The 57,671-nt window shown below is 71.3% G+C and carries 48 protein-coding genes, 2 tRNA genes and 1 riboswitch (1 of these 51 only partly in view); of the genes, 16 read left to right on the top strand and 34 right to left on the bottom strand.

Annotated elements, in window-relative coordinates; translation table 11 throughout:
- Nucleotides 1-197: 197 nt before the first annotated feature.
- Nucleotides 198-989 carry a hypothetical protein gene (locus tag H295_RS0123870; RefSeq protein WP_028809679.1) on the top strand — a complete coding sequence of 264 codons (792 nt, stop codon included), beginning with the start codon at nt 198-200 and terminating at the stop codon, nt 987-989.
- Nucleotides 990-1,096: 107 nt separating this feature from the next.
- Here the strand turns inward: H295_RS0123870 and H295_RS0123865 are convergent, their stop codons facing one another.
- Nucleotides 1,097-1,408, bottom strand: coding sequence for a hypothetical protein (locus H295_RS0123865; RefSeq protein WP_028809678.1), 312 nt, complete (start codon nt 1,406-1,408; stop codon nt 1,097-1,099).
- A 102-nt stretch (nt 1,409-1,510) separates the two neighbouring features.
- On the opposite strand from H295_RS0123865, the gene H295_RS0123860 reads away from it, so the two are divergent.
- Nucleotides 1,511-1,741 (top strand): DUF4287 domain-containing protein, encoded by a 231-nt coding sequence (locus H295_RS0123860; RefSeq protein ID WP_020137875.1) that lies wholly within the window; start codon nt 1,511-1,513, stop codon nt 1,739-1,741.
- Between the two features lie 64 nt (nt 1,742-1,805).
- Here the strand turns inward: H295_RS0123860 and H295_RS0123855 are convergent, their stop codons facing one another.
- The 6 genes from H295_RS0123855 to H295_RS0123830 all read right to left on the bottom strand — a co-directional run bounded on the left by H295_RS0123855 (nt 1,806) and on the right by H295_RS0123830 (nt 7,699).
- Nucleotides 1,806-2,699, bottom strand: a complete 894-nt coding sequence (locus H295_RS0123855) for a Bax inhibitor-1/YccA family membrane protein (RefSeq protein ID WP_020137874.1) — start codon at nt 2,697-2,699, stop codon at nt 1,806-1,808.
- 133 nt (nt 2,700-2,832) lie between these two features.
- Nucleotides 2,833-4,008 carry a 4-hydroxybenzoate 3-monooxygenase gene (locus H295_RS0123850; RefSeq protein WP_020137873.1) on the bottom strand — a complete coding sequence of 392 codons (1,176 nt, stop codon included), beginning with the start codon at nt 4,006-4,008 and terminating at the stop codon, nt 2,833-2,835.
- A 171-nt stretch (nt 4,009-4,179) separates the two neighbouring features.
- Nucleotides 4,180-4,854 carry a hypothetical protein gene (locus H295_RS0123845; RefSeq protein ID WP_020137872.1) on the bottom strand — a complete coding sequence of 225 codons (675 nt, stop codon included), beginning with the start codon at nt 4,852-4,854 and terminating at the stop codon, nt 4,180-4,182.
- A gap of 296 nt (nt 4,855-5,150) precedes the next feature.
- Nucleotides 5,151-7,085: a membrane protein gene (locus H295_RS0123840; RefSeq protein WP_020137871.1), complete on the bottom strand. Its 1,935-nt coding sequence runs from the start codon at nt 7,083-7,085 to the stop codon at nt 5,151-5,153.
- A gap of 94 nt (nt 7,086-7,179) precedes the next feature.
- Nucleotides 7,180-7,398, bottom strand: a complete 219-nt coding sequence (locus H295_RS0123835; protein ID WP_020137870.1) for a hypothetical protein — start codon at nt 7,396-7,398, stop codon at nt 7,180-7,182.
- 58 nt (nt 7,399-7,456) lie between these two features.
- Complete coding sequence (locus H295_RS0123830) at nt 7,457-7,699, bottom strand: hypothetical protein (RefSeq protein ID WP_020137869.1); 243 nt, start codon at nt 7,697-7,699, stop codon at nt 7,457-7,459.
- A gap of 205 nt (nt 7,700-7,904) precedes the next feature.
- Between H295_RS0123830 and H295_RS43510 the strand changes: the two genes are divergently transcribed.
- A complete protein-coding gene (locus tag H295_RS43510; protein ID WP_020137868.1) occupies nt 7,905-8,282 on the top strand; it encodes a helix-turn-helix domain-containing protein in 378 nt (125 codons plus the stop codon).
- A 673-nt stretch (nt 8,283-8,955) separates the two neighbouring features.
- Entirely contained in the window at nt 8,956-9,216 is a 261-nt protein-coding gene (locus H295_RS0123815) for a hypothetical protein (protein WP_234021664.1), read from the top strand.
- A 49-nt stretch (nt 9,217-9,265) separates the two neighbouring features.
- Here H295_RS0123815 and H295_RS47250 read toward each other — a convergent pair.
- Nucleotides 9,266-9,349: transfer RNA gene (locus tag H295_RS47250), tRNA-Leu, on the bottom strand.
- Between the two features lie 392 nt (nt 9,350-9,741).
- On the opposite strand from H295_RS47250, the gene H295_RS0123810 reads away from it, so the two are divergent.
- The gene (locus H295_RS0123810) at nt 9,742-10,512 is read left to right on the top strand and encodes an ABC transporter ATP-binding protein (RefSeq protein WP_028809675.1); all 771 of its coding nucleotides are present in this window, start codon (nt 9,742-9,744) and stop codon (nt 10,510-10,512) included.
- Nucleotides 10,512-13,040, top strand: coding sequence for an ABC transporter permease (locus tag H295_RS0123805; RefSeq protein ID WP_020137865.1), 2,529 nt, complete (start codon nt 10,512-10,514; stop codon nt 13,038-13,040). The genes H295_RS0123810 and H295_RS0123805 overlap by 1 nt, the downstream gene beginning before the upstream one ends.
- 76 nt (nt 13,041-13,116) lie before the next feature.
- Here the strand turns inward: H295_RS0123805 and H295_RS0123800 are convergent, their stop codons facing one another.
- From H295_RS0123800 to H295_RS0123730, 15 genes are all read right to left on the bottom strand, one after another.
- Nucleotides 13,117-14,406, bottom strand: coding sequence for an SAM-dependent methyltransferase (locus H295_RS0123800; RefSeq protein WP_106960928.1), 1,290 nt, complete (start codon nt 14,404-14,406; stop codon nt 13,117-13,119).
- 166 nt (nt 14,407-14,572) lie between these two features.
- The gene (locus H295_RS0123795; protein WP_020137863.1) at nt 14,573-15,949 is read right to left on the bottom strand and encodes an NAD(P)/FAD-dependent oxidoreductase; all 1,377 of its coding nucleotides are present in this window, start codon (nt 15,947-15,949) and stop codon (nt 14,573-14,575) included.
- A gap of 432 nt (nt 15,950-16,381) precedes the next feature.
- Complete coding sequence (locus H295_RS0123790) at nt 16,382-17,323, bottom strand: Ppx/GppA phosphatase family protein (RefSeq protein ID WP_020137862.1); 942 nt, start codon at nt 17,321-17,323, stop codon at nt 16,382-16,384.
- On the bottom strand, nt 17,320-17,856 hold the full coding sequence (locus tag H295_RS0123785) for a DUF501 domain-containing protein (RefSeq protein ID WP_020137861.1): 537 nt from the start codon (nt 17,854-17,856) through the stop codon (nt 17,320-17,322). Before H295_RS0123785 ends, H295_RS0123790 begins: the two co-directional genes overlap by 4 nt.
- Nucleotides 17,857-17,878: 22 nt before the next feature.
- Nucleotides 17,879-18,355, bottom strand: coding sequence for an FtsB family cell division protein (locus H295_RS0123780; protein ID WP_020137860.1), 477 nt, complete (start codon nt 18,353-18,355; stop codon nt 17,879-17,881).
- A 118-nt stretch (nt 18,356-18,473) separates the two neighbouring features.
- On the bottom strand, nt 18,474-19,760 hold the full coding sequence (gene eno, locus H295_RS0123775; RefSeq protein ID WP_007382562.1) for a phosphopyruvate hydratase: 1,287 nt from the start codon (nt 19,758-19,760) through the stop codon (nt 18,474-18,476).
- A 268-nt stretch (nt 19,761-20,028) separates the two neighbouring features.
- Entirely contained in the window at nt 20,029-20,715 is a 687-nt protein-coding gene (locus H295_RS0123770) for a transglycosylase family protein (RefSeq protein WP_020137859.1), read from the bottom strand.
- A gap of 3 nt (nt 20,716-20,718) precedes the next feature.
- A riboswitch (cyclic di-AMP (ydaO/yuaA leader) is annotated at nt 20,719-20,881 on the bottom strand.
- 205 nt (nt 20,882-21,086) lie between these two features.
- Nucleotides 21,087-22,067 (bottom strand): transglycosylase family protein, encoded by a 981-nt coding sequence (locus H295_RS0123765; protein ID WP_020137858.1) that lies wholly within the window; start codon nt 22,065-22,067, stop codon nt 21,087-21,089.
- 192 nt (nt 22,068-22,259) lie between these two features.
- Nucleotides 22,260-23,567, bottom strand: coding sequence for a cytochrome P450 family protein (locus H295_RS0123760; RefSeq protein ID WP_020137857.1), 1,308 nt, complete (start codon nt 23,565-23,567; stop codon nt 22,260-22,262).
- A 155-nt stretch (nt 23,568-23,722) separates the two neighbouring features.
- Nucleotides 23,723-24,736, bottom strand: a complete 1,014-nt coding sequence (locus tag H295_RS0123755; RefSeq protein WP_020137856.1) for a nucleoside triphosphate pyrophosphohydrolase — start codon at nt 24,734-24,736, stop codon at nt 23,723-23,725.
- A gap of 149 nt (nt 24,737-24,885) precedes the next feature.
- The gene (locus H295_RS0123750; RefSeq protein WP_020137855.1) at nt 24,886-25,533 is read right to left on the bottom strand and encodes a SurA N-terminal domain-containing protein; all 648 of its coding nucleotides are present in this window, start codon (nt 25,531-25,533) and stop codon (nt 24,886-24,888) included.
- Nucleotides 25,534-25,681: 148 nt separating this feature from the next.
- Nucleotides 25,682-26,569 (bottom strand): glycoside hydrolase domain-containing protein, encoded by an 888-nt coding sequence (locus H295_RS0123745; protein ID WP_234021663.1) that lies wholly within the window; start codon nt 26,567-26,569, stop codon nt 25,682-25,684.
- Nucleotides 26,570-26,635: 66 nt separating this feature from the next.
- Entirely contained in the window at nt 26,636-28,129 is a 1,494-nt protein-coding gene (locus H295_RS0123740; RefSeq protein ID WP_267974095.1) for a serine/threonine-protein kinase, read from the bottom strand.
- Nucleotides 28,130-28,167: 38 nt separating this feature from the next.
- The gene (locus tag H295_RS0123735) at nt 28,168-28,818 is read right to left on the bottom strand and encodes a hypothetical protein (protein ID WP_020137852.1); all 651 of its coding nucleotides are present in this window, start codon (nt 28,816-28,818) and stop codon (nt 28,168-28,170) included.
- Between the two features lie 171 nt (nt 28,819-28,989).
- Complete coding sequence (locus H295_RS0123730; protein ID WP_020137851.1) at nt 28,990-31,140, bottom strand: N-6 DNA methylase; 2,151 nt, start codon at nt 31,138-31,140, stop codon at nt 28,990-28,992.
- A gap of 281 nt (nt 31,141-31,421) precedes the next feature.
- On the opposite strand from H295_RS0123730, the gene H295_RS0123725 reads away from it, so the two are divergent.
- Nucleotides 31,422-32,216, top strand: a complete 795-nt coding sequence (locus H295_RS0123725; RefSeq protein WP_020137850.1) for a hypothetical protein — start codon at nt 31,422-31,424, stop codon at nt 32,214-32,216.
- Between the two features lie 84 nt (nt 32,217-32,300).
- On the opposite strand, the gene H295_RS0123720 is transcribed toward H295_RS0123725, so the two are convergent.
- Entirely contained in the window at nt 32,301-33,044 is a 744-nt protein-coding gene (locus H295_RS0123720) for a hypothetical protein (protein WP_020137849.1), read from the bottom strand.
- 73 nt (nt 33,045-33,117) lie between these two features.
- On the bottom strand, nt 33,118-33,840 hold the full coding sequence (locus H295_RS0123715; protein WP_020137848.1) for an HNH endonuclease family protein: 723 nt from the start codon (nt 33,838-33,840) through the stop codon (nt 33,118-33,120).
- 200 nt (nt 33,841-34,040) lie between these two features.
- On the opposite strand from H295_RS0123715, the gene H295_RS0123710 reads away from it, so the two are divergent.
- Nucleotides 34,041-34,226, top strand: coding sequence for an antitoxin (locus tag H295_RS0123710; protein WP_020137847.1), 186 nt, complete (start codon nt 34,041-34,043; stop codon nt 34,224-34,226).
- Between the two features lie 262 nt (nt 34,227-34,488).
- Here the strand turns inward: H295_RS0123710 and H295_RS0123705 are convergent, their stop codons facing one another.
- On the bottom strand, nt 34,489-35,085 hold the full coding sequence (locus H295_RS0123705) for a nucleotidyltransferase family protein (RefSeq protein WP_020137846.1): 597 nt from the start codon (nt 35,083-35,085) through the stop codon (nt 34,489-34,491).
- An 18-nt stretch (nt 35,086-35,103) separates the two neighbouring features.
- A complete protein-coding gene (locus tag H295_RS0123700; protein WP_020137845.1) occupies nt 35,104-36,015 on the bottom strand; it encodes an SCO6745 family protein in 912 nt (303 codons plus the stop codon).
- A gap of 99 nt (nt 36,016-36,114) precedes the next feature.
- Here H295_RS0123700 and H295_RS0123695 point away from each other — a divergent pair, with 99 nt between their 5' ends.
- A complete protein-coding gene (locus H295_RS0123695; RefSeq protein WP_020137844.1) occupies nt 36,115-36,705 on the top strand; it encodes a TetR/AcrR family transcriptional regulator in 591 nt (196 codons plus the stop codon).
- 219 nt (nt 36,706-36,924) lie between these two features.
- Here the strand turns inward: H295_RS0123695 and mfd are convergent, their stop codons facing one another.
- The 3 genes from mfd to H295_RS0123680 all read right to left on the bottom strand — a co-directional run bounded on the left by mfd (nt 36,925) and on the right by H295_RS0123680 (nt 44,074).
- Complete coding sequence (gene mfd, locus H295_RS0123690) at nt 36,925-40,455, bottom strand: transcription-repair coupling factor (protein WP_020137843.1); 3,531 nt, start codon at nt 40,453-40,455, stop codon at nt 36,925-36,927.
- 254 nt (nt 40,456-40,709) lie between these two features.
- Nucleotides 40,710-43,289, bottom strand: a complete 2,580-nt coding sequence (locus tag H295_RS0123685; protein WP_020137842.1) for an ABC transporter permease — start codon at nt 43,287-43,289, stop codon at nt 40,710-40,712.
- Nucleotides 43,286-44,074 carry an ABC transporter ATP-binding protein gene (locus tag H295_RS0123680; RefSeq protein ID WP_028809673.1) on the bottom strand — a complete coding sequence of 263 codons (789 nt, stop codon included), beginning with the start codon at nt 44,072-44,074 and terminating at the stop codon, nt 43,286-43,288. Before H295_RS0123680 ends, H295_RS0123685 begins: the two co-directional genes overlap by 4 nt.
- Nucleotides 44,075-44,521: 447 nt before the next feature.
- On the opposite strand from H295_RS0123680, the gene H295_RS0123675 reads away from it, so the two are divergent.
- From H295_RS0123675 to H295_RS0123665, 3 genes are all read left to right on the top strand, one after another.
- Complete coding sequence (locus H295_RS0123675; RefSeq protein WP_020137840.1) at nt 44,522-46,021, top strand: MFS transporter; 1,500 nt, start codon at nt 44,522-44,524, stop codon at nt 46,019-46,021.
- 244 nt (nt 46,022-46,265) lie between these two features.
- Nucleotides 46,266-46,673 carry a DUF485 domain-containing protein gene (locus tag H295_RS0123670; RefSeq protein ID WP_020137839.1) on the top strand — a complete coding sequence of 136 codons (408 nt, stop codon included), beginning with the start codon at nt 46,266-46,268 and terminating at the stop codon, nt 46,671-46,673.
- On the top strand, nt 46,670-48,280 hold the full coding sequence (locus H295_RS0123665; protein WP_020137838.1) for a cation acetate symporter: 1,611 nt from the start codon (nt 46,670-46,672) through the stop codon (nt 48,278-48,280). The genes H295_RS0123670 and H295_RS0123665 overlap by 4 nt, the downstream gene beginning before the upstream one ends.
- A gap of 79 nt (nt 48,281-48,359) precedes the next feature.
- Here H295_RS0123665 and H295_RS0123660 read toward each other — a convergent pair whose 3' ends face one another.
- From H295_RS0123660 to H295_RS0123650, 3 genes are all read right to left on the bottom strand, one after another.
- Nucleotides 48,360-49,247 carry a hypothetical protein gene (locus H295_RS0123660; RefSeq protein ID WP_028809672.1) on the bottom strand — a complete coding sequence of 296 codons (888 nt, stop codon included), beginning with the start codon at nt 49,245-49,247 and terminating at the stop codon, nt 48,360-48,362.
- Between the two features lie 212 nt (nt 49,248-49,459).
- Nucleotides 49,460-52,141 carry an SUKH-4 family immunity protein gene (locus H295_RS44785; protein ID WP_051135598.1) on the bottom strand — a complete coding sequence of 894 codons (2,682 nt, stop codon included), beginning with the start codon at nt 52,139-52,141 and terminating at the stop codon, nt 49,460-49,462.
- Between the two features lie 9 nt (nt 52,142-52,150).
- A complete protein-coding gene (locus tag H295_RS0123650) occupies nt 52,151-53,146 on the bottom strand; it encodes an SMI1/KNR4 family protein (protein WP_028809671.1) in 996 nt (331 codons plus the stop codon).
- 333 nt (nt 53,147-53,479) lie between these two features.
- On the opposite strand from H295_RS0123650, the gene H295_RS0123645 reads away from it, so the two are divergent.
- Both H295_RS0123645 and H295_RS0123640 read left to right on the top strand, forming a co-directional pair.
- Nucleotides 53,480-54,043, top strand: coding sequence for a YwqJ-related putative deaminase (locus H295_RS0123645; RefSeq protein WP_063741195.1), 564 nt, complete (start codon nt 53,480-53,482; stop codon nt 54,041-54,043).
- A gap of 101 nt (nt 54,044-54,144) precedes the next feature.
- Nucleotides 54,145-54,639: an SUKH-3 domain-containing protein gene (locus H295_RS0123640; protein ID WP_020137833.1), complete on the top strand. Its 495-nt coding sequence runs from the start codon at nt 54,145-54,147 to the stop codon at nt 54,637-54,639.
- Nucleotides 54,640-54,708: 69 nt separating this feature from the next.
- On the opposite strand, the gene H295_RS0123635 is transcribed toward H295_RS0123640, so the two are convergent.
- The gene (locus tag H295_RS0123635; RefSeq protein WP_020137832.1) at nt 54,709-56,016 is read right to left on the bottom strand and encodes a sensor histidine kinase; all 1,308 of its coding nucleotides are present in this window, start codon (nt 56,014-56,016) and stop codon (nt 54,709-54,711) included.
- 229 nt (nt 56,017-56,245) lie between these two features.
- Here H295_RS0123635 and H295_RS0123630 point away from each other — a divergent pair.
- A tRNA-Gln gene (locus H295_RS0123630) sits at nt 56,246-56,317 on the top strand.
- A gap of 126 nt (nt 56,318-56,443) precedes the next feature.
- On the top strand, nt 56,444-57,671 hold the 5' portion of the coding sequence (gene glmU, locus H295_RS0123625; protein WP_078616733.1) for a bifunctional UDP-N-acetylglucosamine diphosphorylase/glucosamine-1-phosphate N-acetyltransferase GlmU. The gene runs 221 nt beyond the window's last position; 1,228 of the gene's 1,449 nt are visible here — the first part of the coding sequence; its start codon is at nt 56,444-56,446; its stop codon lies beyond the right edge, outside the window.

Here is a 57,671-nt window from a genome sequence, read left to right as displayed (position 1 = left end):
ATCCAATCTCCCTCAGGATGTGACCTATATCGCTCGCGTGGGGATTTCCGCAGGTCACACCGTTCCCTCCCTAAACCCCGACCCCAAAGTCCTGTCCGATTCGTGACGTTACGCACTGACAGCTGGATAGTTAGCCCTTCAAGCTGATGTAGGAAGTCGGGGGTCGACTTTGAACCGGGAGTACGTCAGTGAGCGCCATGCCGATCGCCTTGCTGGTCACCACGGCCGCCACCGGCGCCGTGGGCGTCGCCGTCCTGCGCACCCTCATGGTGCTGCGCCGACAGGTCGCCGCCCTGCACACCGAGCTCGCCAGGAACAACAGCGCACCCCTGCGGGGTTTCGTGCCGGCCGCCCGCCCCGCCACCGACGTCGACGAGATACGCGCCGCGGTGGCCGAGGCCCTCGCCGAGGAGCGTGAGCGCGAACTCGCCGAGGCCCGCGCCTTCTGGGCCGCACAGGAGGCCCGGGACGTGTCCGACGCGCCGCCGCTGCTCGGTCTGCCCGACAGCGAGCTGTTCCTGCCCCGGCAGGCGGACTTCGTGGGCCTGGAGCCGGTCTCGGAGCCGTCGGCCGACCTGGACGAGTTCGCTGGGGGTGCCCCCTCTGGGGGAGACTCCCCCGAACTGGCCGCGGCCCGCCGCCGGCACCCGAGCCACCCGGACTTCGTCCCGGTCGGTTCACCCGTCGTGAACGACCATGAACGCACGGTGGCGACCCTGGAGGACCTCGCGGCCTCCGGCACCGAACTCGCGGACGTCCGCCCGGGCCCGCTCGGCACCCTCGACGTCTACGTCTTCGCCGACGGCACCACGCTGTGCATGACCCCGGGCCACCGCGAGACGGCCGAACGCCTCGCCGCGGCCCTGCGCGCCGGCGAGACCCCGGTGCTGCTCGGCGGCTCGGGCATCTCGGGCGCGTACACGCTGACGTTCGCGTGCGGCGAGGAGAACGTCTACATCCTGGCGGACCGGGTCATAGCCTCGCTTTGAGGCGCCGGGGGCCTGGCACCCACCCAGGGGCGCGGGGCTGTGTCGATATGCGGCTCCGCCGCGTGGGCGCGACCAGCCCCCACCGGGCCCGCGGTCGCCACGCATCCTCAGACCCCCGCCCGCTTCTGCGCCTCCTCCACCAACAGCACAGCCTCAGACACCTGGCCCTCGTCCGAAAGCACGAGGGCCAAGTCATGTGCCGCCACGGTGATCTGGTCGGCCGCGGCGAACATCCCGGCGTCCGGCATCACCCGCGGCCTCGCCTCCGGCTCCTCGATGACCTGCGCCCGATGGGCCAACTCGCGGGCCAGCCCCAGAGCCTCGGCGGCGGCGCCGCGCTGGAGTCGGGACTGCGGCGCGGCCCTGAGCCGGTCGGCGAAATGGTCCACTGCCTGGGTCAGACGCGAGGTATCAGCCACCCGGCAACCGTACGCGTCCCACCGGGACTGTTGCCAACACGCGAACGCTCAGGCACGGTGACCTGAAGGACCGGCTTACATCCCCTGCGCACGGAGGCGCCGATGTCCCAAGTCTTCTCCGAGGAGACCCACCGCAACATGCTCGCCCGCATCCCCCATTGCACCGGTCGTGAAGTCTCCGACTGGCTCCGCACCGTCGACGAAGGCCCGGCCCTCTTCCGCTTCGAGGAAAAGGTCAGCTGGCTCCGCCACGAACACAACCTCGCCTATGGCCACGCGAAGGCCATCATCCACGAGTACGACCTGAGGAGGGCCGCGCGCAGGTACTTCTGAGTCGCGCACACGCCGAAGGGCCCCCGGTCGGAACCGGGGGCCCTTCGCGTACTGCCGTCGGCGACTAGTCGCTGCTGTTGAGGATCGCGACGAGGCGCAGGAACTCCATGTAGATCCAGACCAGCGTCAGCGTCAGACCGAACGCCGCCAGCCAGGCCTCCTCCTTCGGCGCACCGTAGGCGATGCCGTCCTCGACCTGCTTGAAGTCGAGGGCGAGGAAGCACGCGCCGAGCAGGACGCCGATGACGCCGAACAGGATGCCGAGGCCGCCGCTGCGGAAGCCGAGGCCGTCACCGCCGCCGAAGACGGCGAACAGCATGTTGACGACCATCAGCAGCAGGAAGCCGAGTGTGGCCGCCATGACGAAGCCGTAGAACCGGCGGTTCACGCGGATCCAGCCGGCCTTGTACGCCACCAGTACCGCGGCGAAGACCGCCAGGGTGCCGATCACGGCCTGCATGGCCGCGCCGCTGGCGATGCGGTTGTCGACGATGCTGGAGATGACGCCGAGGAACACGCCCTCGAACGCGGCGTACGACACGATCAGCGCGGGCGTGGCCTTGCGCTTGAACGACTGGACGAGCGCCAGGACCATGCCGATCAGCGCGGCGCCGATGCCGATGCCGTACGAGCGGCCGATGTTGGCGTCGTCGACCGGCAGCAGCGCCCAGGAGAGCGCGGCCGTGACGATCAGGACGCCGAGGGTGGTGCCGGTGCGCAGGACGACGTCGTCCATCGTCATGCGGCCGGTGGTCACCGGGGTCTGCGGCGGGGCGCCCTGCTGAAGGTCCTGCTGGGCGTAGGGGTTGGTCGCGTACGGGTTGGCCTGCGGCTGCGCGTAGGGGCTGCCCTGCGTGCCCACTGCTGCGCCCCCGGCCTGCGGCGCGGTGTTGAAGCCCGCGTAGCCGTTGTCGCGGCTGAACCCCCGTCGCGAGAAGACCGGGTTGCTGCTCCTCATTTCACTCCTCCATGGCCACCGTGTGTGGACCTTGCCCTCAAGAGTAATGGGTAGGCAAAGGAATGACCCTAGTGCTTGAGGAGGATCTTCCCTCGTTGTCCTGCGCAACACGTGGCCGGGGGGCGTGATTCCCTCACTCGAAGGGGAAGCCGGTGTACGCCTCGGCGAGGTCGGTCTCGGCGGCCCTCGCCCCGGCGATCCGCTCCAGCCGGGCGAGCTGCATCCGGTCCTCGAAGGGAGTGGCGCCGGGCGACCGGTGCAGCAGGCTCGTCATGTCGTACGAGAACCGTTCGGCCTGCCAGATCCGGCGCAGACAGGTCTCGGAGTAGCGGTCGAGGCGTTCCGCCGAACCGGTCTCCCTCTGGTACGACAGCGCCCTCGCGAAGGTCACGACGTCCCCCACGGCGAGGTTGAGGCCCTTGGCGCCGGTGGGCGGGACGATGTGGGCCGCGTCGCCGGCGAGGAAGAGGCGGCCGTGGCGCATGGGTTCGTGGACGTACGACCGCATGGGCGTGACGGACTTCTGGGTGATCGGTCCCCGGTCGAGCGTCCAGTCGTCGTCGGTCTCGAAGCGGCGCTCCAGCTCGTCCCAGATCTCCTCGTCGCCCCAGCTGTCGGCGTCGGTGCCCTCGGGGACCTGGAGGTAGAGGCGGGAGACGGAGGGGGAGCGCATGGACAGGAGGGCGAAGCCGCGGTCGTGGCGGGCGTAGACCAGTTCGTCGTGGGAGGGCGGGACGTCGGCGAGGATGCCGAGCCAGGCGTAGGGGTACGTCCGCTCGAAGACGCGGGTCAGTTCGGCGGGGATCGCCTTGCGGGCCACTCCCCAGAAGCCGTCGCAGCCGACGACGTACTCGCACTCGAGGACGTCCTCCCGGCCCTCGTGGCGGAAGCGGATGCTCGGGGCGCCGGTGTCGGCGCCCTCGACGGCCAGCGCCTCCGCCTCGAACAGCAGCGGGCCGCCCTCCTTCAGCTGGAGGGCGATGAGGTCCTTGCAGACCTCGGTCTGGGCGTAGACGGTCACGGACCGGCCGCCGGTGAGGGCGGGGAAGTCGACGCGGTGGCGCTTCCTGTCGTAGCGCAGCTCTATGCCGTCGTGGCGCAGTCCCTCCCGGTCCATGCGCTCCCCGGCACCGGCCGCGCGCAGGACGTCGACGGTGCCCTGCTCCAGGATTCCGGCGCGCTGGCGGTGCTCGACGTAGGCGCGGTCGCGGCTCTCCAGGACGACCGAGTCGATGCCGGCGCGGTGGAGGAGCCGGGCCAGGAGGAGGCCGGCGGGGCCGGCTCCGATGATGCCGACGGTGGTGCGCATCGGACGTTCCCTTCGGGAGACCTTACGGCTGCGTTCGCCTGGTGAAGTTTCTTTCACTTCTGTGGGGCGAGTCTGCGCCGCGGGTCCCTCCCTGTCAATGGTCCTCGCGACGGGTGCTCGGCCTGACGTCCGGCGCACGGCCTCGCCGCGGGCCGGACGTCAGGGGGCGGGTCAGCGGGGTGGCCAGCCGTCCAGGTGGCGCCGCATGGTGACGTCCTGCTGGGCGTCGCCCTTCGGTGCCTTGTCGACGGCGTCCTTGAGGACGGCGTTGACCTCCGCGGCGAGGCCGTCGGCCTGGGTGCGCAGGTCGGTCGCGGGGACCTTGGAACGGGTGAGCGCGTCCAGCCTGCGATGGATGTCGGCGAGTTGGCGTCGGTGGGCGGAGTCCAGGGTGAGCGGGGTGGGCGTGGAGACCACGAACTGGTAGGCGCCGGCCAGGGTCTGGCAGCCGGTGCAGCTCTTGTTGGCCGCGTCGCTGAGGTTCACGGCGTTCAGCCGGGTCTGCTCACCGGCGAAGGTGACGATCTGGAAGGACAACGCAACAGAACGGCAGGCGTCGTCGGCGGAGCAGCCCGAGGAGACGGCGTTGGCCTGGTTGCGGACGTTGGCGGCGCTCACCTTGCCGTACTGGCGGATGGTGAACGAGTCCTTGGACTCCGTGTGGTCGAGCTGGTTGGCCCGGCTGAACACGTGGTCCGACGCGACGGCGACCTTCGCGGGGCCGTTGCCGGCGGCCTGAGCCGGCACGGCGGTCGCCACACCGGCGACACCGGCGGCGAACAGCCCCACCCGCACGGCACGGCGGGTGAACGGGGTGGCGGCACGGGGTTTTCGATGACTGCTCAAGGGGTCTCCTCGGTTGGGTGGATCGGTACGGATGTGGGGGGTGGCGGCGGATGGGGCACGGCCCGGGGGCGGCGGGGGCGATGGCGTGCGCACACCTGCCGCGGCTCGGGCAACAGCCCGGCCGTGCAGGCTCCGCGCGTCCTGACGCGAGACCGGCCGGGAGCCCCTGGCCGCCGGAACACCCGCGGTCCGGAACACCCGCGGTCCGGCATGCCCGCGGCCGGGGAGACCGTCCCCGACGGCACTCCCCCGCACGAAGCCCCCTCAGCAGTGCACGGGCTCGGTGCGCCCGCTCCTCACGACGAAGCCGGTGAACCGCTGGCCGGTGGTGGGGGCGGGCTGTCGGTCGGGGTGGACTGGGCGCTCTCCGACGGGACCGGGGAGGAGACCGGGGTGGACGGGCCGGGCCCCGTGCCCGGTGACGACGGTTCCGGGCCCGTGGACCCGTCCGGTGCCGAGCTCGCCGTACCGCGGGCGGTGCCCCCGGTCGCCACGCCCTGTGCCGTCGCCGACGGGGCCGGCGAGGCGGACGCGGACGCGGCCGCCGAGGTGCCCGCGGACGGGACGGCGGAGCCCGGGGAGGCGCCCGCCGCCGACGGCGGAACCGCGCCGGGGCCGGTACCTGACGGGCCGTCCGACGGACCGTCGTCCGCGGTGGACCCGTCGCCGTCGGGAGCCGTGGCCTGCCGGGGCTCCGGTTCCTCCGTCGACACACCGGGCTGGAGGATCGGCGCGATCGGCGGCTTCTTCGGCAGCGGCTGGGGGGTGAGCCCCGAGGTCCACGCGTAGCTCAGGCCCGTCAGCCCGGCGAGGATCACCGCGCACAGCGCCATCCGCAGCGCGGGCCGGCCGTCCGTGGACTTCTTGGCGGCGCGGAAGATCCGCCCGCCGATCTTCACGGTGAGATAGACGACCCCGCCCATCGGGATCAGCAGCATCAGACAGCCCAGGACCCCGACGAGGCCCTCGACGATCTTCCCGTCCGCGAGGGCCGACCCGGTGCCGGAGAACTGCTCGACCATGGACCGGACCATCGTGGCGATGATCCGCGGCAGGTTCCACAGGGCGTACGCCAGCTCGCCGATGATCAGCGGCACCATCGTCAGCACCCAGGCCGCCACGACGGTCCGCGCCGACTTCTTCAGCCCGGCGACCTCCTTGCGCGCCGCCCGCCCCTTCCGCCCCGGCACCAGGCCGAGGAGGATCGGCTTGATCTTGCCGTAGAGGTCGGGCACCCCCGCGAGGTCGCCCAGGATGTAGTAGCCGTCGAGACGCACGGCCGGCATCAGCTGTTCGAGGATCTCGAAGTGCCCGAGATAGACGGCGGCCAGGAAGAACGGCTCACCGGTGGCGAAGTACAGCCCGGCCATGCCGAGCATGAAGACCACGTTGAAGTAGACGCCGCCCAGGTCGGTCCTGATCCGCCCGCCCCGGCCGATCCGGTAGACGTCGGTGACGTCGGTGTACATGGACGGCCAGATGAGGAAGATCCCGCAGCCGATGCAGCCGGGCCGGGCACCGCCGTATCTGCACGCGGAGGCGTGGCCGAACTCGTGGAAGACGAGCGAGGCCACGGTCAGCAGGAAGACGGCGAGGATCAGCACCGGCTGGTCGAGGACCTCCAGGACCGGCTCGATCGCCCCGTAGAAGGCGAACAGCCAGACGTCCATGGCCACGGCCGCAGCCAGCATGACGGCGACCACGAACGGCCGGTGCAGCCACGCGAAGCTCCGGGCGATCTTCGCCGTGCGCCGCTCGTCGAAGATGACCCGGTGGCCCTTGAGGGCGAGCAGCAGGTCGGAGCGCGGGGCGTCGACCTCGTCGCTCTCCTGGCCCTCGGGGACCGTCACCCCGAGCGGTTCGAGCTTCTTCTCCACCAGGTAGCGGATGTTGTCGCCGCTGACCTCGCGGCCGAACCGGGCGCTCACCCGGTGGGCGATCGACTCGGTGTCGCGCACGCCGTCCACGGACGACGCCACGAGATACAGCAGCCGCGACAGCTGCACGACCTGCCCGTCCCCCCGACGGGCGATGTACTTGGGCTCGGTGAAGCCCGATCCCTGGTACTCGCCGTGCAGTCGCAGTCCCGCGCTCAGCCGGGGCACCGACTGCGGCTCCACGACCGGCAGGCTGCCGGTCGCGACCTGCTCGTAGGTCACCGGCCAGCCGCCGGGCCCGGGCACCGGCCCGGTGTCGTACAGCGTCGGCGTCCCGTCTCCGAACACTGTCATATGTGGTCTCCCCCCATGTCCTGCCCCCCTCATGGCCGCCGGGGCGGACCGCACCCGTGCGCGGTCCGCCCCGGCGGCCGTCGTCAGCGCAGGGTCACTGCTTGACGGAGATGGACTGCGAGGCCTGCGACTCGGCGGCCGACCAGGCGGAGTGGTCGTTGACGGCCGCGGACTGGTTGTCGGCGTGGACCGTGGCGATGTGCTTGGTCACGTTGGTGGTCCGGTTGAAGCTGAACTTCAGCTTGCCCAGGGCCTCACGGCCCGGCAGCAGCTCCGCGGACTCGGTGTCGAGCTCGTGCATGTCCATGCTCATGATGGATGTCCTTCCGTGGTGGTGATGGATGACTGGGTGTGGAGGTGGAGCGTGGGTGCTACTGCGTGACGCTGATGGCCTGCGAGGCGCCGGAGCTCGACACCGACCCGATGGAGTGGTCGTTGAGGGCGAGCGAGGAGTTGCTCGCCTGGACGTTGGCGATGTGCTTCGTCACGTTGGTGGTGCGGTTGAAGCTGAACTTCAGCTTCCCGAGGGCCTCGCGACCCGGCAGCAGTTCCGCGGACTCGGCCTCGAGCTCGTGGGCGTCCATCATGATCAGTTCCCCCTCAGGGATGGGCATTTCCGGTCGGACCGAGTCGAGTTCCCCCCGCACTCTGTCCAACTTGGTCGGACGTGCTGTCCAACGAGATTGGACACTAGGGCCTCTCGGGGCCGGTGCGCAACCCGTTCGGGGAATCACTCTTTCGGCGGCGGGCGGGGCCGCCCGTAGAATCGGCTCCGACATGGACGGTTCCGCCGAGCGGCGAGCAGGAAGTGACCCACCCGTGGCCAACGCACTCCAGCAGTTGATCCGTGAGCGCCTGGACCTCAAGGGCTGGTCCTACGGCGAGGTGGCGCGCCGCGGTGGCATTCCGCGCTCCACCGTCCACCATCTGGCGACCACCGACCGGGTCGTCCGCATGCCCCAGTCGGCCACCCTGGAGGGACTGTCCAAGGGGCTGGAACTCCCGTTGGACACCGTCCGCCGCGCCGCGGCGGAGGCCTGCGGCATCCACGTCTACGGCACCGAGGGCACCGCCGGCCGGCCGGCCGACCCCGAGGTGGACCTCCTGATCGCCAGCGTCCAGAAACTCTCCGCCGACGACCGCCGGCACGTGGCCGCCCTGGTGGAGTCCCTCTTGGACCGCACCCCCAAGAAGTGACGGTTCCCTGCCGGGGGTTGGACGGCGAGAGGGGGCTGGGGGTCGTCGCGCGGGCAGCGGGATCGTACGGGCTCTCGCGGCCCGGCAGGCCGTAACCGCCTGAGGGCCACCGGAGTCGCGCGTCGCGACCGCGAAGGGCAGCAGGCGGCACAGCGCACCCCGGCCGCGCCGGCGGCGGACACCGGCATGCGGAGCAGCGTCGGCCACCTTCGGCCGGACAGGCGGCCCGACCGGGCCCGGGCGCTGCCAGAGGCTCAGGTCACGGTCCCGCTGACACCGTGCGTCCGCCCGCCGGGGGCCGCCCCACGAGGACGCCCCGGTGGTCGAGTGCGGTCAGCCGACGCCGCCTTCGGGTGGGCCGTACCCCTGGTTGTCGCCGAAAGCGCAGGTCACGTTCGCATGAAGCAGTCAGCGGCACCGCGCGTCCGCGCCAGGGGCCGCTTGGGGCTCCTGCGGTCGGTGCCCGGCGTGCAGGTGGTCCGGACTCCTCGCCCCGGCCCAGGATGTGACCGTCCGGGAGCCGGTCGGGGCGGTCCGCGATCGGGGATGTTCACTCTTCCGTGCAGTCGGAAAAAGAATTCGACTGTGCCCGAAAGAGCCGCACTCGCCCCGCTAGTCTCTCGTCCTGCCCGAGGAGCGAGAGCCGCACGACCCCGGGCTCCCAGGGGGGAATGTGTTGCTTGTGCATGGCGGACCGGCCACGGCCGTGGTCCGTGGGCCCGCCGGTGAATCGGTCGTCCTGCTCTCCGGAGAACTGCCGTACGCACTGACCGACGAGTCGGTCTCCGAACTCATGGAACTGGCCGCCGCCGTCCTGGACGCGGACGAGCTGCCCCTGTTCCGGACCTGCCTGAGAACCCTGCGCCGCGACGGCATGCGCGCGGGCCGCCGGATCGAGATCGACGGCGCCGTACTGACCGTCTACGAGGGTTGACGAAACGGGGCCGGCCCACGCGGGAGCAATCACCGCGTGGGCGGGAAAGTGCCCGGAGCCGGACTTGAACCGGCACGCCCGCGAAGGGGCAGCGAGGTTTAAGCTCGCCGTGTCTGCTTTCCACCATCCGGGCAGGTCATGGGCTCCGCGTTTGAGTCTCCGAGCCTATCGGGACGCCTCCCTCGAACAGCGGACGGGCGGACCGATGTTGTCTTATTTTATTGACGTCTGAGGGTGCATCAGACCATGGAACAGGCCATCCGCACTTGCCAATAGCCTTACGCGGGGCGCCCGGCCGCGCATGCGGAATGACGGAATTTCACCGCCCGAACGAGGACGCTCCACCTGTTCTTCGCGCACGCCCCGAATCAGGGGTCCGCGTCATCCCCAGGTATGACACCGAGCCGCGCGGTCCGTCCGAAGTCTGCCCCCGGAACCAGAACTGCGACTGACTACACGGCCCGCTCCGGCCAGCACGATGGAAGACGTCCTTCAACGATGTCGTCCCGCGAGGAGTTCCATCCCGTGACCACCACCCCCGTAGCCCGCCGGACCACCTCCGTGGCCGCACGCGCCACGGAGCTGTCGAAGATCTACGGACAGGGCGAGACCCAGGTGGTCGCCCTGGACCGGGTCACCGTCGAGTTCCGGCAGGCCGAGTTCACCGCGATCATGGGCCCCTCCGGTTCCGGAAAGTCCACCCTGATGCACTGCGTGGCCGGGCTGGACACCTTCTCCTCCGGTTCGGTCCGCATCGGCGAGACCGAGCTGGGCTCCCTGAAGGACAAGCAGCTCACCAAGCTGCGGCGCGACAAGATCGGCTTCATCTTCCAGGCGTTCAACCTGCTGCCGACGCTGACCGCGCTGGAGAACATCACCCTCCCGATGGACATCGCGGGCCGCAAGCCGGACAAGGAGTGGCTGGACTCGGTCATCCGGATGGTCGGACTGCGGGACCGTCTCGGCCACCGTCCCGCCCAGCTCTCCGGCGGCCAGCAGCAGCGCGTCGCCGTGGCCCGCGCCCTGGCCTCCAAGCCCGACATCATCTTCGGCGACGAGCCCACCGGAAACCTCGACTCCCGCTCCGGCGCCGAGGTCCTGGGCTTCCTGCGCAACTCCGTACGGGAGCTCGGGCAGACGGTCGTGATGGTGACCCACGACCCGGTGGCCGCGGCCTACGCGGACCGCGTGGTGTTCCTCGCGGACGGCCGGATCGTCGACGAGATGTACAAGCCCACCGCCGACAACGTCCTTGACTTCATGAAGCAGTTCGACGCGAAGGGCCGCACCAGCTGATGTTCCGCACCGCCCTGCGCAACGTCCTCGCGCACAAGGCCAGACTGCTGATGACCGTGCTCGCCGTGATGCTCGGCGTGGCGTTCGTCTCCGGCACCCTCGTCTTCACCAACACCATCTCCGAGGCCTACCAGAAGAGTTCGGCCAAGGGCTTCGACCAGACCGACGTCGCCGTCACCGCCAAGTGGGACGAGGACAAGGGCAACACGCTCGGCAAGCGCCACGCGCTGACCCAGGCCGAGCTCGACAGGAGCGCCGAGGTCCCCGGGGCGGCGAACGCCATCGGTGTCGTCAGCGGCTTCACCGCCATCGCCGACAAGGACGGCAAGCTCATCGGCGGCGGTTTCCAGTCGCAGGGCGGCAACTACTACGGGACCAAGGACCCCCGGTACCCGCTGGCCGAGGGCAGGGCCCCGCACGGCGCGAACCAGGTCGCCATCGACTCGGAGACCGCAAAGCGGGCCGGCTACCAGGTCGGCGACACCGTACGCCTCTCGGTCGACGGCCCCGTCCTCGAGCCGGTCATCACCGGGATCTTCACCACCGACGACGGCAATGTCGCGGCCGGCGGCAGCCTCGCGCTGTACGACACGGCCACCGCCCAGAAGCTGTTCGGCAAGCCGGGGACGTACGACGAGATCGATGTGAAGGCGGCCCCAGGCACCTCCCAGACCGCGCTGAAGGCGGCGCTGGACAAGGCGCTGACCGGCGATCGGGTGGAGACCACGACCGGCAGGGAACTCGCCGACAACCAGGCCGAGTTGATCTCCTCCTCGATGTCCGGTCTCAAGCAGGGCCTGCTGGTCTTCGCGGGCATCGCGCTCTTCGTCGGCACCTTCATCATCGCCAACACCTTCACCATGCTGGTCGCCCAGCGCACCAAGGAGCTGGCGCTGCTGCGGGCCGTCGGCGCGTCCCGCCGGCAGGTCACGCGGTCGGTGCTGATCGAGGCGTTCGTGGTCGGTCTGGTGGCCGCGGTGACGGGCCTGGTGGCCGGTATCGGCATCGGCGCCGGGCTCAGGTCCCTGATGGGCACGCTCGGCGCGACCGTCCCGGACGGGCCGCTGATCATCACGCCGGGCACGGTCGGCGCGGCCCTCGCGGTCGGCGTCCTGGTCACCATGCTCGCCGCGTGGCTGCCGGGCCGCAGGGCGGCGAAGATCCCGCCGGTCGCGGCGATGAGCAGCCTGCACGCCAAGGCGACCACCAAGTCGCTGGTGCTGCGCAACACGCTGGGCGCGCTGTTCAGCGGGGCGGGCGTGGCCGTGATCCTGGCGGCCACCACGATGGACGGCTCGGACGGCCAGGCCCCCATGGGGCTCGGCGCGGTCCTGCTGATCATCGGTGTCTTCATCCTCACGCCCCTTCTCTCCCGCCCCCTGATCGCGGCCGCGGCCCCGCTGATGCGCGTGTTCGGCATCTCCGGGAAGCTGGCCCGGCAGAACTCGGTGCGCAACCCGCGCCGTACGGCCGCCACCGCGTCCGCGCTGATGATCGGCCTCACCCTGATCACCGGGATGACGGTGATGGCGGGCAGCCTCCAGAAGTCGATCGACAAGATGGCGACGGCGGCCGTCAAGGCGGACTACGTCGTCTCCATGGCGAACGGCAACGAGCTCTCCCCGGACGTCGAGAAGAAGCTGGCGAAGGTCGACGGCGTCACCGAGGTCAGCCCGCTGCGCAACGCGGCCTCCCGCATCGACGGCGAGACCGAGTTCCTGACCGGCGTGAACGGCTCGGCGATCGGGAAGCTGACCGACCTCAAGGTGGACGACGGCTCGTTCAAGGTCGGCGGCAGCCAGGTCGTCGTGGACAAGGACCGGGCCAAGTCCTTCGGCTGGAAGGCGGGTTCGTCCTTCACCGTGCACTACGAGGACGGCAAGGCGCAGCGGCTGACGGTCGCCGGGGTCTACGAGGGCAACGAGCTGATCAGCGGCATCATGCTGGACACCGCCACGCTCTCCCCGCACCTGACCGACGCCTCGGACATGCAGGTCATGCTCAAGACGGCCGACGGCACCTCCGACGCCACCAAGGACCGCCTGGAGAAGGCCCTCGGCTCCAACCCGGCCATCAAGGTCCAGGACAAGAAGGACCTCTCCGACTCCATCGCGCAGATGTTCACGCTGATGCTGAACATGCTCTACGGCCTGCTGGCCATGGCGGTGCTCGTCGCGGTCCTCGGGGTCATCAACACCCTGGCCATGTCGGTGTTCGAGCGCTCCCAGGAGATCGGCATGCTCCGCGCGATCGGCCTGGACCGCAAGGGCATCAAGCGGATGGTCCGTCTGGAGTCCCTGGTCATCTCCCTGTTCGGCGGGGTGCTCGGCATCGGCCTGGGCGTGTTCTTCGGCTGGGCGGCCGGTGAGCTGCTCGGCGCGAAGATGGCGACGTACGAACTCGTCCTGCCGTGGGCCCGGATGGCGGTGTTCCTGCTGCTCGCGGCGACGGTCGGCATCCTCGCCGCGCTGTGGCCGGCCCGCCGTGCGGCCCGCATGAACATGCTCTCCGCCATCAAGGCCGAGTAGCCGCACCCACCGGAAGGGGCCCGTCGCCGAGGAGGCGACGGGCCCCTTCTGTCTGCTCCGGGCCCCTTGTCTCTGCTCAGTTCCAGGTGCGGGCGCGCAACGGCAGCCCGGAGACGCCGGATTCGGGGGTTCTCACGGCCAGGACCTGGTTGACGCCGAGGTGGTTGCGTTCGAAGCCGAGGGCGCAGGCGGCCATGTAGAGACGCCAGACCCGGGCCCGGCCGGGGCCGGTGAGCCGGACGGCCCGCTGCCACCCGGACTCCAGGTTGGTGACCCAGCGGCGCAGCGTGTGGGCGTAGTGCTCGCGGATCGACTCGACGTCCCGCACCTCGAACCCGGCCCGCTCCAGCTGGGTGACGGTGGTGCCGAGGGGGGCGAGTTCGCCGTCGGGGAAGACGTAGGCGTCGATGAACTCGTCGAGGTCGTAGGCCGATTCGTCGGACATCGGGCGCCGGGCGATCTGGTGGTTGAGCAGCCGCCCGCCGGGCACCAGCAGCCGGTACAGGTCCTGGGCGTACTCCAGGTACTTCTCCGACCCCACGTGCTCGGCCATCCCGATGGAGGAGATCGCGTCGTACGGCCCGTCGGCCACGTCCCGGTAGTCCTGTACGCGGATCTCGATCCGGTCGGTGAGCCCGGCGTCGGCGACGCGCTTGCGGGCGTAGGCGGCCTGCTCGTGCGAGAGGGTGATGCCGACCACGCTCACGCCGTACTCGCTGGCCGCGTGGATCGCCATCGAGCCCCATCCGCAGCCGACGTCGAGGAGCCGCTGCCCCGGCCGGAGCGCGAGCTTGCGGCAGACGAGGTCGAGCTTGTCGTGCTGGGCCTGCTCCAGGGTGGCGTCGGAATCCGGCCAGTAGGCGCAGGAGTACACCATGGACGGGCCGAGGACGAGTTCGTAGAAGCCGTTGCCGACGTCGTAGTGGTGGCTGATGGCCCGCTTGTCGCTGCGCCGGGTGTGCAGATGGCCGCGGGCGCGGCGGATCTCCTCGCGGGGCGGGGCCGGGGGCAGCGGGAGCCCGCCGAGCCGGACGAGGCCGGACAGCGCGGCACGGGTCCGCGCGTCGCGCAGGATCTGCCAGCCCGAGCGGGTGTCGGCGCGCTCCCAGACCAGGCCGGAGAGCAGGCCGAGGGCGGCGTAGAAGTCGCCCTCGATGTCGAGGTCCCCGGCGACCCAGGCGCGGGCCAGGCCCAGTTCGCCCGGTTTCCACAGCAGCCGGCGTACGGCACGGCGGTTGCGGACGACCAGGGCGGGCGCGTCGGGTGGTCCCGCCTGTGAACCGTCCCAGGCCCTGATCCGCACCGGCAGCTCGGATCCAAGCAACTGTTCGAGCAGACTCTTCAGCCGCAGGGCGGCACCCGCCATGACCCACACCTCCGTGACGAGGATCCCGGATTTGTCCACCTGGGTAAACAACCGAAAGGTCATGGTCAATCCCGGAGAACGCCGAAGGACCTCCCGCACCACGGATGGCGGAAGGTCCTTCGGGGTGGATCAGCGACCAGGGCCGGTCACGGGTGACCGGAACGGGTCAGGAGGCCTTGGCCTCGGTCTTCTTCGGTTCGGCGGCCGGTACGGGGCGCGCGGCCTCGTAGAACTCCTCGCGCGGGTGCTCCATCGCGCCGAGGGAGACGACCTCGCGCTTGAGGAACATGCCGAGGGTCCAGTCGGCGAAGACGCGGACCTTGCGGTTCCAGGTCGGCATGGCCAGACCGTGGTAGCCGCGGTGCATGTACCAGGCGAGACGGCCCTTGACCTTGATCTTCATCTTGCCCATGACGATCATCGCCACGCCCTTGTGCAGGCCGAGACCCGCGACAGCACCCTTGTTGGAGTGGCTGTACTCCTTCTGCGGGAAGCCCCGCATGCCGGAGATCACGTTGTCGCCGAGGACCTTGGCCTGGCGCAGCGCGTGCTGGGCGTTCGGCGGGCACCAGGCGTTCTCCACGCCGGCCTTGCGGGCGGCGACGTCCGGGACCTGGGCGTTGTCGCCGGCGGCCCAGATGTAGTCGGTGCCCTGGACCTGGAGGGTCGGGGCGGTGTCCACATGGCCGCGCGGGCCCAGCGGGAGGCCGTAGCGGGACAGGACCGGGTTGGGCTTGACGCCCGCGGTCCACACGATGGTGCTGGAGTCGACCTCGAGGCCGTTCTTCAGGACCACGTGGCCGTCGACGCAGGAGTCCATCGAGGTGGAGAGGTAGATCTCCACGCCCCGGCTCTCCAGGTGCTCCTTGCCGTACTGGCCGAGCTTGGGGCCGACCTCGGGGAGGATCTTGTCGGCGGCGTCGACGAGGATGAACCGCATGTCCTCGCGGGAGACGTTGCTGTAGTACTTGGCCGCGTCGCGGGCCATGTCCTCGACCTCGCCGACGGTCTCCGCGCCGGCGAAACCGCCGCCGATGAAGACGAAGGTGAGCGCCTTGCGGCGGATCTCCTCGTCCTTGGTGGAGTCGGCCTTGTCGAGCTGCTCAAGCACGTGGTTGCGCAGGCCGATGGCCTCCTCGACGCCCTTCATGCCGATGCCCTGCTCGGCGAGGCCGGGGATCGGGAAGGTGCGGGAGACCGCGCCGAGCGCGATCACCAGGTAGTCGAAAGGCAGCTCGTACGCCTCGCCCACGAGGGGGGCGATCGTGGCGACCTTGCGGTCCTGGTCGATGGTGGTGACCCGGCCGGTGAGAACCTCCGCCTTCGGCAGCACGCGTCGCAGCGGGACGACGACGTGGCGCGGGGAGATGTTGCCGGCGGCGGTTTCGGGGAGGAAGGGCTGGTAGGTCATGTACGACCGGGGGTCGACGACCGTGACGGTCGCCTCGCCGTAGCGCATCTTCTTGAGGATGCGCCGAGCTGCGTACAGGCCTACGTACCCACCGCCTACTACGAGGATCCTGGGACGCTCCGTGGTGCTCATGGCATCGAGTATCCACCCGCCCCAGGGGGGTCGCTCGTGCGCCCCTTCACAAGCTCTTGGAGGGTGTGTGTTATCCTCCGCGACTCACGTGATCCAGGTCATGGCGCCGGACGGGAACCACGGTATACGGATCTCCGTTGTCAATGCCGCGTGAGCTGCCCCTCCGTGCCGGAAAGGGGCTCCCGAGGGGCTCTCGGGGACCCCTCGCAGACTCCCCTCCCTAGGTCCGCAACCCACCGTTTTGAACGTGTTCACAGGGGTGTTGGGCCCCCGGAAGGGTCAACCGGCCCCCATTCGTCGTCCGACAGGGCCCAATTCCTTGTGAAGAACTTCACGAACTTTCCCGGCGGCACGCCGAAGAGGGGCCCCGAAGGGCCCCTCTGAGTCGCTCATACGTTGTTCTGCCTGCTCAGCAGAGGTGCCCGGCGGGGCCTACGCGACCGACCACGCGATGCCGTCGAGGATGTCGTGCTCGCTCACGACGACCTCCTCGGCGCCGGTCCGCTCCATGATCGACAGGAGGACGAGGGCGCCCGCCGCGATCACGTCCACCCGCCCCGGGTGCATCGCCGGATGCGCCGCGCGCTCTTCATGGGTGGCCTTGAGGAGGGCGTCGCTGATGCCCTTCACCCGGTCGAGGCCGATCCGCGAGTGATGGATCCGCGCGGAGTCGTACTCGTCCAGCCCCAGCGCGATCGCCGCGACCGTCGTGACCGAGCCGGCCAGGCCGACCAGGGTGCGGGCCTCACGCAGCGGCACGGTCTCCTCGGCCAGGTCGAGAGCGGCCTCGATGTCGGCACGCATCGCCGCGACCTGCTCCGCGGTGGGCGGGTCGGTGACCTTCCCGTCCACGACCAGGTGCCGCTCGGTCATCCGGACACAGCCGACGTCCACGGACCGCGCGGCCCGCACGTGGTCGTCGCCCACGACGAACTCCGTCGAGCCGCCGCCGATGTCCACGACCAGGTAGGGCCGGGCCAGGTGGTCGCTGCCGGTGAGCTCCTTGGTCGCCCCGGTGAAGGAGAACTCGGCCTCCTGGTCCCCGGAGATGACCTCGGGCTCGACGCCGAGGATGTCGAGGACGCCCCGGACGAAGTCGTCCCGGTTCTCCGCGTCCCGGGAGGCGGAGGTGGCCACGAACCGCAGCCGCTCGGCCCCGTGCTCCTTGATGACCGCCGCGTACTCCCGGCACGCGGCGAAGGTCCGCTCCAGGGCCTCGGGCGCGAGCCGCCCCGTCCGGTCGACGCCCTGGCCCAGCCGCACGATCGTCATACGGCGGTCCAGATCGACGAGCTCGCCGGTGGCCGGGTCGCAGTCGGCGACGAGGAGGCGGATCGAGTTCGTACCGCAGTCGATGGCGGCGACGCGGGTCACTGGGTGTCCTCCGGCTGCTCGGCGAGGGTCACGCACGCTCCCTTGCGCCACCACTCCGGCAGCATCGCGATCGCCTCGTCGCCCAGCGGGTTCACGCCCGGGCCCGCGGCCAGCGAGTGGCCCACCAGGACGTGCAGGCACTTCACCCGGTCCGGCATGCCGCCCGCGCTCGGGAAGCCCTCCAGGACCTCGATGGCGTCACGGCGGGCGATGTAGTCCTCGTGCGCGGCCCGGTACGCCTTCGCCAGCTCCGGGTCGGTCTGGAGCCGCTCCGTCATCTCCTTCATGACGCCGTTCGCCTCCAGCGTGCCGATCGCCGAGGCGGCGCGCGGGCACGTCAGGTAGTACGTCGTCGGGAAGGGCGTGCCGTCGGGGAGGCGGGGCGCCGTCTCCACCACGTCCGGCTGACCGCAGGGGCAGCGGTGCGCGATCGCGCGCAGCCCGCGCGGCGGCCGGCCGAGCTGCTGCTTGAAGGCCTCGACGTCCGCGTCGGTCGGCTCGGTGCGCGGGGTGGAGGGCGGAGGCGTTTCCATGCCTGTCTTTCTATCGTTCGGTCTACTGGTCGGCGGCGTCGGACTTGTCGACGCCGTCCCAGACGTTGGAGTACCAGGGGCGGTCGGCCGCCCCGAGATCGGTGCGGGACTGCTTCGCCGCGTCCGGGTCGACGACCACGAAGCCCGTCTCCCCCGGCAGCACGTAGTGCAGCCGCTGCCGGATCTGCTGCTCCGCGTACGTGTCGTCCTGCCAGCGCGCCTTGAGATCGCGCAGCTTCTCGACCCGCTCGGCGGCCTGTGCCTTCTCCCGCTGGAGATCGGAGATCTCGGCGCGCTGGGAGACGTACTGCCTTATCGGGTACGCCAGCGCCACCACGAGGGTGCACAGCACGAGGGCGAGCAGCGCGGCCCGGCCGGTCAGCCGCGAGCGCCGGGCCTGCCGTTTGGTCTGGGAGCGGTAGACCCTGGCCGCGGTCTGCTCGCCGAGCAGCTTGATCCGTGTCGCGGTGGAGAAACGGTCCCGGTCCTTCACGGCCATCGGCTCTCCGCCTCCCCTTCTACGTGCGTACGTCCCCGCACACGGTACGGGACCGGTACGGGGACGTACGTACGACTGGCTAAGGATTGGCCCTTTACGGCTCAGCCCTTGTTGCTGCTCAGCCCTTGAAGCGCGGGAACGCGCTGCGGCCGGCGTAGACCGCGGCGTCGTCGAGGATCTCCTCGATGCGCAGGAGCTGGTTGTACTTGGCGACGCGCTCGGAGCGGGCCGGGGCGCCGGTCTTGATCTGGCCGCAGTTGGTGGCGACGGCCAGGTCGGCGATGGTGACGTCCTCGGTCTCGCCGGAGCGGTGGGACATCATGCACTTGAAGCCGCTGCGCTGGGCGAGCTCCACGGCGTCCAGGGTCTCGGTGAGCGAGCCGATCTGGTTCACCTTGACGAGCAGCGCGTTGGCGGCGCCGTCCTCGATGCCGCGGGCCAGGCGCTCCGGGTTGGTGACGAAGAGGTCGTCGCCGACGATCTGGACCTTGTCGCCCAGCTTGTCGGTGAGGACCTTCCAGCCGGCCCAGTCGTCCTCGAACAGCGGGTCCTCGATGGAGACGAGCGGGTAGGCCGCCACGAGCTCCTCGTAGTACTCCGTCATCTCGGCGGCGGAGCGGTCCTTGCCCTCGAACTGGTACTTGCCGTCCTTGTAGAACTCGGAGGCGGCGACGTCGAGCGCCAGGGCGACCTGCTCGCCGGGGATGTAACCGGCTTCCTTGATCGCTTCGAGGATGAGGTCCAGGGCGGCGCGGTTGGACTCCAGGTTCGGGGCGAAGCCGCCCTCGTCGCCGAGGCCGGTCGACAGGCCCTTGCTCTTCAGGACCTTCTTGAGGGTGTGGTAGACCTCGGTGCCCCAGCGCAGCGCCTCGGAGAAGGACTCCGCGCCGATGGGGGCGATCATGAACTCCTGGATGTCCACGTTGGAGTCGGCGTGCGAGCCGCCGTTCAGGATGTTCATCATCGGAACGGGCAGCAGGTGCGCGTTCGGGCCGCCCAGGTAGCGGAACAGCGGCAGGTCGCTGGCCTCGGACGCGGCGTGCGCGACGGCGAGGGAGACGCCGAGGATGGCGTTGGCGCCGAGCGAGCCCTTGTTGTCGGTGGCGTCCAGGTCGAACATCGCCTGGTCGATCAGCCGCTGCTCGGTGGCGTCGTAGCCGACGAGCTCCGGGCCGATCTGCTCGATGACGGCGAGGACGGCCTTCTCGACACCCTTGCCCTGGTAGCGGTTGGGGTCACCGTCACGCAGTTCGATGGCCTCGAAGGCACCGGTGGAGGCGCCGGACGGGACGGCGGCACGACCGGTGCTGCCGTCGTCGAGGCCGACCTCGACCTCGACGGTGGGGTTGCCTCGCGAGTCGAGGATTTCCCTGGCTACGACGACGTCGATGGACGGCACGAGCATCTCCTTCTGCAATGGTGAGCCTGGCGACTAGAGCCTAACCGGCTCCGGGGCTTCGGCCACCGTGTGGACCGACCTGTGGACGAAACCGAGAGTAAATTGTTTCTGAACTGAACAAAGACGGCCGTGCAAGCGCGCACAAAAAACCCCGCCCCGGTGCGTACGGGGGAACACGCACCGGAGCGGGGAGCCCGTGGGGACGGGGGGTGACCCTCACGAGGCCTTCAGTATGAGGACCACGGGTATGAGGGCGCTGTGGTTCAGGTAGGAATCACTTGAGGTGCAGCTGCTGACCCGGGTAGATCAGGTTCGCGTCCTCGATGATGTCCTTGTTCAGCTTGAAGAGCGTCTGGTAGCCGCCCTTGACCTTGTGCTTCGCGGCGATCGAGCTGAGGGTGTCACCCTTGACGACCTTGTACTCGCCGTCGCCCTTCTTGACCTTCTTGCCGGTCGGGGTGGTGACGGTCTTCTTGGCCGCCGGACGCTCGGAGGAGCGGGAGGCGCTCTGCTCGTTGGTCGAACGGGTGCCGGCGCTGGAGCCCGAGTTCGAGGAGCTGGAGGAGGACGAGCTGCCGCCGTTGTAGGCGGCGCTGGACAGGCCCGTGCCGCAGACCGGCCAGGCGCCCTTGCCCTGGGAGGCGAGGACCTTCTCGGCGACGGCTATCTGCTGCGACTTGCTGGCCTGGTTGGCCTGCGGGGCGTAGGCGGTGCCGCCGTACGCGGCCCAGGTGGAGGCGGAGAACTGCAGGCCGCCGTAGTAGCCGTTGCCGGTGTTGATGGACCAATTGCCGCCGGACTCGCACTGGGCGACGGCGTCCCACTCGGAGGCGGTGGCGGCGGAGGCGTTGCCGGCCGCCATCAGCGGGGCGGCGATGGCGACACCGGTGACGCCGGCGAGCGCGGCGGCGCGGGTGGCCTTGGACGGACGACGGTGCTTGCCCTTGCCGGAAAACAGCATGGTGGATCCCCTCACCGACGCCTGCGAGGTGAGCTGTCGGGTTCGGGCCGGTTGAGTTGCCCGGTCACGCACAGTGCGTGACTTCACCCCAAGCCGGTCCAGCGTGAACTGCTGGGCCCGGCGCTTACCTTGGGTCCCCCGCTCCTGCCTACGGCGCTTGACGCGACGACTGTTCCCGTACGGCCGCTGGCAGGATTCGGCGTTGCGACAGACGGGGCTCGGGTTGCCGAGCGGTGACGACGGTAGACATGCGCTCGGCGGAATTTCAAAGACGATCAGGGCTTCTGAGACTCATCCCACACTTTCACCAAAGTGGACATTCGGTGCGAAGTGTGACGTGAACTCCCGCTGTTTTTCAGGCCTTTTCGGCCCTATTCCACCCCTGTGTCGAGCGTCTGACCGGCGGAGATGTCGCTGGGGTCGGCCCCGATGCGGTCCCTGTTCTCGGCGTAGAGGGCGCGCCATCCGCCGTCGAGGCCAAGGGAGTCGGCGATGGAGGCGAGGGAGTCGCCCTCCTTGACGGTGTACGTGCGAGCGGCGTGACGGCCCGAGGAGGTGCCCGCACTCTTCGTCGCGACCTCGTCCCCGCTGTCGCCGCGGTGCTTGCCGGTGCCGCCGAGGGAGCCGACGTCCACCAGGGCCGAAGAGCCGCCCTCCTGCCAGGACTTGTCCGCTTCGTCCTCTTCTGGGCTCACCACGGGCGAGCCGTCGGAAGACTGTGCGTCTTCTTTGCCGGAGGCTTCGGAACCCTTGGTGTCGCTTTCGCCCGCCTTGGAGGTGCTTTCGCCACTCTTGGACGGGGTGGCCGACGGGGAGGGGGTCGCGGACGAGCCGTCCAGGGAGTCGAGCAGACCGGGAGAGTCCTCGGTGCCCGACGAGTTGGACGAATCAGACGATACGGATGATTCCGACGATCCGGACGCGGAAGCCGAGGGCGTTCCGCTCGCCAGGCCGGTGTCGACGCCGGCCGAGCTCGAGTCCTTGCTGAGCCCGTTGAGCAGACCGCAGGTCGGCCAGGCGGCGATGCCCTGGTCGTCGAGGAGCTTCTCCGCCACGGCTATCTGCTGGTTGCGGCTGGCCAGGTCCGCGGTCTTGGCGTACTCGAGGCCGCCGTACTTCTCCCAGTTCTCCTGGGACATCTGGAGGCCACCGTAGTAGCCGTTGCCGTCGTTGGCGCTCCAGGAGCCACCGCTCTCGCACTCCGCGACCCGGTCCCAGGTGGTGCCGGTCGCGGCGCTCGCTCCGGACGCCGCGAGCAGGGGGATCGCGATGGCGGATCCCGTCACACCGGCCGCCACGAGCAGCGCCGGAGCCTGACGGGGGCGACGGTGACGACCGTTCCCGGAGAGCATGAAGGGACCTTTCCCGAGACTTCAGAGACCCACGCGGCGAGTGGTACGGACCACCGCGTTGGTCCGTGAACGTATAGGGGTTCGATCACTTGTCACAAGTTAATGCCGCGTAGATCACGTGAAGATCACAGACTTGAGGGCGCGTCATGTTTAGGCGGCCGTGCGGCGGGGTTCAGGGGACCCCTCGGTCGATTACCGGACGGGAGTGAACTCCACGGGCAAAGTACGCAGTCCACGCATGATGAGCCCACCCCGCCAGCGCAAATCGGCTGAATCCACCGCGAGTTGCAGATCGGGGAGCCGGGTGAGGAGCGTGGCGAGCGCGGTCTGGCCCTCCAGCCGGGCGAGCGGGGCACCGAGGCAGTAGTGGATCCCGTGGCCGTAACCGAGGTGCTGATTGTCACGGCGGGACAGATCGAGCACGTCGGGGTCGGCGAACCGCTCCGGATCCCGGTCCGCCGCGGCGAGCACGACGAGCACGGGATCGCCGGCCGCGATGTCCTGACCGCCGATGGTGAGCGGCTCGGTGGCGAACCGCCAGGTGGCGAGCTCGACCGGGCCGTCGTAGCGCAGCAGCTCTTCCACGCCGGTCTCGAGGAGGTCGGTGCGGCCGGCGGCGAGCGACTGCTGGAGCCTCTCGCGCTGCTCAGGGTGGGTGAGAAGGGCGTAGGTGCCGTTGCCGATGAGGTTGACGGTGGTCTCGAAACCCGCGAAGAGAAGGATGAAGGCCATCGCCGCGGCCTCGTTCTCGGTGAGGTGTTCGCCGTGGTCGGAGGCGCGGATGAGCCCGGAGATGAGGTCCTCGCCAGGGGTGGGCTCGTCGGGCAGCGCTTCCCGCTTGCGGTGGATGAGCTCGGCCAGATACCCGCGCATCTTCTTCACGGACCGCGCGACCCCGCCCCGCGGGCCTCCCCCGTGGCGGATCATCATGCCCGCCCAGTCACGGAAGTCGTCCTGGTCCTCGCGGGGGACGCCCAGGAGGTCGCAGATCGCGTAGATGGGGAGCGGGAAGGCGAAGTCGTGGATGAGGTCGGCGGAGCCGGTCGCCGCGAAACGGTCGATGAGACGGTCCGTCAACTCCTGCACCCGGGGGGCGAACTCGGCGACCCTTCTCGGCGTGAACGCCTTGCTGACGAGCCGTCGGAGCCTGGTGTGGTCCGGCGGATCGATGTTCAGCAGATGCGTCATCAGCTCCGCCTTGCGCTCCCCCGGAATGCCGGTCTTCCCCTTGGCGTGCTCCGGCTCGTCGTGGTGCGCCGGGTTCTTGCTGAGCCGCTGGTCGGCGAGCGCCTGCTTGGCGTCGGCGTAACGGGTGACCAGCCAGGCCTCCACCCCGCTGGGCAGCCGCGTCCGGTGCACGGGGGCGTGCTCCCGGAGCCAGGCGTAGGCGGGGTAGGGGTCGGTGGCGAACTCCCAGGTGAAGAGTTCGGGGGCGGGAGCCGGGGGTGGAGAGGCGGAGGTCGAGGCAGGTGCGGGGGCGGGGGTGGGCTGGTCGGTCACACCTTGACGGTAGCCGGGGCTTCCGGGTGGGTCTTCGGGCGGTGGGGTCGGGGCCGTGCGCCTCGGACGGTGGGAGTCGGGGCCGTGGGTCTTTCTCGGCCAGGCGGCCAGGCGGCCAGGCGGTCAGGCGGTCAGGCGGTCAGGCGGTCAGGCGGTCAGGCGTCCTTCTCCGTCTGGCGGATCGCGTCCCGGTACGCCCGTGCCGCCGCTCTCAGCGCTGCCTCCGGGTCCGTGCCCTCGGCTTCCGCGCGGGCGGCCAGCGCGAGGAGTTCGTAGCCGATGCCCTCGCCCTCGGGGAGGGGGACCGTCAGTCCCGCCGTCCGTGCGCGTGACACCAGCTTCGCCGCGAGGGCGAGGCCGGGCTGGTGGAGGGGGACGCCCTCGGTCACCGAGGTGCGCTGCTTCTCCATCGCCTTGGTGCGCAGCCAGTGCGCCTTGACGTCCTCGGGGGTGGTGGCCGTCTCGTCCCCGAAGACATGGGGGTGGCGGTGGATGAGCTTGGCGACGATCCCGCCGGCCACGTCGTCGATGGAGAAGGGGGTCTCCGGGTCCTCCTCCGCTATACGGGAGTGGAAGATCACCTGGAGCAGGACGTCCCCGAGTTCCTCGCGCAGTTCGTCGCGGTCACCCTCCTCGATCGCCTCGACGAGTTCGTAGGCCTCCTCGATCCCGTACTTCGCGAGCCCCTTGTGGGTCTGCCGGGACGACCACGGGCACTCGACCCGGATGCGGTCCATCACCTGCACGAGGTCCAGGAGCCGGGCGCCGGGCAGGTCGTAGGAGGCGGGGAGCAGCTCCAGCTCGGGCATCTCGACGCGTCCGGAACCGGCCAGGCGGGCCAGCCCGTCGGTGAGCGCCGGCTCTCCCTCTCCCGTGGCCACGACGACAACGGTGTTTCCGCCCGCGCACACGCCCACCAGCTCCTCGGCGGTCGGCGCGGCCTCGTCCACCCGTATCCCCGCCTCCCTCAGATACGGCAGCTGGGGATGCGCCCCGTCCGCGCAGAGAACACGGTCGGCCGCGTGCAGCGCCTGCCAGGCGGGCCAGGAGAGCAGGCCGGGGGCGACGCGGTGGCTGGTGGTGAGCATGACGATGCGGCCGGGGGCGGGGGCCGTACGGGGGCCTTGGCCGTGCTGGTCGGGGGCGGGCTCGAAGCCGGTTGCGTTCACAGTTCGAAGCTAACGCACGGCGTCCACGGGGAGATCGAGTTGTCCACAGGGCAGGGGTCGCGGTGTGATCGTATGACCTGCGGCTTGGGGTGTGTTTCGGGGTGCCGGGCCGGATCGGGGCGGCTGCGATGCAGCGCGTCCGGCGTCCCCTACGCCGTCCGCTCGCCGCCCGCCGCCGTGACCTCGCGTACCCACGGGGTCTTCGCGTCGGCCCGTGCGCTCTTCTGGGCGTCCCATGTGCCGTAGCGCGGGTTGAGATCGACGTCGAGTTCCTTGGAGGCCTTGGTCAGGGCGCCCCAGAAGGCGGGGTCGCTGGTGTCGGTGCCGAGTTTCGCCGCGAGCTTCTGGGCCTCCAGCTGGAGGCGGAGGCTCTCGTCGAGGCGCTCGGGCGCGATGCCGTACTGCTGGAGCCAGGCCGTCTCCAGGCCCTTCGACCCGCCGGCCTGCTCCTCCAGGCCGGCGCGCAGCTGCTGGACCTCCTTGCGGGTCACGCTCACCTGCGCGTCCTCGGCCGCCCGGTGCAGCACCCGGTCGAGGACCATGCCGTGCAGGACGTCCCGGGTGAGGGTGCCGGTCTTGGCGATGGCCTGCGCGTACTGCGCCTCGTCGGTGACGGCCGCCCGCTGTGCGTCGCGGACCTCGGTCACCCGGTTCTCCAGCTGCGCGACGGTGATCCGCTGGCCGCCGACGACGGCCGCCGCCCCGGGATGCGCGTCGTCGGAGCAGGCGGTGAGCAGGGGTGCCGCGCAGGCGAGGGCGGCGGAGAGGATGAGCGCGGTGCGACGACGGCGGTGCAAGGAAGCCTCCCGAGGAGATTGTGCGACGGTGCACAAAGTCTTGCGGTGATCGATGGTAGGCAGGGGACCGGCTCTGGCCAACCCATTCGACCAACGATTCACCAGGACTTCGGGCACCGGCGCGCCGCCCGCACCGCGGGGGCGGGCATCAGCCGGTGATCGCCACCGGGCCGTCCCAGGCGTCCCGGTCCACGGTGATCGTGTAACCGCCCCGCGACTCCTTGCTGTTGACCAGGTACTGGTGACCGCGGCTGTGGTCGGTGTACTGGGTCTTGCCGAAGGGCCAGTCCGCCGTCGTGGTGTTCTGCTTGTCCCACAGCGCGTACCAGAGGTTGCCCGGCAGGTCGGTCTTGTCGGTCGCGTTGGCGATCGCCTTGGCACTGGAGCTGGTGAAGCCGTAGAAGCCCGCTCGGTAGATCTTGGCGCGCAGGGTCTTGTCGAACGCGCGCACATAGGTGAGCACGGCGTCGTTGCACGCCTTGTTCGTGATGTCGTACGACTCCATGTCGAGGTAGATCGGGCTGCCGGCCTTCATGCCGAGCGCGGAGGCCTTGGCCACCGCGTCCGCGCCGTCCTTGGCGCCCAGGGAGGCGGCGGTGGAGGCGGTGAGCTTCTCGGGGCTGGAGCCCGTCTGGCAGGACGGCTGGGCGCCGACGTACAGCGGGATGAGCTTCCAGCCGACCGCGCTGACCGACTTGACCCAGGAGGCGGTGAGGTTGGGCTGGGCGCAGCCGCGGTTCTTGCCGCCGATGTAGACGGCGGCGGCGCCGTAGAGACCGCCGTGCCAGGCCTTCATCGCGGAGAGGGAGGGGGCGGCACAGGTGTCGAAGGCGCGTCCGGTGTACGTCTTCTGGGCGGGCCAGGCGGTGGCGGCCATCGAGGTCTGCGCGGCGAGGCCGGCCCCGGCGACCACGGCGGCCCCGGCGATGCCCCAGGTGACGTATCTGCGCTTCTTCGACTGCCGATGACTGGACCGGCCGGCCCGGCTGGACCCGGAGGATTCAGGCGACTCAGGTGACGATGACTCGGACGACATGGACGACCCCACCCCTGTTGTGCTGTGCATGGCTGAAACGCAGCGCAAAGGTACCCGGTGTCCCCTCTAGCCGCGCACCTGGCCCAGCCACTGGAGGGTCCGCCGGACCTCGGCGGCGAGCGGGTGGCCCGGCCCCTTGAGCCGCTCCACGTCGTGCAGCAGCCGCGCAAGGGTGTCGTGGGCGGCCGGACGGTCGCCGAGCGCCAGCAGGAGGTGGCCGATGCGGCGGCGGACGTCATGGGCGAGCTCGGGGTCGCCGGCCACGTACTGGTTCTCGTAGTACGGCAGCAACGCGCGGTACTCGGCCAGCGCGGCCGCCGGCTCGCCGAGCTGTTCCAGGCACTGGGCGGCGTCGTAGCGGAAGCGCAGGGACTGCGGGTCGGCATGGCCGGCCTCGGCGGCGCGTTCGTCGGCGAGGCGGCGCAGTTCGGGCAGCGCGCGCCGGTACTGGCCGTCGTCCATGAGGGTGGCGGCGTACTGCTTGCGCAGGGTGCGGACGACCGGGGAGTTGGCGCCGTGCTGCTCGGCGGCCGTGGGCAGGATCGCGCCGAGGATGTCCACGGCCTGGGTGATGCGGCCCTCGCCGAGAAGCCGCTTGACCTCGTCGACCGCACGCGCGACGTCGGGCTTCTCGGCCTTCTCCGGGACGGGCGTGACGGGGGCGGGCTGGGGCGCGGGGGTGCGCGCGCGGTCCGGCCAGGGGGCGTGCGGGCGCAGGAAGGGGCGGGTGGGGTCGAGCGGCGCTCCGGTCGGCATCCCGCGCGCGGGCAGCAGCAACGCCAGTTCCTCGTAGACGTCCTGCGCGGACGCGGGGCGGTGCTGCGGGTCCTTGGCGAGCAGCCGCAGGACGAGCGCTTCGAGCGCCTCGGGGACCTCGGGGCGGGTGCGGCGCACCGGCAGCGGCGGCTCGTACAGATGCCGGTGCAGGACGCCGAGCGCCGTGGAGCCGGCGAACGGGACGTCTCCGCTGAGGAGTTCGTGCAGCAGCACACCGAGCGCGTAGAGGTCGGTGTACGGGCCGACCGAGCCGCCCATGGCCTGCTCCGGCGCCATGTAGGCGGGCGAGCCGATCGGCGAACCGGTGTGTGTGAGGCGGGTGGTGTCGGTGTCCATGACCGAGGCCACGCCCAGGTCGAGGACGGTGACCGTGCCGTCCTGCTTCACCATCACGTTCCGCGGCTTGAGGTCGCGGTGCACGATCGGCACGGCGTGCACGGCGCTGAGCACGGCGCACAGTTGCGCGGCGACCGCGACCGCCCACTGCCAGGGGTACGGGTCGTGCTCGGCGAGATGGTCGGAGAGGTCCGCGCCGTCGACGTACTGCATGACGAGGAACAGCTCCTCGCCCTCGCTGCCCGCGTCGTGCACGGTGACGAGCCCCGGGTGGTCGACCTGCGCGGTCACCCGGCACTCCCGCACGAACCGGCGGCGCAGTTCGTCCGCCTCCTGCCCGGCCACCTTGTCGGGGCGCAGCAGCTTCACCGCCACGCGCCGGTCGAGCCGCTGGTCGTAGGCCGTCCAGACCTGGCCCATGCCGCCCTGTCCGATGAGCGTGGACAGTTCATAGCGGCCGGCGACGACACGCCCTGTCGCCACGGTCACCTGCCGCCGTCGTGATGGCCGCCGGTGCTGTCTCCGCCGGTGCCGCCGCCGTTCGCGCCGCCGTGGCCGCTGTCGTGCTTGCGCAGGTAGTCGCTGAGCTCGTCGAGTTCGGCGCGCACCTGGTCGATGCGGGCGGGCGCGGGGCGCTGCGGCGGGGGCGGGACGACTCCGGGCGCGGGAACCGGCGGCTGCGGCTGCGGCTGCGGCTGCGGCTGCGGCTGCGGCTGCGGGAGGAGCGTCGATGTGAACGGGGGTGTCGGCTGCGGGTAGCCGTAGCCCGTGTGGACGGTCGGGCCCTGGGGCGCCGGGTAGCCCGCGAACCGCCGCTGCTGGTGCACCCGGATGTCCATCACCAGGAAGTACACACTGCTGAAGAGACCCAGGAGCAGGACCAGCGACATGGCGACGTCGGTCTTGGGGTCGGTCTCGGGCAGCGCGCCGACCACCGCGAAGCACGCGATGGACATCGGGAGGCTGGCCCAGGCCAGCACCCAGTCGACGGCCCGTCCCCGCAGGAACGCGACCCGGAACAGCGGCGCGCAGGCGAGCAGGCCGCACGAGAGGAAACCGACGGCGGCGAGCACCACGCGCAGGGTGATGACCGTGCCCGAGTCGCGAGCGGGCGGCGCCGCGCCGTGGCCGTACATGAACGCTCCTGAGCCGGGATTCGATGTGGGGTTCGAGCGTATAGGCCGATACCGACAACAGGTCACGGGTTGTACCGAACCGTTGTCGTCCTGATCAGTCGGGTTGATGAGTGGACTGCTCAGTGAGCCGGTTGAGTCGGCTGGTCGAGTCGTCCGGTCGGGTGCGCCGGTTCAGTGGGGCGCGACGGTCCCGTCCGTGAGGCCGTCGTACATCCCGCGCACGAGTTGCTCCCCGAGGCGGCCCGCGTGCCGGAGGGCGCGCTCGAACTCGTCGAGCGCGCGGAAGCGTTCGCCGTAGCGCAGTTGCTCTTCAAGCGGCAGCCGGGGCAGTTGGAGCCGACGTACGTCCAGGCGGGTCGCGGTGGAGGCGTAGCGGCTGGCCTGGCGGTTGTTGGCGGTGCCGCGCAGGAAGCCGGCGAGGAACCACGGGTCCAGGGCCGCGGGATCGGGGCGCAGGAGCACGAGGTTGCGCCCCAGGGCGGCGCCGCCGGTCGCCTCGTCGATCACACGCGCCACCGAACCCCCGCCCAGCACCGGTACGACGACATCGCCGGGCTCGGTCAGCACGGCCTGCTCGTCGCTCTCGGGGAGCGTGCCGGAGGGGGCGGTCCCGTAGAGGACGTCGTGGTCGGTGAGGACGGGCACACGCGCGTGGCCGCCGCTGCCGCCCGTGCGCAGCATCAGGGCGCCCCCGCGCGCGAGTTCGCCGATGGTGGTGAGCGGCCACCGCGCGAGAGGTGCGCCGGCGGCGGGCGGCGGGGTGAGGTCGGCGGTCAGCCGCAGGGTCTCGCCCAGGCGCTCGCGCACGGCCGTGAGCTGTTCGGCCCCGTCCGCGGCGGTGGGCGGCGGCAGATGGCGGGCGGGGGCGAGGTCCACGTCGTCGTCGAGGAGGTCGATGACGGGCAGCGCACGGGCCAGACCGGGGCGTTCGGCGAAACGGCCGGCCCGGCCGAAGGCCTGCCAGGCGTCGAGGACGGCCTCGCGCACGGCCCGCCAGTCCGGCCCGCCGCGTCCCTCGCCCGCGAACCGGCCCACGTCGACGAGCAGCACCTCCGGCTGCGCGGGCGCCTTCTCCGGACGGCGCAGCACCCACAGGTGCAGGGGGATGTTGTACGGCGGTGCCGCCCCGACCGGCAGGGCGATCACAGCGCGCAGGGCACCGCGGCGCAGCAGGTCGGCGCGGATACGGCGGCCCGAGCGGCGGGAGGCGGCGGCGGGCGGCATGAGCAGGACGCCGGCGCCGCCGTCCTTGAGGCGGGCGAGCGCGTGCTGGACCCAGGCGAGCTCGGACTCGGTGCGGGCGGGGAAGCCGTACTCCCAGCGGGGGTCGTAGGCGAGTTCGTCATGGCCCCAGTTGCGCTCGTTGAACGGCGGGTGGCACAGGACGGCGTCGGCGCGCAGGTGGGGGTAGGCGTCGGCGCGCAGGCTGTCACCGGTTGCGCCGCGGACGGTGGACCAGGTGTGCAGGGCGAGCCGGAGCACGGTGAGCGCGGCCAGTTCGGGGGCGCTGTCCTGGGCGTGGAGTCGTTGGTCGGGGCGGGTGGCGGCGGCCCGCAGAAGGGCGCCGGTGCCGCAGGCGGGGTCGAGGACGGTCCGGGCGGGCCCCACGAGATCGGCCATGAGACCGGCCAGCTCGGCGGGGGTGAGCGTGTACTGGCGCGGGTTGGCGTCCAGATGCCGTCCCAGCAGGAACTCGAAGGTCTGGCGGGCGCCCAGTTCGGCGGCCAGTTCGGCGACACCGCGCAGGAGGGGGACGGAGGGGAGGAGTTCGGAGGCGGTGGGGCTGTGAAGCGCGGTTCGGGTGTTCACGGAGGCCGAGGTGTTCACAGCGGAGGGGCGAGGGACGCCCGGTGATCCGTGAACGGCACCGGGAGTGTTCACAGCGGCCGGGGTGCCCGCCACCCCCGGGACGTCGACGACCGGCTCCTCGCCGAAGCGGGGTGTCAGTACGTCCCGGAGCGCTCCGGGCAGCATCGACGCGAGGCGTTCGTCGGAGCCGGCGCTCACCTCCAGCCAGACCGGCGGACGGTCGTGGATCAGCAGCAGGACGCAGCCCGCGTGAGTGAGGGCGGTGACCGGGCCCTCGGGGTGGCCGGAGAGCTGCTGCCAGACACGCTCCCGCAGCGGCACCTCGGCGAGTTTCCCCTGCTTGCGCAGCCACGATTCGACTTCGGCGAGCGCGAAGGCCGGGCTGGTCTCGGTGCCGCCGACAGGTCTCGGGAAGTCCGCGTGGCGGCGCCGCCAGTTGCTCACGGCCGCACGGCCCACTCCGGCCAGCCGTGCGATACCGGCGGCGGTCACCTCTGTCGCGTTGTCCTGCACCGCCCGCTCCCCTCGTCGTGCCGCGCCACCCGTGCGGCCCGCGTGTGTCGCCGAGCATACCGACGCATGCAAGATCTACCCCTTCACGGCCGTGTACACAGTTCATCTTGTGAATTGTGTTGACTCGGTTCACAAGCTCTGGTCTTATTGACCCAGCGAACGAAGCAGCCACCCGGATCGGGCGGTGGCCGCCATGCCTGGAGGGGGCCGCCCCTTCCGGCCCGCGCCACCTCTTCACCGCACTTCACTCCATCTCGCCGTTTCACCACCAAGGAATCGCCATGCGTCGTACCGCACTTGCCGCCCTCTGCATCGCCGCCGCGGCCACCGCAGGACTCACCGGATGCCAGCCGGGTCAGGACACGGCGGACAACGGCACGGGCGCGTCCAGCGCGTCCACCACGACGGGCAAGCCAACCGCCGAGAAGGACCCGTTCACCGGGCTGACCGGCGGGGAGATAGCCGACCGGGCCGCGAAGGCGACCACCGGCGCCTCCTCGCTGCGGATGAAGGGCGACATCCCCGACGACGAGAGCGGCGGCACCATCAGCCTCGACGTGGCCCTGAACAAGAAGGGCGAGTGCGCCGGCACCGTCGGCATGGGCGGCAAGGGCCAGGTCGAGCTGATCAAGACCGGTGACCTCGTGTACATGAAGTTCGACGAGGCGCTGCTGCGTGAGCAGAGCAAGGGCGAGCCGAAGGCGGACACCGACGCGGCCGTGGCCATGCTGGCGGGCAAGTGGACCAAGACGAAGGCGACGGGCCCCAACGGCAAGGAATTCGGGGACTTCTGCGACCTGACCAAGGTGCTCGGCGGCGCCGAGGACACCGCCTCCGACGCGAGCCGCGGTAAGACGACCACCGTCGACGGGGTGCCGGCCATCACGCTGCACGAGAAGGACGGCAAGGACCGCTACACCCTGTACGTGGCCACCGAGGGCAAGCCGTATCTGCTGCGCGTCGACAGCACGGCGGGGGCGGACCAGGGTTCGATCGCCTTCAGCGACTTCGACAAGCCGGTCCCGGCGCAGAAGCCCGCAGGCGACATCCTGGACCTGGACGCCCTGGGCGGCTGAGCCGCCCGAGCCGAGGCGCCACGCCTGAAGGCACCGCACCTGAAGGCACCGCACCTGAAGGCAGGGCACCAGGACGCGGCACGCTCAAAGGGCGTGCCGCATCCACACGTTGGGCTCCACGTACACCGCGTACCCGCGCTCCGGCTCGCACCGCACCGGCACCAGCGCCCCCGGCACCTCGATGTCGCCCCGGGTGTCGAAGGGCAGTCCGGTCCAGTGACGCCACTGCTCCAGTGAACCGGCGACCGTCATCGAGGCGGGCGCCACCGCGTGAACGGCGGCACCGGCCCGGGCGTGCACCCGCAGCCAGGGGTCGCTCGGCAGGCCGTCGGGCCGTACGCGACGGGCGTACTCCTCGATGGGCGTGTGCGGTTCCAGGTGCTTGGCGCTGGGACGGACCGGGGCGACGACCTCACTGAAGCCGTGCGCGCGGGCGTTGTCGCGCATCGCCGAGAGCATCAGGGCGGACAGCCCCCGCCCCTGGACACGCGGATCGATGACGACCGAGACGGCACCGACCGTGTCGGGCCGCACGCCACGGCTCAGGTCCCCGAACGCCCACACGAGCATCTCGTCCCAGCCCCGGGCGGGCAGTTCGCCGCGCCCCTCGGCGTGGAGGGCGAACGGCACGCTGTGCGCGTGCGCGACGACCTCGCCCCGCTCGTCCTCGGCGAACAGAACGTACTCGGGGAGTTCGCCGGAGATCCGCCCGTAGTGGGCGTTGCCCACGGGGTCCTGGGTCACGAACTCCGGCCAGCTGTTGGCCATGCCGAGGACGCGCTCCCGCATCTCGGGACGCTCGGCGAGACTCGACACCTTCGGCTCCATGCGGTCACCGTAATTCGCGGCACCGCGCACCGGAAAGCGCATTTCGCGCCCGCGGCCGGTGCGCGGCGGCCCCTCAGTCCGCGTGGAACCTCGGCGGTGCCGCCGTCGGGTTGCCGCCGGTCGGCAGCTTCTGGCCGGGACACCCCGAGAGGACCTTCTCCATCGCGGACTTCTCGGCGGCCGTGACCCACAGCTCGTACTTCTTCTTCACGGCGACCTGGGCGGCAACATAAGTGCACCGGTACCCCTTGTTGGGCGGCAACCAGGTCGCCGTGTCGCCGTCCCCCTTGGAACGGTTGGTGCTCGCGTCGACGGCTATGAGGTTGAGCGGGTCGTTGGCCAGAGCTATGCGCTTGCCGGCGTCCCAGTACTTGGCGCCCTTCTGCCAGGCGTCGGAGAGCGCGACCACGTGGTCGATGTCGACCTGGCTGCGGCCCCGCCGGTAGGTCACCTCCTTGCCCGAGTACGGGTCCGACTCCAGCACCCCGTAGGAGACCTTGCACCTGCCGCTGGTGAACTTCACGTCCTCCAGGTCACGCTGGAGTATGTCGTCGCGGGTGTCGCAGTCGTTGGAGTCCGTGTCGGCCCACGCGGTGCCGAACCTGTCGCGGTCGTAACCCGTCTTGGGCGCCCGGCCCTTGACGGTGAGCGACTTGGCGGCGCTGAGGGCAGCATCCGAGGCGCCCCCGGTCCCCTCCGGGCCACCCGACCCCGTGGTCGTCGTCTCCGCCTTGCACCCTGCCACGGCGAACACCAGCACGACGGCGGCCGCGACCCCGCCCCTCAGACGCCTCACGTGCGCCCCTCCCCTTGCAAACCGGTCCGCCCCCGCAAGGAGCGCCTTCCCTGGCAGGGCGTTGCGCACACCGTAGCGATCGGGCGCACCGCGGCATTCAGGAAGTGGGCCGGGAGGCTCGGACGGCATGCCCTTCGAGTGGGCATCAGGGGCATAACGGTCGTATCGTCATTCTGAGTCACCTCTGGAAGGAGCTCTGGATGGGCATCTTCGACAGGTTCAAGAGCAACCGCCAGGTCCAGGACAAGGCCAAGGACCTGTCCGACATGGCGGAACGCAAGGCCAACGACAGGACAGGCAACAAGTACGAGAGCCAGGTCGACGACGCGCAGCAGAAGATCGAAGGCTCGCTCGGCATGGACCGCGACCGGCCCGACCAGCCGTAGTCCGAGGCTCCCTGGCGGACGCACCGACGCCGGCCTGCCGGGCACGGCCCGAGCGGGCCCTTCCGCCGCGAGTCGAACCATGCAGTCGAACCAGGCTGACCGAGAGGCCGCCCACGGGGGCACTTCCGCGGGCGGCCTCCCGCGTCCAGCCCGGAACGGCCTGCCGAAGCAGAGCAGTTCAGCCGGCTCGGAGCGGGCCGGTCACCTCAGGCCCGTCACCTCAGGCCCGTCACCTCAAGCCCGTCACCTCAGGCCGGTCACCTCAGGCCGGCCACGGCAGCACCGTCAGCTCCGGCCACTCCTCCTTCCAGCGGGCGGCCTTCGACTCGTAGACCTCCCTCGGGGCGAGGACCGGGTTGGGGCGGACCACGAGGTTGAACACGTCCGACAGCCCGTGCGGAGCGTAGACACGCCACTCGCCACCCGGCTCCAGCCGCACGCCCAGGCAGCAAGTCGTCGCGGCAAAACGGTCGATGGCGGACTCCGTGGAGTCGTAGGGCGGACAGGGCACACCGAACTTCCGCTCGTACCAGAGGTGCACCCGGGCCTCGTTGCGGATCTCCACCTCGGCCGGCAGTCCCTCGAACACCTCGCGCCCCGCCTTGATCACGGCGTCCTCGGCGTCCCAGGAGAGATCGGTGTCGTCGAAGTAGAAGACGTCGTAGTCCCTGATGCCCTGGGTCGGGGGCCTGTCGGTGACCGCGTTCCACACGGTCTGGAACAGGCAGCCCGCCGTCACGTACCAGCCCGGCAGGTCAAGCCTCGCCGCTCCGGCCATGACCTCGGTCAGGACCTCGTTGCGCTCCAAGGCCGAGCGGAATGCGTCCAGTTGTTCCCCGAGAGGGAGTCGTCCGAGCATCCGCCCTGCCTATCACGGTCAGACCCTGCCTATGCCCAGCGTGGTCTCCGAGGGGAGCAGCCCGGAGGACAGCACCGCGACCCAGAAGTCTCCGAGCAGGTCCGCGAGCCGGTCGGTGTCGGCCGCGCCGAGCAACCGCCATGGCCGGGCTGCGAGTTGGTCGGTCTGGTGTTCCACGCGGTGCCGGAGGTCACGGCCGGCGTCCGTGGCTTCTCCGCTCTCGTCGACCAGGCCACGGGCCGTCAGACGCTCCCGCGCGGCCCTCCATTCGTCGGCGCTCCAGCCCCGGCTCCCGAAACGCTCGACGGACGCGGCACCGATCGCGGCGAAGGAGACGAGCGACTCGACCGGGTCGAGTCCGGCCACCAACAGGGCCGCCACGTGGCCGTCTCCGCGGTGTTCGCGCAGGATCGTGGCCGCCTGCCACAGCTGGAGGTGCGGGGCGTCGGGCCACTCCAGCTCGGCGTTGGCCGCGGCGAGCGGGCGCCCTGCCGTGTCCGCCGACTCGGCGGCCCGCCGGGCGAGGCGGGCGGCCTCCGCCAGCTCGGGGCTGTCGACACGGTCGCCGAAGAGGGCCCGGTAGGCGCGGTCGACGCCCCGCAGTCGCGCCGCCTTCACCGCGTCAGGACCGGCGACCGCCCACGCCGAGTCCATGTGCTCGGCGACCATGCGCGGGCTGAAGCTGTAGAAGGCGGAGGCCACGCGCCCGGCGCCCGCCGGCCCCAACGGCGCTGCGCGCAGCGGGAAGTAGCTCGGCCAGCGCTCCGCCGTGTCGTACCCGAGGGCGGCCGCCTCCTCGAAGACCTCCGGCGCGTAGTACAGCACCGCGTGCAGCGGCTCCAGCAGGTGCCAGAGCCGGCGCACCCGGGTCAGATCCACGGCACCGCCGACCGCGCCGGCAGCCCCCGTCTCCTCGTCGTGGAACGACATGGCACAACCCCTCCCCCTCGTCCCGCCCCTTCGAACTTGACATTGACTAGATTGCCTCGCCGGCTCGAACTTGTCAATGCCTAGATTCTGCGTACCCTGATGTCCATGGCACCCGCGCAGAGCACGAAGCCCGACCGGCCCTACCACCACGGCGATCTGCGCCGGGCGATCCTCGGCGCCGCGCTGGACGTCATCGCGGCCGACGGCCCGGCCGCGCTGAGCCTGCGTGACCTGGCCCGCCGGGCCGGGGTCTCGCATGCGGCCCCGGCCCACCACTTCAAGGACCGCACCGGGCTGCTGACCGCGATCGCCGCCGAAGGCTTCGGGCTGCTGGCGGCCGCACTGGGGGAAGCCACGGACCTCAAGGACGCGGGCGTGCGCTATGTCCGCTTCGCCCGCGAGCACCCGGCCCACTTCCAGGTGATGTTCGCGCCCGGGCTCCTGCGCGCCGACGACCTCGAACTCACCACGGGCCGGGCCCTGGCCGCCGACGCCCTGCGCACCTCGGTCTCGGGCGTCCGCGCCGAGGACTTCGGCATCGACGCGCGCCTCGCGGGAGTCGCCGCCTGGTCCCTCGCCCACGGCTTCGCCACGCTGCTGCTCAGCGACAACCTGGACGGTCCGGTCGGCGACCAGGACCCCGAGGAAGTGTTCCGAGCCCTGGCCACCACGCTCTTCCGCACGCCCTGACCGCAGGGCCGACCAGACCAGAGCCCACGCTCCCGGACCGGCCCCAGACCAGAGCGCACGCTCCCGGACCGGCCCGGGGCTCGCAAAGCCACGCCCCGCGCAGCTCAGCGCCCCGAGCTCACCGCCCCGCAGCCCCGCAACCCCGAGGTCAGGTTCCCCGACCCGACCTCACGCCCACCGACCCGACCCGGCTCGCCCCGATCCGATCCCGCCCCACGTTCACGACCCCAGAATCGACGTCAGGAACTCCCCCACCCAGCCCAGCAGTTCTCGCCCGACGAGCGGCTTGCCGCCCACCTTCGCCGTCTTCGGGCGCGGCACCAGCACCTGGTGCACGGCCGGCTTGATGACGGTGCCCGGGTACAGCCGCTTGAGGCGCAGTTCCTGCGACTCCCGCAACTCCACCGGCGCGAAGCGGATGTTGGTGCCCTGGAGGACGATCTCGCCGACGCCACACGCGCGTGCCAGCATGCGCAGGCCCGCCACCAGCAGCAGGTTCTCCACCGGCTCGGGCAACTTGCCGTAGCGGTCGACGAGTTCCTCGCGTACGGCCTTGATGTCCTCCTCGGTGTTGACCGAGGCGATCGCGCGGTAGGCCTGGAGCCGCAGTCGCTCGCCCGGCGCGTAGTCGTGCGGGACGTGCGCGTCGACCGGGAGCTCGATCTTGACCTCCAGCGGCGGCTCCTCCTCGACCCCGCCCTCCAGGGAGGCCCGGTAGTCCGCGACGGCCTCGCCGACCATGCGGACGTACAGGTCGAAGCCGACGCCCGCGATGTGCCCGGACTGCTCGCCGCCGAGGAGGTTTCCGGCGCCGCGGATCTCCAGGTCCTTCATGGCGACGTACATGCCCGCGCCCATCTCGGTGTGCTGGGCGATCGTCGCCAGACGTTCGTGCGCCGTCTCCGTCAGCGGCTTCTCCGGCGGGTACAGGAAGTAGGCGTAACCGCGCTCGCGGCCACGGCCCACCCGGCCGCGCAGCTGGTGCAGCTGGGAGAGGCCGAAGTTGTCGCCGCGCTCGACGATGAGCGTGTTCGCGTTGGAGATGTCGATGCCGGACTCGACGATCGTGGTCGACACGAGGACGTCGAACTTCTTCTCCCAGAAGTCGACGACGACCTGCTCCAGGGCCTGCTCCGACATCTGGCCGTGGGCGGTGGCGATCCGCGCCTCGGGCACGATCTCGCGCAGGCGCGCGGCCGCCCGGTCGATGGACTCGACCCGGTTGTGGATGTAGAAGACCTGGCCCTCGCGCAGCAGTTCACGGCGGATGGCCGCGCCGATCTGCCGCTCCTCGTACGGTCCGACGAAGGTGAGCACCGGGTGGCGCTCCTCCGGGGGCGTGGTGATCGTCGACATCTCGCGGATGCCCGTGACGGCCATCTCCAGGGTGCGTGGGATCGGCGTCGCGGACATGGTCAGCACGTCGACATTGGCGCGGAGCTTCTTGAGCTGCTCCTTGTGCTCGACGCCGAAGCGCTGCTCCTCGTCGACGATGACCAGGCCGAGGTCCTTGAACTTGGTCTCCGAGGAGAACAGCCGGTGGGTGCCGATGACGACGTCCACCGAGCCCTCCCGCAGCCCCTCCAGGACGGCCTTCGCCTCGGTGTCGGTCTGGAAGCGGCTGAGCGCCTTCACGACCACCGGGAACTGGGAGTAGCGCTCGGAGAACGTCCCGAAGTGCTGCTGCACCAGCAGGGTCGTCGGGACGAGGACCGCGACCTGCTTGCCGTCCTGCACGGCCTTGAAGGCGGCCCTGACCGCGATCTCGGTCTTGCCGTAGCCGACGTCGCCGCAGATCAGGCGGTCCATGGGGACCGACTTCTCCATGTCCTCCTTGACCTCGGCGATGGTGGTGAGCTGGTCCGGCGTCTCCGCGTACGGGAAGGCGTCCTCCAGCTCGCGCTGCCACGGGGTGTCCGGGCCGAAGGTGTGTCCGGGTGCGGCCATCCGCGCGCTGTAGAGCTTGATGAGGTCGGCGGCGATCTCCTTGACGGCCTTCTTCGCGCGCGCCTTGGTCTTCGTCCAGTCGGCGCCGCCGAGCCGGTGCAGGGTGGGTGCCTCGCCGCCGACGTACTTGGTGATCTGCTCCAGCTGGTCGGTGGGGATGTAGAGCCGGTCGCCGGGCTGGCCGCGCTTGGCGGGGGCGTACTCGACGACGAGGTACTCGCGCGTGGCGCCCTGCACGGTCCGCTGGACCATCTCGATGTAGCGGCCGACGCCGTGCTGCTCGTGGACGATGTAGTCGCCGGTCTCCAGGGTGAGCGGGTCGATGCTCTTGCGGCGCCGGGCGGGCATCCGGGCGCCGTCCTTGCCGGCCGCCTTCTGCCCGGTCAGGTCGGTCTCGGTGAGCACGGCGAGCTTCAGGGACGGGTCCACGAAGCCGTACTCGATCGAGCCGCACGCCACGTGCACGACGGACGGGCTCAGGGAGGCGAGCTCCGCGTCGAGGCGGGCCGCGATGCCCTCGCCGCCCAGCACCTCGACGGTACGGGCCGCGGGGCCGTGCGCCTCGGTCACGAAGACCGCGCGCCAGCCGTCGGCGAGCCAGCCCTTGGTGTCGGCGAGCGCCTTGGCGGTGTCGCCGCGGTAGGTCTCGGGGGCGTGCATGCCCAGCTTGAGGGTGTCCGCCTCCAGTTCGAGGTCGGCGGCGAACGGCGACACGGACCACCACATCATGTCCAGCTCGCGCGCGTGGTCCCGGACGTCGGCGATGGACCACAGGGAGGCCGCGCCGACGTCGATGGGCGCCTCGCCGCCGCCCGCGGTGGCCGCCCAGGAGGCCTGGAGGAACTCCTGCGAGGTGGCGACGAGGTCGGACGCACGCGTGCGCACCCGCTCCGGATCGCAGACGACGGCCATGGCGCCCTTGGGCAGGACGTCGATCAGGAGCTCCATGTCGTCGACGAGGACGGGGGCGAGGGACTCCATGCCCTCGACCGCGATCCCCTCGGCGATCCTGCCCAGCAGTTCGCCCAGCTCGGGGTGCTGCTCGGCGAGGGCACGCGCACGGGCGCGTACGTCGTCGGTGAGCAGGAGTTCACGGCAGGGCGGGGCCCACAGGCCGTGCTCGGCGACTTCCAGGGAGCGCTGGTCGGCGACCTTGAAGTAGCGGATCTCCTCGACGTCGTCGCCCCAGAACTCCACGCGCAGGGGGTGTTCCTCGGTGGGCGGGAAGACGTCGAGGATGCCACCGCGGACGGCGAACTCGCCGCGCTTCTCGACGAGTTCCACGCGCGCGTAGGCGGCCGCGGCGAGGGCCTCCACGACGGTGTTCAGGTCGGCGGTCTGACCGGTGCGCAGGGCGACCGGCTCCAGGTCGCCGAGGCCCTTGACCTGCGGCTGGAGCACGGAGCGCACGGGCGCGACGACCACGGAGACCGGGCCGGTCTCGGGGTCGTCGGGGCGCGGGTGCGCGAGGCGCCGCAGGACGGCCAGGCGGCGGCCCACGGTGTCGCTGCGGGGGCTGAGCCGCTCGTGGGGCAGGGTCTCCCAGGACGGGTACTCCACGACGCCCTCGGACGGCAGCAGGGAGCGCAGGGCGGCGGCCAGGTCCTCCGCCTCGCGGCCCGTCGCCGTCACCGCGAGCACCGGCCGGCCGGCCTCACGGGCGAGGGCGGCGATGGCGAAGGGGCGGGCCGCCGGGGGGCCGACCAGGTCGACGTGCATGCGGTTGCTGTCCTGGGCGGCCGCGATCGCTTCCGCGAGGGCGGGGTCCTTGACGACGGCGTCGAGCAGACCGTGCAGGCTCATTCGGGGCGGCTTTCGTCCGAGGGGGGCTGGGCTTTGCGTGGGTACGGCTGGGGATGGGCAACGCGAAGGGCCCGACGCGGGGACCGGCCGGGGGGTCTCCAGCCTACGACGCGGCACCGCCAGCCGCGGGGGCTGTGGATGACCACGGCTCTCGGGACGGGCCGAAACACACGAACCCGGCGCCGAGAAGTCCCCCGTGACTTCTCGGCGCCGGGCGTTCCCCCGTGCTCCCCGTCCCCGGGGCCCCGCTGTGGCTACTCCGTCGCGATCGCGTTCAGCACGTTCATCCGGCCCGCCCGGAACGCCGGGATCAGGGCGGCGAACAGGCCCACGAAGGCCGAGCCGACGAAGACCGCGATGATCGTCGGCCAGGGGATGTCCAGGACCTTCAGGCCCTCCAGGGCGAGGAGCTTCTGGGCGGTGGCGCCCCAGCCCATGCCCAGGCCGAGCCCGAGCAGCGCGCCGAAGAGGGCGATGACGACCGACTCCATGCGGATCATCCGCCGCAGCTGGCGCCGCGAGAGGCCGATGGCCCGCATGAGGCCGATCTCCCGGGTCCGCTCGACCACCGAGAGGGCCAGGGTGTTCACGACACCCAGGATCGCGACGATGATCGCGAGGGCCAGAAGGCCGTAGATCATGTTGAGGAGCTGGCCGATCTGGTCCTTGAGGGCCTGCTTGTAGTCGGTCTGGTCGCGCACGGTGTACTGCGGGTACTCGTGCAGCGCCGACTTCAGGGACTTGTACGCGGCGTCCGTCCGCCCCTCCTTCGCCGAGGCGAAGACGAGCTGGTCGAGCGGCATCTTGTCGGCCGGCACGTACTTGGCGAGGGTGGCGATCGACGTGTACTTGGAGCCCGCGTCGATGAGGCCGTCGCTGCTGGTGATGGCCCGGACCGTGAGGTTCGCGGTCGCGCCGTCCTTGAAGGCGATCTTGATCTTCGAGCCGAGGTGGATGCCGTGCGCCTTGGCGAACTTCTCGTGGACGGACATCGAGTCGGGCTTGTAGGCGTCGGCGAGGTTCCCGGCGACCGTCTTGGTGCGCAGGTCGGTCGCGTACGTCGGGTCGGCCGCGGTGATGTCGGTGTCCTTGAGCGTCTTGCCGTCGGGGGTCGTGTAGTCGGCCTCCGAGATCTTGTACTCGGTGACCCGGGAGAGCCCGGGCGTGTCCTTGACGGCCTTGACGGCGTCCGGTGTGACCAGCTGTCCGTTGTCGGACTGGATGATGAAGTCCGTGCCGACGGTCTTGTCGAGCTGGTCCGTGGCCGAGGCGACCATGGACGAGCCGACGACCGAGAGGCAGGCGACCAGCGCGAGGCCGATCATCAGGGCGGCGCCGGTGGCTCCCGTACGGCGCGGGTTGCGCAGGGCGTTGCGCTCGGCCATGCGGCCGACCGGGCCGAACACCCTGAGGACGATCGCGCCCAGGACGCGCACCACGCCACCGGCGAGGAGCGGGCCGATCACGACGAACCCGATCAGGGAGAGCACCACGCCGAGGCCGAGCCACAGGGAGCCCTCCTTGGCCTTGTCGGCGGACGCGGCCAGGAGGAGCGCGTAACCGCCGCCCGCGGTCAGCAGACCGCCCAGCACACCGCGTACGACACCCGCCCTGGCGTCCGCCGGAGCGCCCGCGTCCCGCAGGGCGGCCATCGGGGAGACCTTGCCCGCGCGGCGGGCCGGCAGCCAGGCGGCGAGGACGGTGACGACCACGCCGAGCAGCAGGCCGACCACCGGGGTGGTCCAGGCGACCGTGAGGTCGCTGGTCGACAGATGCATGCCCATGGAGCCCATGAGCTTCATCAGCCCGACCGCGAGCCCGACGCCCGCGCCGACCCCGAGGGCCGAGCCGAACACGCCCAGCAGCAGCGCCTCGGCGAGCACGGACCGGTTGACCTGGCCGCGGGAGGAGCCGACGGCCCGCATGAGGCCGATCTCCCGGGTCCGCTGCGCGACCAGCATCGAGAAGGTGTTGATGATCAGGAAGATGCCGACGAGGAAGGCGATCCCGGCGAAGCCGAGCATCGCGTACTTCATGACGTTCATGAAGCCCTCGACGTCCTTCTGGTTGGCGTCGGCGGTCTCCTGGGCCGTCTGCACCTTGTAGGCGCCGCCGAGCTCGGCGGCCACATGGGTCTTCAGCTGCACGTCGGTGACACCGGCGGCGGCCGTGACGTTGACGTTCGTGTACACGCCCGGCTCGCCGACCAGCGTCTCCTGGGCGGTCTTCGTGTCCAGGTAGAAGATCGCGGCACCGGGGTTGGTGACCTGGAAGTCGGCGATGCCGGAGATCTTCGCGTGGTGCGTGCCGACCGCGCTGATCACGCCGATGTCGTCACCGAGCTTCAAGTGGTGCTTGTCGGCGGTGTCGGCGTCGACCATGACCTGGCCGGAGTTCTTCGGCGCCGTACCGGAGGTGATCTTCATGGTGCGGGCATCGTTGGCGTTCCAGCTGCCGACGATGGTCGGGGCGCCGCTGGACGGCGAGAGGTTGTCCTTGTCGGCGTCCACGACGGTCACCGAGGTCGAGAAGACGGTCCCCTCGGCCGACTTCACGCCCTGGGCCGCGCGCACCTTGGTCAGTACCGAGGCCGGCATGACCGGCGGCTTGCCGTTGTCGGAGGTCGTCTCGCCGCTGTCGGAGGCGCCCTTGGCGCTCACCGTCACGTCCGAGGAGGTGGCCGCGAAGAGCTTGTCGAAGGTGGTGGACATGGTGTCGGTGAACACCAGCGTCCCGCAGACGAAGGCCACCGAGAGCATGACCGCGACGGCCGACAGGGCCATGCGTCCTTTGTGCGCGAAGAAGTTGCGCATCGAGGTCTTCATGACGGTCATGACGTGCGCCCCCGGGCGTCGAAGTCCTTCATGCGGTCCAGGACGGCCTCGGCGGTGGGCTGGTACATCTCGTCGACGATCCGGCCGTCGGCGAGGTACAGCACCCGGTCCGCGTACGAGGCGGCCACCGGGTCGTGCGTGACGATCACGATGGTCTGGCCCAGCTCGTCGACGGAGCGGCGCAGGAAGCCCAGCACCTCGGCACCCGCGCGCGAGTCGAGGTTTCCGGTCGGCTCGTCACCGAAGATGATCTCGGGACGGGCGGCCAGGGCGCGGGCCACGGCGACGCGCTGCTGCTGGCCGCCGGAGAGCTGGGTGGGCCGGTGCTTGAGTCGGTCGGAAAGTCCAACTGTGTCGACGACCCTGGCGAGCCACTCCTTGTCGGGCTTACGGCCCGCGATGTCCATGGGCAGCGTGATGTTCTCGAGCGCGTTGAGCGTCGGCAGCAGGTTGAACGCCTGGAAGATGAAGCCGACCCGGTCGCGGCGCAGCCGGGTGAGCTTCTTGTCCTTCAGGCCGGTGATCTCGGTCTCGTCCAGGTGGATCTGACCGCTCGTCACGGTGTCGAGTCCGGCGAGGCAGTGCATGAGGGTGGACTTGCCGGACCCCGAGGGGCCCATGATCGCGGTGAACTGTCCGCGAGCGATGTCCACGTCCACATGGTCAAGGGCGACGACGCGGGTCTCACCGGACCCGTACGCCTTGACGACCTGCCGCGCCCGCGCGGCAACGGCCGTACGCCCTCCAGTGCCCCCGTGCCTGGTGATGGTCACAGCCGATGTCACGGTATGTCTCCTATATCGGTCAGCAATTGAGCCGCCGGGACCGCCCGGCGTTCGGTGAGTGCGGTGCGAGCAATGGTGCGTGTGCTGGTGTCCGCTTGGGTACGGCGTTCAGTCTGGTCCCGCGGGGCGGTCCGGCGCGCTGGTGCTCAGCACCCTCTTCTCCGGGGGAAAACCCCACCCCCGTCGGTCCGGCCGCCCCTCCCCCACCGCTCCCCAGCGGCGTAAAGCCAGGTTAAGGACGGACCGCGGCCCTTCTCCTCCTCCGGGGGTACGAACCCTCCCCGAGCCGTAGGAGGGAGGTACCCCTAGGGGCAGTCCACCGACGGGTGGAGACGATCTAGGGGTTCGGTCCACCCGGCCGGTGCGGTCAGACTGCGCCCTGCCGCGGCGTGAGGGTCAAGTGGGAAGCTGTCGTCCGGCAGATAGATGCAGGGGGAAGGAATCCGGGTGGACGACACCAAGCCGGCCGTGGGCGAATCCGCACGGCCCGTCTCCACGCACCGGCGCGGTGCGGTCGTGGCAGCCCTGATGCTCGCCATGGCGCTCGCGGCCCTGGACGCCACCATCGTCTCCACGGCGGTCCCGCAGATCGTCGGCGACCTGGGCGGCTTCTCGGTCTTCTCCTGGCTGTTCTCCGGCTATCTGCTGGCCGTGACGGTGACCCTGCCGGTGTACGGCAAGCTGTCGGACACCTTCGGACGCAAGCCGGTGCTGGTGGTGGGCGCAGCGGTGTTCCTGCTCGGCTCCCTGCTGTGCGCGACGGCGTGGAACATGGGCGCGCTGATCGCCTTCCGGATCGTGCAGGGCCTCGGCGGCGGCGCGCTCCAGGGCACGGTCCAGACGCTCGCCGCGGACCTCTACCCGCTGGAGGAGCGCCCCAGGATCCAGGCCAGGCTGTCCACGGTGTGGGCGGTGGCGGCGGTCGCGGGCCCCGGCATCGGCGGGGTCCTGGCCGCCTACGCCGACTGGCGGTGGATCTTCCTGGTCAACCTGCCCATAGGGGCGGTGGCGTTGTGGCTGATCGCCCGCCATCTGCGGGAGCCGGCCCGCGAAAGGCCCGCCACGCGCGCGCGAGTCGACTGGGCGGGCGCGCTCGCGGTGTTCGCGTGCGGGGGCGTGCTGCTGACGGCCCTCGTGCAGGGCGGGGTGGCGTGGGCGTGGCTGTCGGGGCCGTCCCTGGGCCTGTTCGGGGCGGGGCTCGCCCTGGTGGCCGTCGTGGTCCTGATCGAGCGCCGGGCGGCCGAGCCGGTCATCCCCGGCTGGGTGTGGCGCCGCCGGACCATCGCCGCGGTGAACCTGGCGCTCGGTGCGCTCGGGCTGCTCATGGTGGCCCCCACGGTCTTCCTGCCGACGTACGCCCAGTCGGTGCTCGGCCTCACCCCGGTCGCCGCCGGATTCGTGCTGTCCGTCTGGACGTTGAGCTGGCCGGTGTCGGCGGCGCTGAGCCAGCACGTGTACCGGCGCGTCGGCTTCCGCAACACGGCGATGCTGGGCATCGGTTCGGCCGCGCTGATCCTCTTCGCGTTCCCCTTCCTGCCCTACCCGGGCGCCGCCTGGCAGCCCACCCTGCTGATGCTGCTCCTGGGCGGCGCCCTGGGCCTGTTCCAGCTCCCCCTGATCGTCGGGGTGCAGTCGACGGTCGGCTGGGCGGAACGCGGCACGACGACCGCGTCCGTCCTGTTCTGCCGCCAGACCGGCCAGACGGTGGGCGCGGCCCTCTTCGGCGCGGTGGCCAACGGCGTCCTGGCGGCCCGCCTCGGCGGCGCGAGCGACCTGGACTCCGTCACGCGCGCGTTGGACGCGGGCACCGCTCCCGAGTCGACCCGCGCGGCCATCGCGGACGCGGTGCACGCGGTGTATCTGGGAGCGGCGGGGGCGGCAGCACTGGCGTTCGTGGTGCTGCTGGTGCTGGCGCCGCGTCGCTTCCCGGTGCTCGAGGAGCGGTAGCCCGGAGCGGTGTCCGCGCACCTGACGTAGGCGCGCGAGCACACTCCGGCATGGCCAAAAGTCCGAGTTAACGGGGGTAACACCCCAGGTCAGAGAAGTAAGCGCATACCGACCAATCAGTTTGGTGAAAGGGCTGTACAACTCCGAACCGGCCGGTAACGTGCGGGGCTCCGCTCACTCCTCCACCCCCCCCAACTCCCTGCGGTCCACCGCCGTGGACCCGAGCCGCGCAAGGAGCCCCGGGATGTCCTACGACCGCTCCCAGCCCCATCCGACCTACCCCTGGCAGCCCCTCGAACCACCGCCCGAACCCGCACCCCGGCCGCCGCGCCACCGCTCCCCGATCGGCCACCACAGCGATCTGCGGGTCCTGCGCGGCGCCTATCGCCGACAGCGGCGCACCGCCACCTTCACCGCGCTCGGCTACTTCACGCTCTTCCTGGTCCTGTCCGCCTGTGCACCGGCCTTCATGGCGGGCGGCGGCGCCGAAGGACTGCCCACCGGTCTGCTCCTCGCCCTGCTCCAGCTCCCCGTCACCTGGCTGGCGATCGCCCTGTACGAGCACACCGCGCGCCGCTCCGTCGATCCGCTGGCCGACCGCATCCGCAAGCAGTCCGAAGTGGACGCCCGGCGCGGGGCGGTGGCCCGATGACCGGCTTCAGCGACTCCGCGCAGGCGATGAGCCTGGTGGCGTTCTCCGCCGTCGCCACCCTCACCCTGCTGCTGTGCGTGATGACCGGCCCGGACCGCGACGACCTCGACGAGTTCTACACCGGCTACAGCTCGCTGTCCCCCGTGCGCAACGGCCTCGCCATCGCGGGCGACTACATCTCCGCGGCGACCGTGCTCGGCACCGGCGGGGTCATCGCGCTGTTCGGCTACGACGGTGTCGTCCTGGCCCTCAGCACCGCCCTGTCGCTGATGCTGCTGATGTTCCTGCTGGCCGAACCCCTGCGCAACGCGGGCCGGTTCACCATGGGCGACGCGTTCGCGCGCCGGATGCCGGGACGTGCCGTACGGATCGCCGCGTGCCTGGTCACCCTCGCCGCGCTGCTGCCGCTGATGCTGGTGCAGCTCGCCGGGGCCGGCCAACTGCTGGCGTTCATCCTGGGGTTCGACGGCGACACGCTGAAGACCGGGTTCATCATCGGGCTCGGCATGCTGATGATCAGCTACGCGGCCATCGGCGGCATGAAGGGCACCGCGCTCATCCAGATCCTGAAGATGGTCATGCTGCTGGGCTCGGGGGCCGTGGTCGCCGTCCTCGTCCTGCACCGGTTCTCCTGGGACCCGGGCGCCCTGTTCGACGCGGCGGCCCGACAGAGCGGGGTGGGGCGGGACTTCCTCAACCCGGGGCTGGAGTTCGCGGCCGGGCCGTATCCCCGCATCGACATGATCACCTCACAGCTGGCGGTCGTCATCGGCGGGGCCTGTCTGCCGCACGTCACCATGCGCATGTACACCGCCTCCAGTGCACGTCAGGTGCGGCGCTCGATGTCCTGGGCGGTGTCGTCGGTGGCCGTGTTCGTGCTCGTCATCACGGTCGTCGGGGTCGGCGCGACGGCGATGATCGGCCGGACGGTGATCGCGGAGGCGGATCCGCAGGGCAACACGGCGTACCTGCTGGGGTCGCGGGCGGCGTTCGGCCCGGAGGTGTCCACCGGGGAGACGTTTCTCTTCACCGCGGTCACCACGGCGCTCTTCCTCACCCTGCTGGCCTCCGTCGCCGGCATGATCCTCGCCTGCGCCAACTCCCTGGCCCATGACGTGTTCGCGACGCGGGCACGGTCGATGGCACCGAACCGGGAGATCCTGACGGCGCGCGTCTCGGCGCTGGCGGTCGGTGTCCCCACGATCTTCCTGGCGACGCTGATCCAGCACCGCAGCCTCCAGCCGCTGGTGATCCTGTCCTTCTGCGTCGGCGCGTCCGCCCTCGCCCCCGCCCTCGTGTACAGCCTCTTCTGGCGGCGCTACACGCGCACGGGACTGCTGTGCACGCTCATCGGCGGCACGCTGACCGTGCTGGCGCTGATGCCGGGCACGAACCTGGTGTCGGGGTCTCCGGTGTCCGCGTTCCCCGAGGCCGACTTCAACTGGCTGCCGTTCACCACGACCGGCCTCGTCTCGATCCCGGCGGGCTTCGCGCTCGGGTGGCTCGGGACGGTCGTCTCCGGACGGGGCAAGGCGGAGGAGCAGCGGCGGCAGTACGAGGCGGTGGAGGGGTGGATCCTGGCGGGAGCGGTGCGGAGGGGGACTTAGACCGTCGTCCGGCTGCGGGTGGTTCGTGGTTGCGACCGGCCCCCACTCACCCGCAGCCGAACGACGGACCAAGGCCGCGTCACTCCGTCGCCGCCCTCCCCGTGAGCGCGGTCAGGCTGCTGCGCACCTGGTCCATCTGCGCCTGGACCTCGTCCCAGCATTCCCCGTGCTCGCGCAGCACCCGCTCCGTCTCCCGGGCGACGCGCTCCTCGTGGGCGCGTGCCTCCGCGAGGATCTCCGCCGCACGCGCGTGTGCCTCCTCCTCGCACCGCTCCACCGCGGCCTCCGCCTCGGCGAAGTCCCGCTTGGCCGCCGAGAGGAGTTCCTCGGCCCGCGCCACCCGTTCGGCGCCGCGCGCGTCCAGCTCGGCCGCGCGCTTCTCCTCCGCGCGCTCCAGCTCGGCCACGCGCTCCGCGTACTCCTTGGCCTGCTCGGCGAGCTTGGCGAGGGTGCGCTGCCGTACCTCGCGCACGGCGGCGAGCGCCTCCCCACGTTCCTCCTTCACCGCACGCCGGGCGGCGATCCGGATCTCGTCGGCCTCGGCGCGGGCGGCGAGCAGACGCCGGCCGGCGTGTTCCTCGGCCTCGGAGCGCACGGTGTCGGCATGCGCCTGTGCGGCATCCCGTACGCCGTCCGCATGCGCCCGCGCCTCGTCCGCGAGCCGCCGCGCCTCCTGCCGGCCACCCTCCCGGACGGCCGCGGCCTCCTCCTGTCCCAGCTCGAAGAGCCGTCGCGCACTCTCGCCGAGCGACTCGTACGTCTGCGGGGCCAGTGTCGCCACGACCTCCCGCAGCCGGACCACGTCCGCCTCCATGTCCCTGGCGAGCACGGTGAGCCGCGCGGCGCGTTCCCACGCCGCGTCGCGGTCCCGGGACAGGGCGGTGGCGAACGCGTCGACCTGGTCGGGGCGGTAGCCACGCCCCCGTACGGCCACGAACCCCTGGGGCGACACCGGTGCGCTGCTCATCCTGGAACCCTCTCCGCCGATACAACCCGAACGGACACAAAATGATGATTTCGCGCACATCTTGATGTATCGGACGGAAATGTTCATAACGCGACACTCCGCGGAGAGGACACGGTCGTCGCGCCGGGCGTCGCTCATGCGAGAGGGCCGGACCCGGTCGCACGACCCGGATCCGGCCCTCTCGTCCGCGGAGGATCAGCGGCTGCGCGGCGTCACAGCAGCCCGTCCCACATCTCCTCGAGCAGCACCGACCACCAGCTCTCCGGCGAACCCAGCGCCGCCGGGTCGAACGAGGCCAGCTGGGCCTGGAAGTCGACGGTCCAGCGGCCGGCCTGCTCCTGGTTGAGGCCGAAGCGCAGCCGCCACATCCGGCCGAGCAGGGCGAGACAGCGCTGGAACTCGGGCAGACCGGTGTTGACGAACTGCGGCGGCACGGGCGCGCCGCCGGGGCCCGCCTCCACGGGTACGGCGACGATGTTCGCCGTCCCGTACTGCACACAGATCGCCTTGCCGAAGTCGCTGCCCATGACGAGGTACGAGCCCGCGTCGGAGGCCGGCCGCACCCCGCGTTCGGCGGCGAGTTCCGCCAGCGTCGGCACCGGGCGCCCTGGCTGGGCCTGCGCCCAGAAGAACGGGCCCATGTCCAACGGCAGCCCCGCCACCACCAGCGAGTGCGCGACGACCGGCGGCACGCCCTGGCGGTCCACGGCGATCTGCTCGAACCGGAAGACGCCCGGACCGAACGCGGCCCCGAGTTCCTGGGCGATGCCCTCCGGGGGGACCGGGGGCGCTGCCTGGACCGGCGGCAAGGGGGCACGCACCGGTGCCGGGCGGGCGGGACCGTCCGCCACCTGGTGCAACTCGCCCTGGTGGGCCAGCAGTTGCTGCATGCCCTGCTGGCGGCTGGCGTGGTCCGTGCCGTAGGGCGCGATGCTGGTGATCCGCGCCTGCGGCCACTGCTCCCGGATCATCCGCGCGCAGTACGCGCCCGGCAGCTCGCAGGACTCCAGCTCGGTGTGCAGCTCCAGCACCTGGTTCGGCGGCACGTTCATGGCGCGCAGCTCGTGGAAGATCTGCCACTCCGGATGCGGTGTCCCCGGCGCGGAACGCCGGATCAGCTGCTGCTCCGACCCGTCCTGCGCGCGGTACCGCAGCACGGCCTGGTAGCCGGGGCCGACGGTGGGCTGCGACTGCTGGGGATAGCCGTAGGCCGGCGCAGGCGCCGGAGCGGGCTGCCCGGGAGGCGGAGGGACGGCACCGGGCGGCGACGCCATCGGGCCGGGGTGAGCCGGGGTGGCACCGGGGGGTGCTACGGCTCCTGGCGGCGGGGGCGGTGTCGCGCCGGGCGGGGCCGGGGGCATGCCGGGGGCGCCCGGCGAGGGCGGGGGCGTGGACAGCACGGTCTCCGCGTGGTGTACGGCTCCGTGCGCGCCGCCGGGCACACCGGGGGGACCCGGAACCCGCGCCGGACCGGGGGCGCCGGGGGGCGGGGGCGGGGGCGGAGCGCCTGGCCCGCCGGAGGTACCGGGCGCACCGGGGAACACCTGCGTGCCGGACGCACCTGGCCCCTGGGAGAAGCCGGGACCACCGGAGGTGTTCGGAGCTTCGGGGAACGCGGGCCCACCGGACGGGCTCGGGGCTTCGGGGAACCCAGGCCCACCGGAAGGGCTCGGGGCAGCAGGGAACCCCGGCCCACCGGAAGGGCTCGGCGCGCCCGGTGCGCCAGGAAACGCCGGACCGCCGGCAGCGTTCGGAGCCGCCGATGCACCAGGAGACCCCGGACCACCGGACGCACCCGGCCCGCCCGGCGCCCCAGGGAATCCCGGCGCCCCCGGCGGAGGCGGAGGCGGAGGCGGTGGCACCGGGCCGGACCCGGCGCCGGTGCCCGGGGCAGGCGGCGCGCCCGAGTTCGAGGGCCCCTCGGCCCCCGGCGCCGACACGAACTGGGTGGGCACGTACCCCCCACCCGCAGCGGACGGCGGCGGAGGCGGCGGAGTCGAGCCCGCGCCCTGCGCACCCCGCCCGGGAGGCGCCAGCTTGCTGGTGGCGAGATCGGCGATGTCACCGGCACTCGGCGCGGGCGCCGGAGCACCAGGGGCCCCCTGCGGGTACCCGTACGAAGCCGGAGCGGGCGCAGCCGGAGACACGTCATCATCCGCACCCGGCCCACCGGGACCCTGCGGATAACCGTACGAAGGCGCGCCCGAGGCCGGAGCCGACGCACCCGCCCCGGGCCCACCCACCGTCTGCGGATAGCCGTACGCCGACCCACCGGCCCCCGGCGCACTCGCCCCACTCACCGCATCCGAGACCTCCGCACCCGCCGGAACCGCGTCCTCCACCCCGTTCCCCGGCGGCGAGAACACCGTGTCCGGCAAGGCCACGGACAGGTCCTCGCCCTCACCCCCGTTGGTGTCGGTCCCGGTCCAGGGCCGGGCCGCGGAAGCCGCCCCCGCACCCCCGGCGGAAGAAGCCCCGACGGAAGAAACCCCGTCGCCGGAGGAGCCGGAGCCGTCCCCGAGCCCCAGCTTGTCCGCCGCGTCCTGCAACCACTCCGGCGGAGTCAGCAGGAACGACGTCTGGTTCAGGTCCACCCGGGCCGCAGGCGCCGGCGCCGCGTCCTCGGGGCCGCCGTCGCGTCCGTACTCCTCCTCGTAGCGCCGGATCAGCTCGCCCACCGGCAGCGCGGGCCACAGCGTCGCCTCCCCGCTGTCCCGGGCGATCACCAGCCGCTGGGCGCCGCCGTCGGAGCGCGGTCCGTCCGCCCGGTCCTCGGCCCACACCACGAACCCGAGGTCGAACTCCCGTACCCGCACCTCACGGTGCTGGTACGACGGCACGTCCCCGTTGATCCACTCCTCCGCGCGCTCCTGCGCCTGCGCGAACGTCACCATCGCTGAAGCTCACTCCCCCGAGACGGAAGAAGACACGGGAACGGAACGGGCGAACCCGCCGTCCACCATCAGGTTCGCCACCGTCTCCAACTCCGGTGGATTACCGGCCAGTCGGGACAGGAACACGTCGAAGTCCGCACCGCACGGCAGCAGCAGCCGCCGTACCCGCTCGGCGGGCGGCAGCGCGGGATCGGTGTCACGGGCGTCGTCGTAGGCGCAGAACCAGACCGAGCCGATCTCCTCGCCCTTGACCTTCACGGCCAGCAGTCCGCCCTGGACGAAGCCGATGCCGAGGTAGTCCTTGGTGAGGTGGTCGCGCAGGCACTTGTTGACGTAGACGAGGTCGTTGACCGCCGCCTCGTCCCGCACCGTGAAGAACGGCTGGTCCACCAGCAGCCCCAACTCCGCGTCCAGCGCCGCCCCCACCGGCGCGGACCCGCCCGCCGCCTTCAGGAACGACCGGTACGCGCCCGGCAGCCGGTAGCCGAGGTCCTCCTCGACCCCCAGCACCTGCGACTCGGTCACCGCCACCGACGACTTCGGCAGTCCGAAGTGCGCCGGACGGGTCTCCTGGAGCGGCCGCGTCCCGCGCTTGTTCTGGTCGACGCGCGTCGTCGCGATCCCGCCGTGGTGCCGCAGCAGCGCCTTGACCTCCACCGGGACCAGTTCGAGGCGGCGCGTGCCCACCACGTGGTGCCAGGTCCAGCCGTGCGGTGTCGCCACCGCCGGGACCGTGTCCCACAGGTCGTGACCGGTCGCCGCGAGCGCCGCGTTGGCCGACACGTAGTCGGTCAGCCGCAGTTCGTCGACCCCGAAGCCCTCCGGCGGCTCGGCGATCTCGGCGGCGGCACGCGCGTAGGGCGAGAAGTCGGGGTAGCCGCGCTCGTCCACCCGTACCCCTCTGGGATGACGCGCGGCCCGGACCGGATCCGGGAAATGCACGACCTGCCCGGCATAGGCCGCGTTCGGCGGCGCGGCTTTCTGCCCGAGCCGACCTGTCGTCATCGCTGAAGCCCCCTGCGGCGCTCTGGTACGACGCGCGGCGGCTCCCCTCGCGGGACGGGCCGTCACGCACCGTATCGACTGTCTCGTCCGCCTCCCCGCGTCAACCGCGCGCATCGCGGCGACCACTTGGATCGCGGTGCGAACAGCCTATGCGGTACGACGACGCCGGTCACCGGCCGCCGGTCAGGCCCGCTCCGCTTCCGTGACCAGCCGTCACCCCGCCGTGACAGCGCGGTCGAACCCGGGCGTGTCGCACCGCCCCAGCTTCCGCACCAGCCACACCGTTTGGCAGTCTGTGACCTCCGGGGGGATGCTCGGGAGGGGATGACGATCATGAACGCGACGCAGACGGGACCGTACCCAGGGCCGCACGAGGGTGCCACGGCAGGCGTGAACGGCCACCCGCACCCGGGCCTCGGCGGCGATCCCCGCATCGGCTGGAGCAGCGCCGAGAGACCTCACACGCCCGCCCTCCAGCACCGCCGTGACGGCATACTGCCCACCGTCGCCGCCGCCCTCTCCGTCCGCGGCGCCACCCTCACCTCGACCGCCGCCCGCGGCGACGAGGCACCGCAACTGCACCCGCTCGTCCAGGACTTCCTCGACACCCTCGGCAGCGACCGGCGCGACCGCTTCACCGGCCGCTGTGCCGAGACCATGCTCATATCCCGGCAGATCGCCGCCGTCGACGCCGCCCGCAGCAAGCGCGCCGCGCGCAAGCCCATGACCAACGGCGAGGCCCGTCGCGCCCTCAAGCAGGCCAAGCTCACCGCTCGCCGCATCCGGGAGGACGGCGACCCGCTGCACGGCAGCTTCGCCGCGCCCTGCCGCGCCTGCACCGCCCTGAGCGCCCACTTCGGCGTGCGCATCGTCGACCCGGCGACGGACGGCGGCTGACTTCCCCCACTCCCCCACCCACCGGCACCACCCGCACCACCCGCAAAACGGCGCCCCGCTCCTCGGCGCCCACCCATGACCTCGACGAACGCGAAGGGCAGATGCACCCCGACCGCACCCACAGCACCCGCTTCCCCGTCCCCGTCGACGCCGTCCTGCGCGCCGCCGGCTGGCTCCCCGGACGCTGGGACATAAAGCAGGCCGAGATCTGGGCCGACACCCTGCGCGAGCACACCTCACCGGCCGGACACCGGCACGCCGTGTTCCCCGCCGCGGTCGAGGCCTGGGCCGAGTTCGGCGGACTGCATCTGACCCCCGCCGGTCCCGGCCGCCAGGTCGCCCCCGCCCATCTGCACCTGGACCCGCTGCACGGCCTCCACATGGCCCGCACCCTCGCCGACCTCGGCCGCGCCCTGGACACCGAGGTCTGTCCGCTCGGCGCCGAGACCGACACCCACGCGCTGCTGGCCATCGACACCGAGGGCCGGGTCTACGCCCTCGACCACACCGGCGACTGGTACCTCGGCCCGGACATCGACCAGGCCCTGTCCGGCCTCATCACCGGCATCGAACCGGCCCGCCTCACCGCGGGCTGACCACAACCGGGCCCCCCACACCGCCGGCCGGACCAGCCCACCCGGCCACGGGCTGACCACCACCGGCCCCTACGCCGCCGGAATCACCGCCGACACCCGGAAACCCCCCGCGTCCGTCGGTCCCGACACGAACACTCCGCCGAGCGCGGAGACACGTTCCTTCATTCCGACCAGGCCGTTGCCCCCCGAGGGCAGCCGGGCCGAGGCCGGTGACGGGATCTCCGGCGGTGGTTCGTTCTCCACCTGCATCGCGATCTCCGACACCCGGTGCGCCAGCCGTACATGCGTCTTCGCGCCCGCCGCGTGCTTGTGGACGTTCGTCAACGCCTCCTGCACCACCCGGAACGCCGTCTGCTCGATCTCCGCGGCGTACGCCCGCGCGTCCCCCTCGACGGACAGGTCCACGACCATCCCGGCCGCCGCCGACTGCCCGATCAGCGCGTCCAGGTCGTCCAGACAGGGCCCGTCGATCTCCTCCACGACCCGGGTCGCCGCGGCCGCCGCCGCCACGCCCACCGCGACCAGCGGCACCGCGTCCCGCTCCCGCCGGCCGGAACCGTCCCCGCTGCGCAGCACCCCGAGCATCTCCCGGAGCTCGGTGAGCGCCTGCCGCCCCATGTCCCCCACCAGCGACGCGTTCTTGACGGCCTTCTCGGGGTCCTTGCGGGCGACGGCCTGGAGGGCGGCCGCGTGCACGACCATCAGGCTCACCCGGTGCGCGACCACGTCGTGCATCTCCCGGGCGATGCGGGTCCGTTCCTCGTTGCGCGCCCACTGCGCGCGCTCCTCGGCCCGCTCGGCCAGCAGCTGGAGCTCCCGCTCGAGGCTGTCGGCCCGCTCGCGCAGGCTCTCCATGAGCCGCCGCCGCGCGCCGACGTACAGCCCGAGCAGCAGCGGTGGCGCGGTCATCCCGATGGCGGTGGTGATGGAGACGAAGGGGACGAACCAGTCGCCCAGGTCGAGGTCGGCCCGGCCCGGGTCCTGCCGGACCCGCACGAACATCACGATCAGCATCCCGACGAGGGACATGCCGGCCAGGGAGCCGATGATCCGGCGCGGCAGCTCCGAGGCGGCGAGCGTGTAGAGGCCGACGATGCCCATCAGGTAGCCCATCTGGGCGGGGGTGATCGCGATGCTCACGAGCACGACGGCGATCGGCCACTTGCGCCGGACGACCAGTACGGATCCGGCCAGCACGCCGAACACGATCCCCGCGGCCGCCGGGATCCCGGCGTCCCCCGCGAACCGGATCCCCTCGAACGCGCACTCCACCGCGGACGCCGAGGCCAGGCCCACGTCCAGTACCGCACTCCGCCACCGCACCCACCACCACGGCCCCTGCTGAGCCGTGGTGGAGTCTTCCCCCGTCGTGGTCATGCCTCCAGCCTACGGGCGCCCCGTGCCGGATTTCCGGCGACTTTCGACGACTGGTTCACACCACTTCGAGTGACCGGACGACCACGGTTCCGTGCGACGGGGGCCGTCGAAACAGGTGGTGCGCGCACGAGCGCGCCGATCTACACCGTCGCGTCGAGGGCCGGTGGTACGGCATAGTAGGAGGCGCCACTCGGCCACCTGACCAATTGTCCGGTTCGGCCAAGTTTGATCCCCCGTGGTGTAATTGGCAGCACCGTGGCTTTTGGTGCCATTTGTCCGGGTTCGAGTCCTGGCGGGGGAGCCCTAGCACACACGAACCGCGTACGGGCCCTGACAGCACTGTCGGGGCCCGCTCTCATGTCGCCTGTAAAACGCCCCGGTATCCTGCGGATGTCACCCCACCCCCTCCACAGCCGAAGGGCATCCCGTGAGCGCCATTCGCCCGGCAGCCGTCGTCGTTCTCGCAGCGGGTGAGGGCACCCGTATGAAGTCGGCCACACCCAAGGTCCTGCACGAGCTGTGCGGTCGCAGCCTCGTGGGCCATGTGCTCGCCGCGGCCCGTGAGTTGGATCCCGAGCATCTCGTCGTGGTGGTGGGGCACGCGCGGGAGAAGGTCGTCGCCCATCTCGCCGACACCGACGCCGACGTCCGCACCGCGGTGCAGGCGCAGCAGAACGGCACCGGGCACGCCGTGCGAATGGCCTTGGAGGAGCTGGGGGGTTCCGTCGACGGGACCGTCGTCGTGGTGTGCGGGGACACTCCCCTGCTGACCGGCGAGACCCTCAACACCCTTGCCGCCACGCACTCCTCGGACGGCAACGCGGTCACCGTGCTGAGCGCCGAGGTGCCGGACGCGACGGGGTACGGCCGGATCGTGCGGGACCCCGCCACCGGTGCCGTGACCGCGATCGTCGAGCACAAGGACGCCTCCGAGGCGCAGCGGGCCGTCCGGGAGATCAACTCCGGGGTGTTCGCCTTCGACGGGCAGCTGCTCGCGGACGCGCTCGGCAAGGTGCGCACCGACAACTCGCAGGGCGAGGAGTACCTGACGGACGTGCTCGGCATCCTGCGTGAAGCCGGGCACCGGGTGGGCGCGGCCGTCGCCGCCGACCACCGCGAGATCGCCGGCATCAACAACCGGGTGCAGCTCTCCGAAGCCCGGCGCATCCTCAACGACCGGCTGCTGACCGACGCCATGCTCTCCGGTGTCACCGTGATCGACCCGGCCACCACCTGGGTCGACGTGACCGTCACCTTCGACCAGGACGCCGTCGTGCACCCGGGCACCCAGCTGCACGGCTCCACCCACATCGGCGAGGGCGCCGAGGTGGGTCCCAACAGCCGCCTCACGGACACCCATGTGGCAGCGGGGGCGCGCGTCGACAACACCGTCGCCTACAGCTCCCACATCGGTCCCGGCGCGAGCGTCGGGCCGTACGCCTATCTGCGTCCCGGCACCCGGCTGGGCGCCAAGGGCAAGATCGGCACGTACGTCGAGACGAAGAACGCGAGCATCGGCGAGGGGACGAAGGTGCCGCACCTGTCCTACGTCGGTGACGCCACCATCGGTGAGTACACCAACATCGGTGCCGCGAGCGTCTTCGTGAACTACGACGGGAAGGACAAACACCACACCACCGTGGGGTCGCACTGCC

It is taken from the genome of Streptomyces sp. 351MFTsu5.1, from assembly GCF_000383655.1.
Classification (GTDB): Bacteria; Actinomycetota; Actinomycetes; order Streptomycetales; family Streptomycetaceae; genus Streptomyces; species Streptomyces griseorubiginosus.
The sequence above is the reverse complement of the archived record's forward strand: the minus strand, read 5'-3'. Positions and strand labels throughout refer to the sequence as shown.

Bases quoted from the DNA above. Each gene is read 5' to 3' on its own strand.
- H295_RS0123870 (WP_028809679.1), top strand. From the start codon at position 198: ATGCCGATCGCCTTGCTGGTCACCACGGCCGCCACCGGCGCCGTGGGC.
- H295_RS0123860 (WP_020137875.1), top strand. From the start codon at position 1,511: ATGTCCCAAGTCTTCTCCGAGGAGACCCACCGCAACATGCTCGCCCGC.
- H295_RS0123855 (WP_020137874.1), bottom strand. From the start codon at position 2,699: ATGAGGAGCAGCAACCCGGTCTTCTCGCGACGGGGGTTCAGCCGCGAC.
- H295_RS0123850 (WP_020137873.1), bottom strand. From the start codon at position 4,008: ATGCGCACCACCGTCGGCATCATCGGAGCCGGCCCCGCCGGCCTCCTC.
- H295_RS0123840 (WP_020137871.1), bottom strand. From the start codon at position 7,085: ATGACAGTGTTCGGAGACGGGACGCCGACGCTGTACGACACCGGGCCG.
- H295_RS0123835 (WP_020137870.1), bottom strand. From the start codon at position 7,398: ATGAGCATGGACATGCACGAGCTCGACACCGAGTCCGCGGAGCTGCTG.
- H295_RS0123830 (WP_020137869.1), bottom strand. From the start codon at position 7,699: ATGCCCATCCCTGAGGGGGAACTGATCATGATGGACGCCCACGAGCTC.
- H295_RS0123805 (WP_020137865.1), top strand. From the start codon at position 10,512: ATGTTCCGCACCGCCCTGCGCAACGTCCTCGCGCACAAGGCCAGACTG.
- H295_RS0123800 (WP_106960928.1), bottom strand. From the start codon at position 14,406: ATGGCGGGTGCCGCCCTGCGGCTGAAGAGTCTGCTCGAACAGTTGCTT.
- H295_RS0123795 (WP_020137863.1), bottom strand. From the start codon at position 15,949: ATGAGCACCACGGAGCGTCCCAGGATCCTCGTAGTAGGCGGTGGGTAC.
- H295_RS0123785 (WP_020137861.1), bottom strand. From the start codon at position 17,856: ATGGAAACGCCTCCGCCCTCCACCCCGCGCACCGAGCCGACCGACGCG.
- H295_RS0123780 (WP_020137860.1), bottom strand. From the start codon at position 18,355: ATGGCCGTGAAGGACCGGGACCGTTTCTCCACCGCGACACGGATCAAG.
- eno (WP_007382562.1), bottom strand. From the start codon at position 19,760: ATGCTCGTGCCGTCCATCGACGTCGTCGTAGCCAGGGAAATCCTCGAC.
- H295_RS0123770 (WP_020137859.1), bottom strand. From the start codon at position 20,715: ATGCTGTTTTCCGGCAAGGGCAAGCACCGTCGTCCGTCCAAGGCCACC.
- H295_RS0123765 (WP_020137858.1), bottom strand. From the start codon at position 22,067: ATGCTCTCCGGGAACGGTCGTCACCGTCGCCCCCGTCAGGCTCCGGCG.
- H295_RS0123745 (WP_234021663.1), bottom strand. From the start codon at position 26,569: ATGTCGTCCGAGTCATCGTCACCTGAGTCGCCTGAATCCTCCGGGTCC.
- H295_RS0123735 (WP_020137852.1), bottom strand. From the start codon at position 28,818: ATGTACGGCCACGGCGCGGCGCCGCCCGCTCGCGACTCGGGCACGGTC.
- H295_RS0123725 (WP_020137850.1), top strand. From the start codon at position 31,422: ATGCGTCGTACCGCACTTGCCGCCCTCTGCATCGCCGCCGCGGCCACC.
- H295_RS0123720 (WP_020137849.1), bottom strand. From the start codon at position 33,044: ATGGAGCCGAAGGTGTCGAGTCTCGCCGAGCGTCCCGAGATGCGGGAG.
- H295_RS0123710 (WP_020137847.1), top strand. From the start codon at position 34,041: ATGGGCATCTTCGACAGGTTCAAGAGCAACCGCCAGGTCCAGGACAAG.
- H295_RS0123705 (WP_020137846.1), bottom strand. From the start codon at position 35,085: ATGCTCGGACGACTCCCTCTCGGGGAACAACTGGACGCATTCCGCTCG.
- H295_RS0123700 (WP_020137845.1), bottom strand. From the start codon at position 36,015: ATGTCGTTCCACGACGAGGAGACGGGGGCTGCCGGCGCGGTCGGCGGT.
- H295_RS0123695 (WP_020137844.1), top strand. From the start codon at position 36,115: ATGTCCATGGCACCCGCGCAGAGCACGAAGCCCGACCGGCCCTACCAC.
- mfd (WP_020137843.1), bottom strand. From the start codon at position 40,455: ATGAGCCTGCACGGTCTGCTCGACGCCGTCGTCAAGGACCCCGCCCTC.
- H295_RS0123685 (WP_020137842.1), bottom strand. From the start codon at position 43,289: ATGACCGTCATGAAGACCTCGATGCGCAACTTCTTCGCGCACAAAGGA.
- H295_RS0123670 (WP_020137839.1), top strand. From the start codon at position 46,266: ATGTCCTACGACCGCTCCCAGCCCCATCCGACCTACCCCTGGCAGCCC.
- H295_RS0123665 (WP_020137838.1), top strand. From the start codon at position 46,670: ATGACCGGCTTCAGCGACTCCGCGCAGGCGATGAGCCTGGTGGCGTTC.
- H295_RS0123660 (WP_028809672.1), bottom strand. From the start codon at position 49,247: ATGAGCAGCGCACCGGTGTCGCCCCAGGGGTTCGTGGCCGTACGGGGG.
- H295_RS44785 (WP_051135598.1), bottom strand. From the start codon at position 52,141: ATGGTGACGTTCGCGCAGGCGCAGGAGCGCGCGGAGGAGTGGATCAAC.
- H295_RS0123650 (WP_028809671.1), bottom strand. From the start codon at position 53,146: ATGACGACAGGTCGGCTCGGGCAGAAAGCCGCGCCGCCGAACGCGGCC.
- H295_RS0123645 (WP_063741195.1), top strand. From the start codon at position 53,480: ATGAACGCGACGCAGACGGGACCGTACCCAGGGCCGCACGAGGGTGCC.
- H295_RS0123640 (WP_020137833.1), top strand. From the start codon at position 54,145: ATGCACCCCGACCGCACCCACAGCACCCGCTTCCCCGTCCCCGTCGAC.
- H295_RS0123635 (WP_020137832.1), bottom strand. From the start codon at position 56,016: ATGACCACGACGGGGGAAGACTCCACCACGGCTCAGCAGGGGCCGTGG.